General features: G+C 71.2%; 29 protein-coding genes and 1 pseudogene. 13 read left to right on the top strand and 17 right to left on the bottom strand.

The annotated features are described in order from the left end of the window. Positions 1 to 132 (top strand): annotated as a pseudogene (locus G5C65_RS01525) (IS481 family transposase); the annotation flags it as partial. 104 nt (positions 133 to 236) lie between these two features. On the opposite strand, the gene hemE reads toward G5C65_RS01525, so the two are convergent. After that, the gene (hemE, locus tag G5C65_RS01520) at positions 237 to 1,334 is read right to left on the bottom strand and encodes a uroporphyrinogen decarboxylase (RefSeq protein ID WP_165296722.1); all 1,098 of its coding nucleotides are present in this window, start codon (positions 1,332 to 1,334) and stop codon (positions 237 to 239) included. A 73-nt stretch (positions 1,335 to 1,407) separates the two neighbouring features. Between hemE and G5C65_RS01515 the strand changes: the two genes are divergently transcribed. The 3 genes from G5C65_RS01515 to G5C65_RS01505 all read left to right on the top strand — a co-directional run bounded on the left by G5C65_RS01515 (position 1,408) and on the right by G5C65_RS01505 (position 4,265). Next, positions 1,408 to 2,049, top strand: a complete 642-nt coding sequence (locus tag G5C65_RS01515) for a DUF3000 domain-containing protein (RefSeq protein ID WP_165296721.1) — start codon at positions 1,408 to 1,410, stop codon at positions 2,047 to 2,049. A gap of 185 nt (positions 2,050 to 2,234) precedes the next feature. Further along, positions 2,235 to 2,912, top strand: coding sequence for a LuxR C-terminal-related transcriptional regulator (locus G5C65_RS01510; RefSeq protein ID WP_165296720.1), 678 nt, complete (start codon positions 2,235 to 2,237; stop codon positions 2,910 to 2,912). Between the two features lie 90 nt (positions 2,913 to 3,002). Next, entirely contained in the window at positions 3,003 to 4,265 is a 1,263-nt protein-coding gene (locus tag G5C65_RS01505) for an HRDC domain-containing protein (RefSeq protein ID WP_165296719.1), read from the top strand. A 192-nt stretch (positions 4,266 to 4,457) separates the two neighbouring features. Here the strand turns inward: G5C65_RS01505 and G5C65_RS01500 are convergent, their stop codons facing one another. From G5C65_RS01500 to G5C65_RS01465, 8 genes are all read right to left on the bottom strand, one after another. Continuing rightward, the gene (locus G5C65_RS01500) at positions 4,458 to 6,599 is read right to left on the bottom strand and encodes a 3-hydroxyacyl-CoA dehydrogenase NAD-binding domain-containing protein (RefSeq protein ID WP_165296718.1); all 2,142 of its coding nucleotides are present in this window, start codon (positions 6,597 to 6,599) and stop codon (positions 4,458 to 4,460) included. 2 nt (positions 6,600 to 6,601) lie between these two features. After that, positions 6,602 to 7,819 carry an acetyl-CoA C-acyltransferase gene (locus tag G5C65_RS01495; protein WP_165296717.1) on the bottom strand — a complete coding sequence of 406 codons (1,218 nt, stop codon included), beginning with the start codon at positions 7,817 to 7,819 and terminating at the stop codon, positions 6,602 to 6,604. Between the two features lie 133 nt (positions 7,820 to 7,952). Beyond that, the gene (locus G5C65_RS01490; RefSeq protein WP_165296716.1) at positions 7,953 to 9,485 is read right to left on the bottom strand and encodes a glycosyltransferase family 39 protein; all 1,533 of its coding nucleotides are present in this window, start codon (positions 9,483 to 9,485) and stop codon (positions 7,953 to 7,955) included. A gap of 121 nt (positions 9,486 to 9,606) precedes the next feature. Further along, on the bottom strand, positions 9,607 to 11,535 hold the full coding sequence (gene dxs, locus G5C65_RS01485) for a 1-deoxy-D-xylulose-5-phosphate synthase (protein WP_165296715.1): 1,929 nt from the start codon (positions 11,533 to 11,535) through the stop codon (positions 9,607 to 9,609). 202 nt (positions 11,536 to 11,737) lie between these two features. Continuing rightward, positions 11,738 to 13,027 (bottom strand): sugar ABC transporter permease, encoded by a 1,290-nt coding sequence (locus tag G5C65_RS01480; RefSeq protein ID WP_338146192.1) that lies wholly within the window; start codon positions 13,025 to 13,027, stop codon positions 11,738 to 11,740. Beyond that, positions 13,024 to 13,812 (bottom strand): ATP-binding cassette domain-containing protein, encoded by a 789-nt coding sequence (locus G5C65_RS01475; RefSeq protein WP_206441109.1) that lies wholly within the window; start codon positions 13,810 to 13,812, stop codon positions 13,024 to 13,026. The genes G5C65_RS01480 and G5C65_RS01475 overlap by 4 nt, the downstream gene beginning before the upstream one ends. An 81-nt stretch (positions 13,813 to 13,893) precedes the next feature. Next, on the bottom strand, positions 13,894 to 15,012 hold the full coding sequence (locus G5C65_RS01470; RefSeq protein WP_165296714.1) for a substrate-binding domain-containing protein: 1,119 nt from the start codon (positions 15,010 to 15,012) through the stop codon (positions 13,894 to 13,896). A 167-nt stretch (positions 15,013 to 15,179) separates the two neighbouring features. After that, positions 15,180 to 16,361 (bottom strand): ROK family protein, encoded by a 1,182-nt coding sequence (locus G5C65_RS01465; RefSeq protein WP_165296729.1) that lies wholly within the window; start codon positions 16,359 to 16,361, stop codon positions 15,180 to 15,182. Positions 16,362 to 16,695: 334 nt separating this feature from the next. On the opposite strand from G5C65_RS01465, the gene G5C65_RS01460 reads away from it, so the two are divergent. From G5C65_RS01460 to G5C65_RS01440, 5 genes are all read left to right on the top strand, one after another. Then, a complete protein-coding gene (locus tag G5C65_RS01460; RefSeq protein ID WP_165296713.1) occupies positions 16,696 to 18,294 on the top strand; it encodes an NAD(P)-binding domain-containing protein in 1,599 nt (532 codons plus the stop codon). A gap of 106 nt (positions 18,295 to 18,400) precedes the next feature. Next, the gene (locus tag G5C65_RS01455) at positions 18,401 to 19,513 is read left to right on the top strand and encodes an alpha-hydroxy-acid oxidizing protein (RefSeq protein WP_165296728.1); all 1,113 of its coding nucleotides are present in this window, start codon (positions 18,401 to 18,403) and stop codon (positions 19,511 to 19,513) included. Then, entirely contained in the window at positions 19,510 to 20,901 is a 1,392-nt protein-coding gene (locus G5C65_RS01450; protein ID WP_165296712.1) for a cytochrome P450, read from the top strand. The genes G5C65_RS01455 and G5C65_RS01450 overlap by 4 nt, the downstream gene beginning before the upstream one ends. After that, positions 20,898 to 22,247 carry a cation:proton antiporter domain-containing protein gene (locus tag G5C65_RS01445; RefSeq protein ID WP_165296711.1) on the top strand — a complete coding sequence of 450 codons (1,350 nt, stop codon included), beginning with the start codon at positions 20,898 to 20,900 and terminating at the stop codon, positions 22,245 to 22,247. Before G5C65_RS01450 ends, G5C65_RS01445 begins: the two co-directional genes overlap by 4 nt. Then, positions 22,244 to 23,947, top strand: a complete 1,704-nt coding sequence (locus G5C65_RS01440; protein WP_165296710.1) for a thiamine pyrophosphate-dependent enzyme — start codon at positions 22,244 to 22,246, stop codon at positions 23,945 to 23,947. The genes G5C65_RS01445 and G5C65_RS01440 overlap by 4 nt, the downstream gene beginning before the upstream one ends. Before the next feature lie 28 nt (positions 23,948 to 23,975). On the opposite strand, the gene G5C65_RS01435 is transcribed toward G5C65_RS01440, so the two are convergent. The 6 genes from G5C65_RS01435 to ngcE all read right to left on the bottom strand — a co-directional run bounded on the left by G5C65_RS01435 (position 23,976) and on the right by ngcE (position 30,747). After that, the gene (locus G5C65_RS01435; RefSeq protein WP_165296709.1) at positions 23,976 to 24,824 is read right to left on the bottom strand and encodes a carbohydrate ABC transporter permease; all 849 of its coding nucleotides are present in this window, start codon (positions 24,822 to 24,824) and stop codon (positions 23,976 to 23,978) included. Next, entirely contained in the window at positions 24,821 to 25,774 is a 954-nt protein-coding gene (locus tag G5C65_RS01430; RefSeq protein ID WP_338146191.1) for a carbohydrate ABC transporter permease, read from the bottom strand. Before G5C65_RS01430 ends, G5C65_RS01435 begins: the two co-directional genes overlap by 4 nt. Positions 25,775 to 25,810: 36 nt before the next feature. Beyond that, positions 25,811 to 27,082 carry an extracellular solute-binding protein gene (locus tag G5C65_RS01425; protein WP_206441108.1) on the bottom strand — a complete coding sequence of 424 codons (1,272 nt, stop codon included), beginning with the start codon at positions 27,080 to 27,082 and terminating at the stop codon, positions 25,811 to 25,813. A 160-nt stretch (positions 27,083 to 27,242) separates the two neighbouring features. Then, positions 27,243 to 28,142 (bottom strand): carbohydrate ABC transporter permease, encoded by a 900-nt coding sequence (locus G5C65_RS01420; RefSeq protein WP_165296708.1) that lies wholly within the window; start codon positions 28,140 to 28,142, stop codon positions 27,243 to 27,245. Between the two features lie 20 nt (positions 28,143 to 28,162). Continuing rightward, positions 28,163 to 29,110: a carbohydrate ABC transporter permease gene (locus tag G5C65_RS01415; RefSeq protein ID WP_241265474.1), complete on the bottom strand. Its 948-nt coding sequence runs from the start codon at positions 29,108 to 29,110 to the stop codon at positions 28,163 to 28,165. Between the two features lie 206 nt (positions 29,111 to 29,316). Continuing rightward, positions 29,317 to 30,747 (bottom strand): N-acetylglucosamine/diacetylchitobiose ABC transporter substrate-binding protein, encoded by a 1,431-nt coding sequence (gene ngcE, locus G5C65_RS01410; RefSeq protein ID WP_165296707.1) that lies wholly within the window; start codon positions 30,745 to 30,747, stop codon positions 29,317 to 29,319. A gap of 380 nt (positions 30,748 to 31,127) precedes the next feature. Here ngcE and G5C65_RS01405 point away from each other — a divergent pair, with 380 nt between their 5' ends. After that, the gene (locus G5C65_RS01405; RefSeq protein WP_420903261.1) at positions 31,128 to 34,574 is read left to right on the top strand and encodes a GH92 family glycosyl hydrolase; all 3,447 of its coding nucleotides are present in this window, start codon (positions 31,128 to 31,130) and stop codon (positions 34,572 to 34,574) included. An 89-nt stretch (positions 34,575 to 34,663) separates the two neighbouring features. On the opposite strand, the gene acnA is transcribed toward G5C65_RS01405, so the two are convergent. Beyond that, complete coding sequence (gene acnA / locus G5C65_RS01400) at positions 34,664 to 37,402, bottom strand: aconitate hydratase AcnA (RefSeq protein WP_165296706.1); 2,739 nt, start codon at positions 37,400 to 37,402, stop codon at positions 34,664 to 34,666. Between the two features lie 439 nt (positions 37,403 to 37,841). On the opposite strand from acnA, the gene G5C65_RS01395 reads away from it, so the two are divergent. From G5C65_RS01395 to G5C65_RS01385, 3 genes are all read left to right on the top strand, one after another. Further along, positions 37,842 to 38,744 (top strand): helix-turn-helix transcriptional regulator, encoded by a 903-nt coding sequence (locus tag G5C65_RS01395; RefSeq protein WP_165296705.1) that lies wholly within the window; start codon positions 37,842 to 37,844, stop codon positions 38,742 to 38,744. Between the two features lie 105 nt (positions 38,745 to 38,849). Continuing rightward, on the top strand, positions 38,850 to 39,920 hold the full coding sequence (locus G5C65_RS01390; RefSeq protein WP_165296704.1) for a hypothetical protein: 1,071 nt from the start codon (positions 38,850 to 38,852) through the stop codon (positions 39,918 to 39,920). A 73-nt stretch (positions 39,921 to 39,993) separates the two neighbouring features. Further along, entirely contained in the window at positions 39,994 to 42,366 is a 2,373-nt protein-coding gene (locus G5C65_RS01385) for an ATP-binding cassette domain-containing protein (RefSeq protein ID WP_165296703.1), read from the top strand. Between the two features lie 3 nt (positions 42,367 to 42,369). Here the strand turns inward: G5C65_RS01385 and G5C65_RS01380 are convergent, their stop codons facing one another. Beyond that, entirely contained in the window at positions 42,370 to 43,416 is a 1,047-nt protein-coding gene (locus G5C65_RS01380; RefSeq protein ID WP_165296702.1) for a glycoside hydrolase family 6 protein, read from the bottom strand. Positions 43,417 to 43,465 lie beyond the last annotated feature (49 nt).

The raw sequence follows: 43,465 nt of genomic DNA, 5'->3' as shown, positions 1-43,465 counted from the left end.
CGCTCAGAGCAGGAACGACGCGACGCGTTCCCCCGCTGGCTGCACTCCTACAATCACCACCGCGGACACACCGCGCTCGCAGGCAAACCACCCGCCAGCCGCGTCCCCAACCTCACAGGGCAATACAGCTAGCCCTCCCCCGGGGCGCCCCGAAGGGGCGCGGGGAACTGCGCGACCAGCCGCAGCCCGCGACGAAACCGCACGGGGCAGACCCGACCCAGCGCGGCTGGGCCGGTTCAGGGCCGGGCGGAGGAGCGTTCGTGGACGTGGGCGACGAGATCCGTCAGCGCCTCCGGCTCCGTCTGCGGCAGCACCCCGTGGCCCAGGTTGAAGACGTGCCCCTCCAGCCCGCGGGCCGACTCCAGCACCTCGTCGGCCTTCGCCCGCACCGCCGCGCGCGGCGCGAACAGCACGGCCGGGTCCAGATTGCCCTGGAGCGCCCTGCCGGGGCCGACGCGGCGGGCCGCCTCGTCCAGCGGGACGCGCCAGTCGGCGCCGACCACATCGGCGCCGGCCTCGCCGAGCAGGCCCAGCAGTTCTCCGGTGCCGACACCGAAGTGGATGCGCGGCACGCCGTAGGGGGCGATCTCGGCGAACACCTTGGCGGAGGCGGGCAGCACGGAGCGGCGGTAGTCAGCGGGGGACAGCGCGCCGACCCACGAGTCGAAGAGCTGCACGGCGGCGGCGCCCGCCTCGATCTGCACCCGGAGGAACATCGCGGTGATGTCCGCGAGCCTGTCGAGCAGTTCGGCCCACAGCTCCGGGTCGCCGTACATCAGCGCCTTGGTGTGCTCGTGGTTCTTGGAGGGGCCGCCCTCGACGAGATAGCTGGCGAGGGTGAACGGCGCCCCGGCGAACCCGATCAGCGGGGTGCCGCTGCCGCTCAGCTCGCGGGTGAGGATGCGGACGGCCTCGGTGATGTACGGGACGTCCTCCGGGTCCAGCTTGCGCAGCCGCGCCAGGTCGGCACGGGAGCGGATGGGCCGCTCGACGACGGGCCCCACGCCGGGCTTGATGTCGAGGTCGACCCCGATGGCCTTGAGCGGCACGACGATGTCGCTGAAGTAGATCGCGGCGTCAACTCCGTGGCGGCGCACGGGCTGCAGCGTGATCTCGGCGACCAGGTCGGGCCGCATGCAGGAGTCCAGCATGGCGATGCCCTCGCGCACCTTGCGGTACTCCGGCAGCGAGCGCCCGGCCTGGCGCATGAACCAGACCGGCGTGTGCGGGACGGGCTCACGGCGGCACGCGCGCAGGAACGCCGAGTCCCGCACGGCGTCCGGGAGGGCTTCCTGGTCGTTCTGCTGGCCCGTGGGGCGGTCGTTTCCACTCACAGGGGAAGTCTCCCACGGCCGTCCGGGGTGTCCTTACCGCCCTCGGACGCACGGTCCGCCTAATCTTCCGCCCATGACAGCGGCGAGAGCATCCAGGGCGGGCAACTCCGGTGGCGACGACGGGGACTCGTTCCCCCTTCCGTTCCGGCAAGCCGTCACGGCGCTCAGCGCGGCCCGGCCCCGGCCGCAGGTGAGGATCTCGCCGCTGCCCGCGCCCCGGCGGCTGGCGCCGTACGCGTTCGCGCTGGAGGCGGCGGTCAGCGACCCGGACGGCGCGGGCGAGGAACTGGCCGACGGCCGTTTCGTACTGCTGCACGACCCCGAGGGGCAGGAGTCCTGGCAGGGCATGTTCCGCGTGGTCACGCTGGGGCGGGCGGAGCTGGAGCCGGAGATGGCGCAGGATCCGCTGCTGCCGGAGGTGACGTGGTCCTGGCTGACCGGCGCGCTGGAGGCGCGGGAGGCGGAGTACGGCGCGCCGAGCGGCACGGTGACGCGGTCCGGCTCCACGTTCTTCGGCGGGCTGGCGGAGCGGGCCCCGCAGGAGGTGCTGGAGATCCGGGCGAGCTGGACCCCGGCGGGGGGCGAGGGGGCGCCCGAGGTGGCCGCTCATCTGTCCGCGTGGTGCGAGATGCTGTGCCAGTGCGCCGGGCTGCCCCCGGAGACGGGTGACAGCGGCTCGGTGGTCCAGCTCCCCCAGCGCCGCGGCCCGCAGTAGCGCTCGCCGTCCCGGGGCATACCCGCCCCCGTCCGGGGGACTCGGGGCAGGGGGTCACCCCTTCGTGATCATTCTCTAAAGGCTCGGGGGAGAGCTGCCGAAGAGGTCTGTGACCCTTCCATACGGAATACCCGACTCGTCCGCGTCGGGCCCGTCCCCAGCCACTCCACTCCTCAGGAGGCCCGGTGTCTGTTCTCCTTGAGCACCCCACAAGCCTGGTCGCCTACCGCCCGAACAAGCCGACGGCCATGGTGGTCGTGGCCGACCCCCGCGTCCGTTCGACCGTGACCCGCCATCTGTGGGCGCTCGGTGTACGGGACGTGATCGAGGCGTCGTCGATCGCGGAGGCACGTCCCCGAATCGGCAATCCGCGCGACATCTGCGTCGCCGATGTCCATCTCCCCGACGGTTCCGGGCTCAGCCTGCTGTCCGAGACCCGGGCAGCGGGCTGGCCGAACGGACTGGCGCTGTCGGCGGCCGATGACATCGGCGCGGTGCGCAACGCCCTCGCGGGCGGCGTCAAGGGCTATGTCGTCACCGGCACCCGGACCAACCTCGGCGGGGCGCTCCCGACGCGGCACGGCGCCGCGCAGATCGGCGCGGCGGCGGCCCGGATGCACCGCAGGCCGGGCGGCGGCCCCGGCGGTCCCGGGCACCCCGGCGGCTACCGCGAGCTGTCCGGCCGCGAGGTCGAGGTGCTGCGCCTGGTGGCCGAGGGCCAGTCGAACAAGGCCATCGGCGTGTCCATGGGCCTGTCCGCGCTGACGGTGAAGAGCCACCTGGCCCGGATCGCCCGCAAGCTGGGCACCGGCGACCGCGCGGGGATGGTCGCCGTGGCCCTGCGCACCGGCATCATCCACTGAGTACGCGGCCCGCGGGCCGCACAGCGCCCGTCGCGGTAACGTTCCGTCGGCGGGCGCTGCGCACTCCGTGCACGCGGATACCCTTGACGGGTGACCGACGCCCAAGAGACCGCATCAGCAACCGCAGCTCAGGCCCCTGCCCCGGAATCCGGTCCGGCGCCGGTCCCACTCCTGGCTCCGCGTGAGGGCATTCCCCCGGTGACCGTGACGTCCCACGAGCTGGGCCGGGTCACAGCCTCGTTCGCTCAGGCCACGGGACCGGTCGCCGTCGACGCCGAGCGCGCCTCGGGGTACCGCTACGGGCAGCGGGCCTATCTGATCCAGCTGCGCCGCGAGGGCGCGGGCACGGCGCTGGTCGACCCGGTCGCCTGCCCGGACCTCTCCGGGCTGGACGCGGCGCTGTCCGGCACGGAGTGGGTGCTGCACGCGGCGACGCAGGACCTGCCGTGCCTCCGCGAGATAGGTATGCAGCCCACCAGCCTGTTCGACACCGAACTGGCGGGCCGGCTGGCGGGCTTCGCCCGGGTCGGCCTGGGCGCGATGGTCGAGAACGTGCTCGGCTACGCGCTGGAGAAGGGCCACTCCGCGGTGGACTGGTCCACCCGCCCGCTCCCCGAGCCCTGGCTGCGGTACGCGGCGCTCGATGTCGAGCTGCTCGTCGACCTGCGCAACGCGCTGGAGGAGGAGCTGAGCCGGCAGGGGAAGCTGGAGTGGGCCCGGGAGGAGTTCGCGGCCATCGTGGCGGCGCCCGCGCCGCCGCCGCGCAAGGACCCCTGGCGGCGCACCTCCGGTATGCACAAGGTCCGCCGCCGCAGACAGATGGCGGCCGTGCGCGAGCTGTGGACGGCGCGGGACGCGGTGGCCCAGCGGCGCGACGTCTCCCCCGGCAAGGTGCTGACGGACGCTGCGATCGTCGAGGCGGCGCTGGCGATGCCGGCGAGCACCCGCGCGCTCGCGGCGCTCCCCGGGTACGGCCAGCGGATGAGCCGCAAGCAGCTGGAGCAGTGGCAGGCCGCGGTGGACCGGGCGAGGACGCTGCCGGAGTCGGAGCTGCCGCAGCAGAGCCAGGCGCCGGGCGGGCCGCCCCCGCCCAGGTCCTGGGCCGACAAGGACCCGGCGGCGGCCGCGCGGCTCACCGCCGCGCGCTCCGGGGTGACCGCGCGGGCCGAGGAGCTGAACCTTCCGCAGGAGAACCTGCTGACGCCGGACACGGTCCGACGGCTGTGCTGGGAGCCGCCGGACCCGCTCACCCGGGACGCCGTCACCGGCGCGCTCCGGGCGCTCGGCGCGCGGGAGTGGCAGATCGGGCAGACGGCCGCCCTGCTGACGGCCGCGCTGGCAGTGTCCGGGTAGCCCTCTGTCCTTCCGGCGCCCTATGGGGGTGCCCCGCCTGTACTCTCGCGGCTGCGAGTCCTCCCCCAAGCTCTCGGCTTCGCTCGAGCAGGGAGGTACCCCCATGGCTGGTCGCGCAGTTCCCCGCGCCCCTGCGGGGCGCCCCGCAGGGGCGCCCCGCCGACGGGGCGCCCCTCCTTCCGGCGTACCGGGCTAGGCGGGCACGCTGGCCACGCCCGGCTCCAGGAAGCGGCGGCCCGTGACGCGCTCGCTGACGCCCTCGCGGTCCAGGTAGGGGGTCACGCCGCCCAGGTGGAAGGGCCAGCCCGCGCCGGTGATCAGGCACAGGTCGATGTCCTGCGCCTCGGCCACCACGCCCTCGTCCAGCATCAGCCGGACCTCCTCGGCGATGGCGTCCAGCGCGCGGTCGCGGACCTGCTCCTCGGTCAGCACCGTGTCCCCGACCTCGAAGAGCTCGGCGACCTCCGGGTCCAGCTGCTCGGTGCCGGGGGTCAGCAGGTTGCGCTTGCCCGCCTCGACGACCCGGCCCAGGTTCCCGGAGACCGCGAAGCGGTCCGGGAACGCGGTGTGCAGGGTGCCGGCGACATGGTGGGCCACGGCCGGGCCGACCAGCTCCAGCAGCACGATCGGCGACATCGGCAGCCCGAGCGGGGCCAGCGCGCGGTCCGCGACCTCGGCCGGGGTGCCCTCGTCGATGGCGCGCAGCACCTCGCCGAGGAAGCGGGTCAGGACGCGGTTGACGACGAACGCCGGGGCGTCCTTCACCAGCACCGCCGTCTTCTTCAGCTGCTTGGCGACGCCGAACGCGGTGGCCAGCGCGGCGTCGTCGGTGCGCTCGCCGCGCACGATCTCCAGCAGCGGCAGCACGGCCACCGGGTTGAAGAAGTGGAAGCCGACGACCCGCTCGGGGTGCTGGAGCTGGGAGGCCATCTCGCTGACCGACAGCGAGGAGGTGTTGGTGGCGAGGATGGCATGCTCCGGCACCACCGCCTCGACCTCCGCGAACACCTTCTGCTTGACGCTCATCTCCTCGAACACGGCCTCGATGACGAAGTCCGCGTCCGCGAACGCCGCCGCCTTGTCCAGCGAGCCGGTGACCAGGCCCTTGAGGCGGTTCGCCCCGTCCTGGTTGACGCGGCCCTTCAGCAGCAGCTTGTCGATCTCCTCGTGGCAGTAGGCCACGCCCTTGTCGACCCGCTCCTGGTCGATGTCGGTCAGGACGACCGGCACCTCCAGGCGGCGCGCGAACAGCAGCCCGAGCTGCGAGGCCATCAGCCCGGCGCCGACCACGCCCACCTTGGTGACCGGGCGGGCGAGGGACTTGTCCGGGGCGCCCGCCGGGCGCTTGGCCCGCTTCTGGACCAGGTTGAAGGCGTAGATGCCGCTGCGCAGCTCACCGCTCATGATCAGGTCGGCCAGCGCCACATCTTCTAGATCAAATCCAGCTTCCGCGTCGAAGCCCTCCTCGGCGGAGCCGAGGCTCTTCGCGTTCGCGATGATGTCGAGGGCGCGGTACGCGGCGGGCGCCGCGCCGTGCACCTTGCTGTCGGCGATCTCCCTGCCGCGCGCGACGGCCGCGTCCCAGCCCTCGCCCCGGTCCACCTCGCCGCGTACGACCTCGGTCTCGCCGCTGAGCACCGAGGCGGTCCAGCGCAGCGAGTCCTCCAGGAAGTCGGCGCCGTCGAAGAGCGCGTCCGCGATGCCCAGCTCGTACACCTGCGCGCCCTTGAGCTGGCGGTTCTGGTTGAGCGAGTTCTCGATGATCACGCTCACCGCGCGGTCGGCGCCGATCAGGTTGGGCAGCAGCGTACAGCCGCCCCAGCCGGGCACCAGCCCGAGGAAGACCTCGGGGAGGGCGAAGGCGGGCAGCGCCCTGGAGACGGTGCGGTAGGTGCAGTGCAGGCCGATCTCGACGCCGCCGCCCAGCGCCGCGCCGTTGTAGTACGCGAAGGTGGGAACGGCCAGCTGGGACAGCCGTTTGAAGACCTCGTGGCCGCCGTGCGCGATGGCCAGCGCGTCCTCGTGGCGCTTCACCAGCTCCACGCCCTTCAGATCCGCGCCGACGGCGAAGATGAACGGCTTGCCGGTGATGCCGACGCCCTTGATCTTCCCCTCCGCGGCCTCCTGCTCGACCTGGTCGAGGGCCGCGTCCAGGTTCGCCAGCGACTGCGGGCCGCAGGTGGTGGGCTTGGTGTGGTCCAGGCCGTTGTCGAGGGTGATGAGGGCGAAGGCGCCGGCCCCGCCGGGGAGGTCGAGGTGGCGGACGTACGCCTGGGTGACGACCTCGTCGGGGAAGAGCTCGGCGGCGCCCTTCAGCAGCTCAGCGGTGCTCATTCTTACTTGCCCTCCCAGTGGGGGTTCTCCCAGATGACGGTCCCGCCCATGCCGAAGCCGACGCACATGGTGGTGATGCCGTAGCGGACGTGCGGCTGCTCCTCGAACTGCCGGGCCAGCTGGGTCATCAGCCGCACCCCGGAGGAGGCCAGCGGGTGGCCGAACGCGATGGCCCCGCCGTACTGGTTGACGCGGGGGTCGTCGTCGGCGATTCCGTAGTGGTCCAGCAGCGCCAGGACCTGGACGGCGAACGCCTCGTTGATCTCGAACAGGCCGATGTCGCCGATCGACAGCCCCGCCTTGGCGAGCGCCTTCTCGGTGGCCGGGATCGGGCCGTAGCCCATCACCTCGGGCTCCACGCCCGCGAAGGCGAAGGAGACCAGGCGCATCTTGACCGGCAGCCCCAGCTCCTCCGCCACGTCCTCGGCGGCGACGAGCGAGGCGGTGGCGCCGTCGTTCAGCCCCGCGGAGTTGCCCGCCGTGACCCGGCCGTGCGCCCGGAACGGGGTCTTCAGGCCCGCCAGGCCCTCCAGCGTGGTGCCCGGCCGCATCGGCTCGTCGGCGGTGGCCAGGCCCCAGCCCTGCTCGCCGCCCGACTCCTCGGACGTACGGCGCAGCGCGACCGGGACGAGGTCGGCCTGGATCCGGCCGTTGGCGTACGCCTTGGCGGCCTTCTCCTGGCTGGCCACGGCGAAGGCGTCGGCGCGCTCCTTGGACAGGTGCGGGAAGCGGTCGTGCAGGTTCTCCGCCGTCATGCCCATGAACAGCGCGGACTGGTCGACCAGCTTCTCCGAGACGAAGCGCGGGTTGGGGTCGACGGCCTCGCCCATCGGGTGGCGGCCCATGTGCTCGACGCCGCCCGCGACCACCAGGTCGTACGCGCCGAAGGCGATCGAGCCGGCGGTCGTCGTCACGGCCGTCATGGCGCCCGCGCACATCCGGTCGATGGAGTAGCCGGGCACGGACTGCGGCAGGCCCGCGAGGATCCCCGCGGTGCGGCCGAGGGTCAGCCCCTGGTCGCCGATCTGCGTCGTCGCCGCGAGCGCCACCTCGTCGACGCGCTCCGGGGGCAGCCCGGGGTTGCGGCGCAGCAGCTCCCGGATGCACTTGACGACCATGTCGTCGGCGCGGGTCTCGTGATAAATGCCCTTCGGGCCCGCCTTGCCGAACGGGGTGCGGACGCCGTCGACGAAGACGACGTCCCTAGCGGTACGAGGCACGTTGGCTCTCCTCCAGGTGCGGGATGGCACTGCTGCGCGGCGCGCGCACGCGGCGGCGCGCCCTCCCCTCATGCTACTTACGGGTAACCATCGTGCCCAGCCCCTCCGGACGACGCGTCGTAGGTCACACGGACTACGGCGTGTTCCGGACGTAGAAGACCGCCCCGCCGACCGTGACCGTCCTCTCGTAGTGGCGGTCCACATAGGCCCGCAGGGTGGGCATGCGCGGAATCCGGTACGGCGCCCCCCGCGAGTCGTCCACGATCAGCGTCGGCGGATCCTCGCGCAGCTCCCGCATGAAGTGCGGCCAGGAGCCGTCCATGGCGTACCGCTCGCCGGTGCGGATCCCGCCGCGCCCGCCGCTGAAGTTGCTCAGGAAGCCGGCCGTCAGATAGCGGGACGCGGGCGGGCGCGCCGCGAACCAGTAGCCCTCCGGGTGCATGCCCCACAGCAGGATCCGCTCGTCGGGCGCGGTGCGCTCCCGTACGGCCGCCACCAGCTTCTGCGCGTGGTCCAGCTCGCCCCGCTTGTACGCGTACCCCCAGCCGACGAAGGCGCAGGCGAAGACCGAGGTGACGGCGAGCGACACCGTCGCCTGCCGGGCGGTCAGCTCGCGCAGCGCCGCGGCGGCGAGCAGCGCCAGCGGCGGGGTGAGCTGGAGGAAGTAGTGGCCGTAGAACTGGAAGCCGACCGCGACGGCCACCGCGGAGGCGGCCAGCCACACCCACAGATCGCTGACGCCGGTGAGGCGCTCGCGCAGCCGCCGTACGCGCAGCACCTGGCCGAGGGCGACGAGCAGCGGCGCGCTGGCGGCGACGAGGATGCTGAGGCTGCCCAGCGCCCGGCCCGCCGCGTGCATCCCGGCGCCGTCGGCGGAGACGTACGCGCCGGAGCCGGTGGCGATCCAGTACAGGAACCGGCCGGGCCCGAAGGCGAGCGCCGCGGCCGCCAGCGGCAGCGCCGTCCCGGCCACCAGCCGCAGCGCCGGGAGCAGGCCCGCGCGGGTCCGCCACAGCAGGAAGAGCGCGGGCAGCAGCACGGCGCCGCCGGTCTGCTTGGTGAGCGCGGCGCCCGCGATGGCGATCCCCGCCCACCACCAGCGGCGGCGGTCGGCGAGCCACATCGCCGCCATCGTCCAGGGCAGCATGAAGACCTCGAAGGTCGCCGCCTGGGTGTCCTCCGGGTTGAGCCCGATCGTCAGCAGCACATAGACGACCCCCGCCGTCCAGCCCGCGCGGTCCCCCCAGCGGCGGCGGGCCAGCGAGGCGGCGAACACCCCGCCCACCAGCACCGCGCCGATCGCCGCCACCCGCGCCGGCCACAGCGAGCCGTCCCCGAACAGCGCGAACAGCCCCTGGTAGAGCCACGGCATCAGCGGCGGCTTGCGGTCGACGACGTCGTGGTAGAGCGTGCCGCCGTCGGCGAGCTGGCGGGCCTGGGTCGCCAGGAAGCCCTCGTCCGGGTTCCACAGCGGCCGCGCGAACGACGGGAGGCGGGTGCACACGGTGACCGCGAGCAGCACCGGGACCAGCAGCAGCCAGTAGGAGCGGCGGTCGGCCGCCGGCTCGGGCCGCGCTCCCGCGCTCCGGATTCCGGACAGGGTCAGTCGTGGAACCCGGGCGGCGGGCGGAGCGCTCGCGGGCGGCTCGGCGGAGGGCGGCGGCATGGCCCCAACTTAACGGTGTGTCCCTCGCACTTCCGCACAACCCCACCTTTTTCCGCCGCCCCCGCGCTCCCCGCACCAGGGCGCCCCGCAGGGGCGCGGCCCGCGATCGCGGAGTGCCGAGCTAATCCCGGGCGGGCTCTCTCGCGGAGTCCGCATCGTAGCCGTCACGCCCGTCGAGCTTGGCGACGAGCCCCGTCACCTGGCGGGCGACATCCGGCGCGGTCAGCCCGATCTCGGCCATGACCTCCTTGCGGGACCCGTGGTCCAGGAAGCGCTCGGGGATGCCGAAGTCCCGCAGCGGCACATCCACCCCCGCGTCCCGGAGCGCCTGGGCGACCGCCGAACCGACGCCGCCCGCGCGGCTGTTGTCCTCGACGGTGACGACGACCCGGTGCTGCTCGGCCAGCGGCGGCAGCGCCTCGTCGACCGGCTTGACCCACCGGGGGTCGACGACCGTGGCCGAGATGCCCTGCTTGTCCAGCAGGCCGGCGATCTCCAGGCACATCGGGGCCAGCGCGCCGACGGAGACCAGCAGGACGTCGGGGTGGGGCACCGCCTCGCCGGGCGTGTGCAGCACGTCCATGCCGCCGATCCGGCCGACGGCCGGCACCGGCGGGCCGACGGCGCCCTTGGAGTAGCGCACCACGGTCGGCGCGTCGTCCACCTCGACGGCCTCCCTCAGCTGCGCCCGCACCTGGTCGGCGTCGCGCGGGGCGGCGAGCCGCAGGCCGGGCACGCACTGCAGGATCGACATGTCCCACATGCCGTTGTGCGAGGGCCCGTCGCTGCCGGTGACCCCGGCCCGGTCCAGCACGAAGGTGACCCCGCACCGGTGCAGGGCCACATCCAGCAGCAACTGGTCGAACGCGCGGTTGAGGAAGGTCGCGTAGACGGCGAAGACGGGGTGCACCCCGCCCGTGGCCAGCCCCGCCGCCGACACGGCGCCGTGCTGCTCGGCGATCCCGACGTCGTACACCCGGTCAGGGAACTCCTGTGCGAACGCATGCAGTCCCACCGGGCGCATCATCGCGGCGGTGATGGCCACGATGTCCGGGCGCTCCCGCCCGAGCTTGACCATCTCCTCGCCGAAGACCGACGTCCAGTCGGCCCCGGACGACTTGACCGGCAGCCCGGTGTCCGGGTGGATGACGGGGACCGCGTGGAACTGGTCCGCCTCGTCCTGCCGCGCGGGCTGGTAGCCCCGGCCCTTCTCCGTCAGACAGTGCACCAGTACGGGGCCGCCGAAGCGCTTGGCGCGCTGCAGCGCCGACTCGACGGCGCCGATGTCGTGCCCGTCGATGGGCCCGACGTACTTCAGGCCGAGGTCCTCGAACATGCCCTGCGGCGCGATGAAGTCCTTCAGCCCCTTCTTCGCGCCGTGCAGCGTGTCGTACAGCGGCCGGCCGACGACGGGGGTGCGGTTGAGCACTTCCTTGCCCCGGGCGAGGAAGCGCTCGTAGCCGTCGGTGGTGCGGAGGGTGGCGAGATGGTTGGCGAGGCCGCCGATGGTGGGCTCGTACGAGCGCTCGTTGTCGTTGACGACGATGACGAGGGGGCGGTCCTTGGCGGCGGCGATGTTGTTCAGCGCCTCCCAGGCCATGCCGCCGGTGAGGGCGCCGTCGCCGATGACCGCGACGACGTGGTCCTCGCGTCCCCGTACCTCGTTGGCCTTGGCCAGGCCGTCGGCCCAGCCGAGGACGGTGGAGGCGTGCGAGTTCTCGATGATGTCGTGCTCCGACTCCGCGCGCGAGGGGTAGCCGGACAGGCCGCCCTTGGCGCGGAGCTTGGAGAAGTCACGGCGGCCGGTGAGCAGCTTGTGGACATATGCCTGGTGACCGGTGTCGAAGAGCACCTTGTCCTTCGGGGAGTCGAAGGCCCGGTGCAGGGCGATGGTCAGCTCGACCACGCCCAGGTTCGGCCCCAGGTGGCCGCCGGTCTTCGCGACGGCGTCGACGAGGAAACCGCGGATCTCCTCGGCGAGCGTCTCCAGCTGCTCCGGGCTGAGCCGGTCCAGATCGCGCGGTCCCCTGATGCGGGTCAGCAACGCCACCCGTACCTCCTTGCTTCGAGCGTGATCGAGCAGTGCCGATTCCGTCGAGTCTAATGTTCCGTCCGCGATCTGATTCACCTGCTGGTGCTATCTCAGTCACACGGATGGAGGAGGAATAGCCGCCCGGTACCGCCCGACCTGGCCTGCATCCGGCGGATCCCTGCCGGGCAGGGGCCGCCGGCAGGGATCCGCAGGACGCCCCTTATGCGCGGCCCGCCGTCTTCTGGGTGCGGCGGGACACCGAGTCGATGACCACCGCTGCCAGCAGCACCGCGCCCGTGATCATGTCCCGGACCGCGGAGCCGGTGCCCAGCAGGGCCATGCCGGAGTTGATCGACTGGATGACCAGCGCACCCAGCAGCGCGGACCAGGTCTTCCCGCGCCCCCCGAAGAGGCTCGTACCGCCGATGACGGCCGCCGCGATGCAGTTCATCAGCAGGCTGCCGGCGCCGGAGGACTGGTTGGCCGCGTTGATCTGGGAGGCGTAGAACATGCCGCCCACCGCCGCCATGGTCCCGGCGATGGAGAAGACGCTGATCCGGATGAGCGGCACATTGATACCGGCGCGCGCCGCCGCCTCGCTGCTGCCGCCGACCGCGTACACCTTCCGGCCGTACGAGGTGCGCCGCAGCACGAAGTCCGACAGCACCACCACGGCCAGGAAGATCACGACGCCCAGCGGCAGGCCCTTGTAGGAGTTGAAGACCATCGCCGCCGCGTACACGGGCACCGCGAGCACCACGGTCCGCAGGATGATCTCGGTCAGCGGGCGGCTGGGCACCCCGGCCGCCTGTCGGCGGCGCGCGTCGAGCAGCGAGAGGCCGAGGAAGGCCAGCACGGCGACGGTGGCCAGGCCCATGGCCGCGGCCTTGTCCGTGAAGTAGTAGTTGGTCAGCTTGGCCACGATGCCGTCGTCGTCCAGGTTGATGGTGCCGCTGGATCCCAGGATCTGCAGCATCAGCCCGTTCCAGCCGAGCAGCCCGGCCAGGGTGACGACGAAGGCGGGTACGCCGATCTTGGCGAAGAAGAAGCCGTGCAGGGCGCCCGCCGCCATGCCGGTGAGGATGGCCAGCAGCAGCGCCAGCCACTCGGTCATCCCCTGGTTGATATTGAGTACCGCCAGCACGGCCGCCGACATCCCGCTGACGGATCCGACCGACAGGTCGATCTCGCCGAGGATCAGGATGAAGACGATGCCGACCGCGATCAGCCCCGTACCGGTGCTGAGGATGAACAGGTCGCTGAGGTTGTTCGCGCTGAGGAAGGCCGAGTCCTGAACCTGGAAGACGATCGCGATGACGATCAGGCCGACGACGACCGGGATCGAGCCCAGCTCGCCGGTGCGGACCCGGCGGACCAGCTCGTCCACATAGCCCTTGAACCCCTGCTGCCGCACCAGCAGCCGGGGGTCGACCATGTCGACGGCGCCCTCGGCCTTCCCGGCGCCGTTTCCGGCCGTCTCCTCGCTGGATGTGGGGGTGTCGGTGGTCACTTCGCCACCTCCGTGGTGCGGGTCGTACGGCGGGTGACAGCGTTGTCGGTCGCTCCGGTGATCGCGGAGATGATCTCTTCCTGACTGGTGTCGGCGACGGTGAAGACCCCGTTGTTGCGGCCCAGGCGCAGCACGGCCACCCGGTCGCTGACGGCCTTGACCTCGGCCATGTTGTGGCTGATGAGGATGACCCCGAGGCCCCGCTCGCGGAGCCGCTCCACCAGGTCGAGCACCTGCGCCGTCTGCTCCACGCCGAGCGCGGCGGTGGGCTCGTCCAGGATGACGACCTTGGGCTCGCCCAGCAGCGAGCGCGCGATGGCCACGGTCTGGCGCTGTCCGCCGGAGAGCGAGGCGACCGGGATACGGACGCTGGGGATCCGGATGGACAGGGTGGAGAGCAGCTCCAGCGCGCGCCGCTCCATCTCCACCTCGTCGAGCAGCGGGCCGCGCAGCAGCTCGCTGCCGAGGAAGAGGTTCCCGACGACGTCCAGGTTGTCGCAGAGCGCGAGGTCCTGGTAGACGGTCGCGATGCCCAACTGCTGGGCATCGTGCGGCCGGTTGATCTGGACGGCCCTGCCGTCCCACTCGATGGTGCCCTCGTCGGCCGGGGAGACCCCGGCGATGCTCTTGACGAGGGTGGACTTCCCGGCGCCGTTGTCGCCGACCAGGGCGACGACCTCACCAGGGTGGATCTCCAGTTCGACGTCCGTGAGTGCCTGCACGGCGCCGAACCGCTTGGAGACTCCGCGCAACGCCAGCACGGGCGCGGTGGACACGTGAATCATCTCCTTCGCAGGGGCAGGGCCCCGGGGGAGGCGGCCCTGTGGGCTGAACGGCCTGCTGCTTCAACGCAGCCGCGCGCGGCGCTACTTGATGCCCGCCTTGTCGCACGCGTCCTGGAACTTGGCCGTGCAGATCTCCTTCTGCGAGAAGAAGCCCGCCTTGCCGACGTACTTCTTGACGTCGTCCTGGGTCAGCGGCAGCGGCGTGACGATCTTGGAGGGTACGCCCTTCTCGGACTCGCTGTCGGTCTTCGACGTCGCGATCTTGTCCAGCTTCTCGCCGCGGGCGAGGGCCACGGCGAACTCGGCCGCCGCGCTGGTCTCCGGGACGTACGGCTTGTAGACGCTCATGTACTGCTCGCCGGCCAGCACCCGCTGCACGGCGTTGAGCTCGGCGTCCTGGCCGGTGACGGGCGGGATGTCGGATCCGCTGAAGCCGGCGCCCTTGAGCGCGGTGATGATGCCGCCCGCCATGCCGTCGTTGGCGGAGTACACCCCGTCGACGTTGTTCTTGCCGAGCGCGGAGAGAGCGCCTTTCATATTGGCGTTGGCGTTCTCCGGCTTCCACTCCTTGGTGTCGTACTCCTTGCCGACCTTGACCTTGCCGTCCAGGACGGAGTGGGCGCCGTCCTTGTACATCTTGGCGTTGGGGTCGGTGACGGAGCCGTTCATCATCACGACCTGCGGCTTGCCCTTGACGCCCTTCTCATCCAGGGCCTTGAGCAGCGAGGTGGCCTGGATCTTGCCGACCCGGGGGTTGTCGACCGAGGTGTACGCCTTGATGGGGCCCTCGGCGAGGCGGTCGTAGGCGACGACGGGGATGCCGCGGTCGTCGGCCTTCTTCACCGAGCTGGAGATCGACTTGGCGTCCACGGCGTCCACGATCAGCGCGTCGACCTTCTTGGTGATCATGGTGTCGGCCTGCTGCTGCTGGAGGCTGGCCTCCTGCTTGGCGTTGGAGTAGAGGATCTTGGTGTCGTCGCCCGCCAGCTCCTTGATCTTCTTCTCCATCAGCGGCTTGTCGAAGCGCTCGTAGCGCGCCGTCTGGTTCTCCGGGAGCAGCAGGCCGATGGTGAGGCTGCCGTCCTTCTTGCCCTTGCTGTCCTTGTCGTCGGCCTCATCGGCACTGCCGCAGGCGGCCGACACGGCCACGAGGGACAGAGCTGCGGTACCGAGGGCGACGCGGCGCAGCGATGCGTGCATGAGCTACCTCCCTGACGGGGCCGCGTCGTTGCGGCCGAGGTAGCCGGAAGTCAACTCGTCGCCAGGTGGGCGGTCAATAAGTAAACCCTTAACGAGATGGCAACGATGCCATTCGTTACGACCGTGAAGCCGTGAACCCGCCCCTCCCCGCCCCTGCGGGGCGCGCCTCAGGTGGGGCCGGCGGCGTCCAGGAGCATGGCGTCGCCCATCTCGTTCAGCACCAGCGCCAGCGCCCCCAGCACCTCGGCGCGGCTCCCCAGCTCCCCCGGCTCCACCCGCAGCTGCCGCGCCGCGCTCGGGATCGCATACCGGGTGACGGAGTCCCGCACCGGGTCCAGCGCCAGGTCGCCCGCCTCGGCCAGCGGGCCGCCCAGCACCACCCGGGAGGGGTTGAGCAGGTTGCACAGGCTGGCGACGCCGCTGCCGATGTGCCGGCCGATGTCGGCGATCACCCGGCGGCAGCCCGGGTCGCCCTCCTCCGCCAGCTCGACCATCCGCGCCATGGTCAGGCCGGGGCCGTGGCTGGAGTGCAGCAGCGGAAGGACGTACCGCGCGGCGGTGAAGGTCTCCAGGCAGCCCCGGTTGCCGCAGCGGCAGACCGGGCCCGACTCGTCCAGCGTGATGTGGCCGATCTCTCCGGCCGTGCCGCCGGGGCCGCGGTAGATCCGGCCGTTGATCACCAGCCCGGCGCCGACTCCGCTGGCGACCTTGATGTAGGCCAGGTCGGCCGCGCCCTGCCCGGCGCCCCAGACCTGCTCGCCGAGCGCGCCGAGGTTGGCGTCGTTGTCCACGTGCACCGGGACGCCGAGCCGGCGCGCCATCTCGTCCCGCGGGTTGGTGCCCGCCCAGCCGGGGAGGATGGCGGTGGAGCCCAGTACCCCGGTGCCGATGTCGATGGGCCCGGGGACGCCGAGGCCGACGCCGATGACCTTGGAGGGGCTCACCGCGCTGCGCGCGATCAGCCGCTGGACCAGCTGCTCGGCCCGGTCGAAGCCCTGGGCCGAGGAGGCGTCCACGTCGATCGGCTCGGCGTCCTCGGTGAGCACCTTGTGCGCGAGGTTGCCGACGGCGACGCGCAGGTGGGAGTGGCCGAAGTCGATGCCCACGACGATCCCGGCGTCGGCGCTGAGCGAGACGGCGCGGGCCCGGCGCCCGCCGGACGAGGTGGGCGTCACCTCGACGGTTCCGCTCTCCTTCAGTTCCCGGACGATGTTGGAGACGGTGGCGGCCGACAGCCCGGTGGACCGGGCGATCTCCGCCTGGGTCAGCGAGCCGGCCATCCGTACGGCCCTGACGACCCGTTCGAGGTTGGCCCGGTGCAGCGAGGACTGCGACCCCGGAGTCTCCACCACTGTTCCACTCCAGCCCGTGCGGTCTTGCCTCCAACATGTGAACTCTAAGCAGATCCCCACTGGTTCTCCCCGTCAAGTCCTTGAGCACGAGTGGGCAGCCGGGGCGCTCAGATGTGTGCATTGTACGGAGCGTGAGCTCCTGGCGAGCCATGGGTTTCCCCTCCGTGAACCAGGGGCGCTCGGCGCTCCGCGTGATGGCGGGATATCGACGTTGTCGAACGAGGTTGCTGTTCCTACCGTGCTGATTCAGATTTCAAGCACTACCTCTTGAGCACGGTGCGGACCCGGTACGTACATGACATGTGTACGTCCCCTTCGGAAGGAGAGCACCATGCACGGCTCCCCCCACGCTCCCCTGGACTACCTGGTGATCGGCGGCGGTCCCGCGGGCCTCCAGACGGGACAGCTCCTGCAGGCGGCAGGGCACCGGTACCGGATCCTGGAGAGCGGCGACGCGCCCGGTACGTTCTTCCGTACCTTCCCCCGGCACCGCAAGCTGATCTCCATCAACAAGGTGCACAACGGCACCGACGATCCGGAGCTCAACCTCCGGATGGACTGGAACTCGCTGCTGTCCCCCGACCCCCGGCTGCTCTTCACCCGCTACAGCGCCCGCTACTTCCCGCACGCCGACGACCTCTTGCGCTATCTCGCCGACTTCGCCGAGCACCACGGCCTCGACATCGCCTACGGCACCCGCGCGGCCCGCATCGCCCGCGACACCGAGGGGGGCGGCTTCCGCGTCACCGACCAGCACGGCGCCGAACACCGCGCGGAGCGCCTGGTGATGGCCACCGGGCTGACCCTCCCGCACATCCCCGCCATCCCCGGCATCGAGCTGGCCGAGGACTACGCGGAGACCTCCGTGGCGCCCGAGGACTTCACCGACCAGCGCGTGCTGATCCTCGGCAAGGGCAACTCCGGGCTGGAGACCGCCGACAACCTCGTCGAGACCGCCGCCGTCATCCACGTGGCCGGCCCCGGGTCGGTGCGGCTGGCCTGGAACTCCCACTACGTGGGCCATCTGCGCGCCGTGAACAACAACTTCCTGGACACCTACCAGCTCAAGTCGCAGAACGCGCTGCTGGACGGCCAGGTGCTGGGCGTCGAGAAGGACGGCGACGGCCGCTACCGGGTCCGCTTCAGCTTCTCCCGGGCCGACGAGACCGTGAAGGAGCTGCGCTACGACCGCGTCATCACCTGCACCGGATTCCGCTTCGACCCCTCGCCGTTCGCCCCGGAGTGCCGCCCCGAGCTGGTGATCAACGACCGGTTCGCCGCGCTCACCTCCGCCTACGAGTCGGTGAACGTGCCGGGGCTGTACTTCGCCGGAACGCTGATGCAGCAGCGCGACTTCAAGAAGTCCACCGGCGGCTTCATCCACGGCTTCCGGTACGCCGTCCGCGCGCTGAGCCGCATCCTCGGCGAGCGCCACCACGGCGAACCGTGGCCGCACCGCACCCTGGAGCCGGAGCCGGAGGCGCTCGCGGACGCCGTGGTGGCGCGGGTCAACCGCACCTCGGCGCTGTGGCAGCAGTTCGGCGTGCTCGGCGATGTGCTGACCGTGCCGGAGTCCGGGGAGCCGTGCCGCTATCTGGAGGAGATGCCCGTCGACTACGCGCACGAGAGCCCGGTCGCGGAGCGGGGCGGCTACTTCACCGTCACCCTGGAGTACGGGCCGGACCACGACAAGGTCGACCCGTTCGACATCACGGTGCGGCGCACCGCGCAGAACGCGGCCGACGAGGCCGTCGACGCCGCCTACCTCCACCCGGTCATCCGCCACCACCGCGCGGGCCGGCTGCTCGGCACCCACCATATGGCGGAGAACCTGGAGAACGAGTGGGACCACCCCGAGGCGCACCGGGCGCCGCTGGTGCGGTTCTTCGCCGGGCAGCTCGGCCGCCGGACCGCCGACGCCGGACGGTGACGCCGTGCACGACGACACCGCGAGCGACATAGCGGGCGATACCTCGGGCGACACGGCGGGCGACACCGCGGACCGTTCCGCGAGCGGCGTTCCGGGCGCGCGGCGGGTGGCCGTCCGGGACTTCGAGGCCGCGGCCCGCGCCACCCTCGACCCGGTGCACGCCGACTTCATCGCGGGCGGGGCGCACGACGAGATCACCGTACGGGCCAACGAGGCGGCGTTCCGGCGGCTGCGGCTGCTGCCCCGGGTGCTGCGCGGCAGCGCCGAGCGGGAGCTCGGCGTCGAACTGCCCGGCGCCAGGGCCCGGATGCCGGTGCTGCTCTCGCCCACCGCGTTCCACCGGCTTCTCGTCCCGGAGGGCGAGGTGGCCGCCGCGCGGGCCGCCGCGTCCGCCGGAGCCCTCATGATCGCGAGCATGGCCTCCACGGTCGCCATCGGCGAGGTCGCCGAGGCGGCCCGCAAGGCGGCGCCGGACGGCGAGCAGCCGGCGCTGTGGTTCCAGCTCTACATCCAGCCCGATCTGGAGATCACCGAGGCCCTGGTGCGGCGGGCCGCCGACGCCGGGTGCCAGGCGCTCGTGGTCACCGTGGACTCGCCGGTGCACGGCACCCACGAGCGGAACCGGCGCAACGGCTTCCACGACCTGCCGCCCGGACTGCGCTGCGAGAACCTGGTGGATCTGCGGGACGGCGAGAGCGGGCACGTGCGGCAGATCGTGATGTCCCCGGAGATCTCCTGGACGCAGGTGGACTGGCTGCGCCGGATCACCGACCTGCCGGTCCTGCTGAAGGGCGTGCTGCACCCCGAGGACGCCCGGCTGGCGGTACGGCACGGCGTGGACGGGCTGCTGCTGTCCAACCACGGCGGCCGGCAACTGGACACGGTCCCGGCGACCCTGGAGCTGCTGCCGGAGATCGCAGCCGCCGTCGGGGGCCGGATCCCGGTGATCCTGGACGGCGGGGTGCGGCGGGGCACCGATGTCGTCAAGGCGCTGGCGCTCGGCGCCTCCGCCGTGGGCATCGGCCGCCCGGTCATGTGGGCGCTGGCCGACGGCGGCGAGGCGGGCGTAGGCCGGCTGCTGGAGCTGCTGCGCGACGAGGTGGACGACGCGCTCGCGCTGTGCGGCGCCACCGGGGTGCGGGACGTGGGCCCCGAGCTGGTCCGCCCTCCGGCACCGCCGGGCCGGGTCCCCGGGAGCTGGGACGGGGGCCCGGTATGAGGGGCGCCCGGTGGATGGCCGCCGCCGGGGCCGCGGCGGGGGTGGCCAGCCTGCCGCGCTGGCTGCCGCGCGGGGTGATCGCGCTGCGCGAGGGCATCTTCGAGCGGGTCAACGGCGAGGAAGCGCTCTCCGCGCCAGGACCCGAGGTGCCCCCGGCTCAGTTCCGGGAGGTCTACGGACACCCGGCGGCGAACGGCCGCAGCCGGGGCGCCGCGCTGTCCGACCTGTTCTGGTACTGGCTCTCGCCCGGCCCCGAGGTGCACCAGGAGCACCTGGAGCCGGGGCCCCGCTACGACGACGTGGCCCGCGCCACCCGGCGGATCCTGGCCGGGCCTTCCCGCGCCGAGTGGGCGGAGCTGGTGGGCCGCGCCACCCGCAACGTGCTGGACGAGCTGGAAGCGGGCAGCGCCGGGCGCACCCACCGGGTGCGGCTGCGCGACCTGATGATGCCGGTGTGGGCGGAGGCGTACTACGAGGTCGTCTTCCGCGAGCCGTGCCCCCGGCCGGTGCGGGACCTGATCGTCGGCAACGCGGACGACGTGGTCAGCGCTCTGAAGTGCACCAGTCTGCGGCATATGGACCGGCGCCACCGGCTCACCCGGTATCTGCGCGAGCGGCTCGCCGCAGCGCCGCCGCCCGTCCCGCTGCCCGCCGCGCTCACCCCCCACGAGCAGGCGTACTACCTCCAGGGCACGTTCTTCAACACCGCCGTGGTCCAGATGTCCGAGGCGATGGCCCATCTGCTGCTCGCTCTCGCCACCCACCAGCCCGTACAGCGGCGGCTGCGCGCCGGCCGGCAGCCCGCCGACTACCTGGACCGGGTGATCGACGAAACCCTCCAGCACTTCCCGCTGTTCGGGGTGGCCCACCGGATCACCACCGGCGCGGTGCCGCGCAGGGGCGGGCCGCCCATCCCGGCCGGCTCGGTCCTCCTGTTCCACTACCCCGAGTACCAGCGCTCGGGGACGGTCGCGCCCGAGCGGTTCGACCCGGACCGCTGGCTGCGCCCCGACACCCGGCCCGGCACCGCCATTCCGTTCGGGGTCCCCGCCAACCGCCCCTGCCCGGCCCGGGGGTTCGCGGTGCTCACCATGCGGGTCGCCGCCGAGGAGGTGCTGCGGCGCTACCGGCTGGACTCCACCGTCGACCACACCCGTTCCCTGCCCAGCAGGGGCCCCTGCCTCCTCACCCCGCACGGCAGTCCGGCGCCCCGCCCCCGCGTCCGGCTCGCCGCCATGCGCACCCGCGACCGCTGGGCCGCCATCCCGCGCAGCCTCACCCAGCTGGTGCTCGGCAGCTATATGGTCTGGGACGCCAAGCGGCAGGGCCTGTGCCGCAACCACTTCGCCGGTGAGGGGACGTGCGCCGGTGAGGGGAAGGGGGAGTGACCCCGGCCGAGCTCGCGCCCGTCTTCTTCGCCGCGGCCGCCGTGATCCTGCTGACGTGCCGCCTGGTCTCCCTGGCCGCGGCCCGGATCGGCCAGCCCGCCGTCGTCGGGGAGATGCTGGCCGGAGTGCTGCTCGGGCCCTCGCTGTTCGGACTGCTCGCGCCCGGACTCTCCGACGCCCTCTTCCCGTCCGAGCTGCGGCCCGTGCTGTACGTCGTCGGCCAGATCGGCCTGGTGGCGCTGATGTTCGCCGCGGGGTACGAGTTCCGGGCGCACGCCGGGCGCGGGCTCGCCGGTACCGCCGCGACGGTCTCCGCGGCCGGGATCGTGCTGCCGCTGCTGCTGGGCGCGGGGCTGACCCTCGCCGTCCACGGCCATGTCGGCGTCTTCGTCGACGGGGTCTCGCCCGGGGTGACGGCGGCCTTCGTCGGCGTCACCCTGACGGTCACGGCGTTCCCGATGCTCGCCCGGCTGATCACCGAACGGGGCCTGGCCGGCTCCCGGTTCGGCACGCTGGCGCTGGCCTCGGGAGCCGTCGACGACGTGACCGCCTGGCTGCTGCTGGCCGGGGTCCTCAGCGTGGCCGCGGGCGAGGCGGAGCTGATCGTGAAGGCGGCGGGCGGGCTGCTGCTGTTCACCGCCGTGATGCTGCTGCTGGGCCGGCGGCTGCTCGGCGCGCTGATGACCCGGCCGGGGCTGCGGGAGGACACCCGGCTGCTGGGCGCCTTCGTGGTGCTGCTGGGCGCCGCCTGGTTCACCGACGAGGTCGGGCTGTACGCGGTCTTCGGCGCGTTCGCCGTCGGGCTGGCCATGCCGGCGTGCGACGCGTCCGAGCGGGTGGTGCGCAGCACCGTGCCCGTCACCCAGGTGCTCCTCGTACCGATGTTCTTCACCTACTCCGGCCTCAACACCCGGTTCGGCGTCTTCGGCGACCCCGCCGTGCTCGCGTTCGGCGCGGGCGCCGTGGTGCTGGCCGTCGCGGGGAAGTTCGGCGGCTGCTGGCTGGCGGCGCGCTGGCGCGGCGAGCCCGGCGGCGTCGCGGCGCGGGTGGGCGCGCTGATGAACGCGCGCGGACTGATGCAGCTCATCGCGCTCAACGTCGGCCTGGAGGCCGGGATCGTCAGCGAGGCGCTGTTCACCGTGCTGGTCCTCGTCGCCCTGGTGACGACGGTCATGACCGTGCCGGTTCTGAGCTGGCTGGACCGCAGGGAGAGAGCGGCGGCCGGCGGGAGCGGGCCCCACCAGCACGCCCGCACCCGGCAGCGCACCCCCCGCCGCACGCCCAGGCGCACGCCCCCGGCGTCCGCAAGCGGCGCCGACGACACGACCGCGGAGGTCCCGCAATGACCCAGACCGGCGCGGAAGCCCTGGTCCAGCAGCTGGAACGGGAGGGCGTACGCCATGTCTTCGGCGTGCCGGGCGTCCAGCTCGACCACGTACTCGACGCGCTGGCCCGCTCCCGGGCCGCCGGGGGCCCGATCGAGTACATCGTGGCCCGCCACGAGCAGGGCGCCGCGCATATGGCGGAGGGCTACACCCGGACCACCGGGCGGCCCGGCGTCTGCCTGGTGGTCCCCGGGCCCGGCGTCCTCAACGCGCTGCCCGCGGTGGCCACCGGCTACGCCTGCTCGACGCCGATGCTGTGCGTCGCGGCCGACATCCCCGCACCGCTGTCCGGGCGCGGTCTGGGCATGCTGCACGAACTGCCGGACCAGGACGCGGCGCTCGGCTCGGTCACCGGCTGGTCGGCGCGGGCCGAGCGCCCGGAGCGGATCCCCGGGCTCGTACGGGAGGCGCTTACCCGCGCCCGCTCCGGGCGGCCGCGCCCGGCGGCCCTGACGATCCCGGCGGACGTGCTGACCGCGCGGCTGGAGGGCCCGCCTCCCGAGGCCGCGCCGGACCCGTGGACGGAAGCGGAGGCGGCGGACCCGGCGGATCCCCGCACCCTGGCGGAGATCGCCGAGGTGCTGCGTACGGCCCGCCGTCCGCTGCTGTACGCGGGAGGCGGCGTGCTGGCCGCGCGAGCCGCCGCCGAACTGACGGCCCTCGCCGAGGAGCTGTCCGCTCCGGTGGTGGTGAGCCGGAACGCGGGCGGCGCTGTCCCGGCCCGCCATCCGCTCGCCTTCACCACCCTGGCCGCGCCGCGGCTGCTGCCCGCGGCGGACGCGGTGCTGGCGGTGGGCAGCCGCTTCGTGTCGCCGCGCGGCACGGCCCTGCCCACCGCGCCGGGCGCGACCGTCGCGCTGGTCAACGCGGACCCCTCGGACCTGGGGCCGCCCCGCCGGGCCGACCTCGCGCTGTGCGCCGACGCGCGCACCGCGCTGGCGGGACTGCGCGGCGCGCTGTCCGGGGCGCCGCCGCCGCAGCGGGGGGACCCCCTGCTTGAGCGAAGCCGAGAGCTCGGGGGCTGGCCGCCCGGGGAGCTGTCCGAGGTGCGCGCGGAGTGCGCGGGGCTGCTGCGCGGCGTCGAGCCGCAGTGGTCGTACGTACAGGCGCTGCGCGCGGCGGTCCCCGACGACGGGTACCTGGTGAACGAGCTGACCCAGGTCGGCTACCTCGCGGGGGTCGGCTACCCCGTGCACACCCCCGGCACCTTCCTCACGCCCGGCTACCAGGGCACCCTCGGCTACGGCTATCCCACGGCGCTGGGCGTGAAGGCCGGCCACCCGGACCGCGCCGTCGTCTCCCTCAACGGGGACGGCGGCTTCTGCTGGAATCTGCAGGAGCTGGCCACCGCGCGCAAGTACGGGCTCGGGGTGGCCGCGGTCGTCTTCAACGACAGCGCCTACGGGAACGTGCGGCAGATCCAGGCCGACGAGTTCGGCGGGCGCTTCCTCGGCAGCGAGCTGGCCAGCCCGGACTTCGTCCGCCTCGCGGAGTCGTTCGGGGTGCCCGGGGTGCGCGCCCGGACGCCGGACGAGCTGACCGGCGCGCTCAAGGAGGCGCTCACGGAGCAGGGCCCTTCGCTGGTGGAGGTGCCGGTCGGGGAGATGCCGAGCGTATGGCCCCTGCTGCTGGGCGGCGCCCCCGGCTCGGTCCGCGACTGAGCCGGGGGTGCCCCGCAAGGGCCCCGGGCTACTTCACGGAGCCCGCGGTCAGCCCGGAGACCACATGCCGCTCGATGAACGCGAAGAGCACGATCACCGGCAGGATCGCGACCACCGAGGCCGCGAACAGGTAGTTCCACTGCACCGTGTAGTTGCCGATGAAGTTGTTGATCCCCACCGTCAGCGGCTGCTTGTCCGGCTCGGTGGACAGCGTCAGCCCCATGATGAACTCGTTCCAGGAGGTGATGAACGTGAAGATCACGGCCGTCACCACCCCCGGCAGCGCCAGCGGCAGCGTCACCCGGATCATCGCCCCGAACCGGCTGGTGCCGTCGACCATGGCGGCCTCCTCCAGCTCCACCGGGATCGAGCTGATGTAGGCCGAGAGGATCCACACCGCGAACGCGAGGTTGAACGCCGCGTTGCACAGGATCAGCGTCCACACCGAGTTCAACATGTCCAGCTGGTAGAACTGCCGGTAGAGGCCGACCACCAGGGCCGTCGGCTGGAACATCTGGGTGACCAGCACCAGCAGCAGGAACCACTTGCGTCCCCGGTAGCGCACCCGCGCCGTGTAGTACGCGGCGGGCAGCGAGACGAGCAGCACCAGCACCGTGGCGCCGCCCGCGACCAGCAGCGTCACCTGGAGGTTGTCCCCGAGCGAGGACTCCTTCCACACGTCGACGAGGTTGGACCACTCCAGCTTGTCCGGGAAGTAGGAGCGGTCGCGCAGCTCGTCGGCCGGGCGCAGCGCGGTGAGCACCATCTCCAGGTACGGCGCGAGGAAGAGCGCGGCCAGCAGCCAGGCGACCGCCGTGATCACGAGCGTCCGCGGGCGGAAGCTCCGCTTCCTGGCCGCGGGTGCGGTGGCCGTCATGCGTCCTCCTCGTTCCACCGGCTGACCTTGAGGAAGATCAGCACCAGCACCACGACCATCGCGAAGTTCACCACCGACATCGCCGCGGACTCGGCGATGTCCGTCTCCTTGAGCTTGTACATGAACACCGTGCTGGTGGCGGTGTCGCTGCCCGGTCCGCCCTGCGTCATCGCCCAGATGATCGGGAACGAGTTGAAGACGTTGATCAGGTTGATCACCACGCCGACGAGGAAGGCGGGGCGCAGCAGCGGCAGGGTGATGCCCCAGTACGTCTGCCAGGGGCCGGCGCCGTCGATCCGGGCGGCCTCGTACACGTCCTGCGAAATGGTCTGCAACCCGGCGAGCAGGGTGTACGTGGTGAACGGCAGCGAGACGAAGACCGCGACGAACATCATCCAGGGCCAGGCGGTGCCCGGCTCGCCCAGCCAGTCCTTGGACTTGTCGATGAGGCCGAGGTCGATCAGCAGGGTGTTGAGCACCCCGGCGGTCTGGTTGAGCATCCACTTGAAGCCGATGGCGGTCATCAGCACGGATGCCGCCCAGGGCGCGATCAGCGCCCAGCGGGCCACCCGGCGGCCGGGAAACCGCTGGTTGAACAGCTGGGCGAGGCCCAGCGAGAGCACCATGGTGACGCACACGACCACCACGGTCCACAGCACGGTCCACAGCAGGACGTGCCCGAAGTCGGTCTCCTCGAAGAGCTTCTTGAACTTGTCGGTGCCCGCCGAGCCGCGGACCTTGCCCGCGATGCTGATGTTCAGGAACGAGGTGCGGACCAGTTCGACGATCGGGTAGACGACGACGGCGAGGATCAGCAGGATCACCGGGGCGATCCAGGGAAGCGGGCCCAGCCGGGCGAGGCCGCCGCGCGGACGGTGCCGCACTCGCCTGCCGCCGGACCCACCCCGCCCCCGGCTCTCGGCCGGGGACGACGGGGCCTTTACGGACACGGGGTCTCCTTGCGGTTCAGCGGGAACGAACAGCGGTCACTTGTTCGCCACCGCGTCCTCCGCCTTCTTCTGCAGGTCGCCGAGCACCTTCTTCGGGTCCTCCTGCGCCGCCTTGCCGCCGGACTTCTTCATCTCGGCCGAGATCACGTCCCAGGCCGGGTCGCCCAGCGGGTAGAACTTCGCGTTGTCCAGCTCGGCGAAGAAGGGCTCCAGGTCCTTGTGCTCACCGCTGGACTCCATCTCCTTGCGGACGTCCTGGGTGACCGGCATGAAGTTGTACATCTCGTCGAACTTCAGCATCTTGTTGGCGTAGGTGAAGTCGAGGAACTTCTTCACCTCCGCCTGGTGGCCGGGGTCCTTGAAGGCCATCATCCAGTCGGCCACGCCCAGCGTGGACTTCAGCGGCCCGTCCTTGCCGGGGATGGTGGTGACGCCGTAGTCGACCTTGCCGCTCTTGGCCATCTGGATGAGGCTCGGATGGCCGTTGAGCATGCCGGCCTTGCCCGCGGCGAAGTCGGCGAACGCCGTCTTCCGGTCGGTGGTGGCCGGGTTGCTGTAGGTGAGGCCGGGCTTGACCAGGTTGTCCTGGAGCCACTTGAAGGTCTCGACGTTCTTGGCGCTGTCCAGCTGGTACGTACCGCCGCTGTCGGTGTAGCCGCCGCCGTTGCCCAGTTCCCAGATCATCGACTCGCCCTGGGTCTCCTCGGGGCCGAGGGGCAGCGCGTAGGGGGTGTCGGCGGCCTTCTTGTCCTTGATCTTCTTCGCCGCGGCGGCGAGTTCGTCCCAGGTCTTCGGGGGCGCCTTGACGCCCGCCTCCTTGAGGATCTTCTTGTTGTAGAAGAGCACGCGGGTGGAGGAGACCCAGGGGATGCCGTACTGCGTGCCGTCGACCTCGCCCGCCTTCGCGAAGGACGGGATGAGGTTGGCGCGGGTCTTGTCCGAGGTGACCTCGTCGGCCTTGTAGAGGAGGTCGTCGGCGACCTTGTCGGCGTAGCCCCCGGTCTGCAGCAGGTCCGGAACGTTGCCGCTCTGGATCATCGTCTTGACCTGCTTGTCGATCTCGTTCCAGTTGATGACCTGGACATCGACCTTGATGTCCGGGTTCTTCTTCTGGAAGTCCTTGACGACGTCCCGCCAGTAGATCTTGGAGGCGTTGGACGCCTTGTCCCCGTAGTCGGCGGCCACCAGCTTGAGGGTGGTCTTGCCGTCGGAGCCCTCGTCGTCACTGCTGCCGCACCCGGTGAGCCCGGTCAGCCCCAGGGCCATGGCGAGCGCGGCCGCACCGGTCACAACTGCTCTTCTGTTCATCTTGCTCAACCCTTCGACATCGGTGTCGACTTGCCCGCGGGGGGAAGATCTGTGAGTTGCGCTGTGGCGCCGACCCTACTCACAGCCGTTTCCGGCACAACAGGTCTAGTCCACGTTCGTGGCCAACCCGAAATCTTTACGAAGGAGCCCTGCGTAACCGCTACTTCAGGGCGCCCGCGGTCAGTCCGGCCTGCACCTGGCGCTGGAAGACGGCGTACACCACCAGCACCGGCAGCATGGCGATCGTCAGTCCCGCGAACAGCGCGCCCCAGTCGCCGCGGTAGCCCTGCGAGACGGCCAGCGAGGCGAGCCCCTGCGGGAGGACGTAGTTGTCCTCGCTCTCGTTGTTCAGCAGCAGCGGCAGCAGATACTGGTTCCACTGGCCCAGGAAGTTGAAGATCCCGATGCTCACCAGGCCGGGCTTGGCCATCGGCAGCATGATCTGGAAGAAGGTGCGGGTGTGCGAGGCCCCGTCGACCATGGCCGCCTCCTGCACCCCGGTGGGCAGCGTGCGGAAGAACGAGGTCAGGAAGAACGTGGTGAAGGGCAGCGAGTACGCGATATACGCGATCATCAGCCCGTGCCGGGTGTCCAGCAGGCTGAGGTTGTCCATGATGGTGAACAGCGGCACCAGCGCCAGGATCACCGGGAACATCATCCCCCCGGCGAACAGCAGGAAGATGAAGCGGTTGCCGGGGAAGGTGAAGCGGGCGATCACATACGCGGCCATGGAGCCCAGCAGCATGGTGCCGGTGAGCGAACCCGCGAGGATGACCAGCGAGTTGAGTGCGTAGCGGCCGATCTTCGCCTCGGTCCAGGCGTTGCTGAAGTTCTCCCAGTGCAGGGTGGAGGGCAGGCCCAGCGGGTCGCTGAGAATGTCCCCCGAGGACCGGAACGCGGTGACGGCCACCCACACCAGCGGCCCGGCCGCCAGCACCACCCACACCACGAGGAAGGCGTGGGAGAAGACGTTGAGGGCGGCCCCCTCCGTCTCCCGGGCCCGCCGGCCCCGCCCGGTCCGCTCGCTCCGCTCGGTCCGCTCAGTCGGCGCTGTCGTCATGAAGCTGTGCTCCCCCGTCGTCAGTATTCGATCCGGTCGCGGTTCCCGACCCGCATGATGATCAGGGAGAACACCACGCTGAAGACGAGGAGGACGACGCCGATGGCGGTGGCGTAGCCGAACTGCCCCTCGCGGAACCGCTGGTAGAGGAAGACCGGGGTGACCTTCAGGGCGTGGTCCGGCACCATCACCAGGACGATGGCGAAGGCGTCCAGCGCCTGGATGCCCATATAGATCCAGCCGGTGCGGACGGTGTCCCAGATCAGCGGCAGGGTGACCTTGAAGAAGGTCGTGGCCCGCCCGGCGCCGTCCAGCAGCGCCGCCTCGTACAGGTCCCGGGGGATGGCCCCCATCGCCGCCGAGAACAGCACCACGTAGAAGCCGACGAACGACCAGCACAGCACGGTCAGCGTGGCGAACAGCGCGAGGTTGTAGTCCCCGCCCAGCCACGGCTTCTCCAGGCCGTCGAGCCCCACGGCGCCGAGTGACCCGTTCAGCAGTCCGCTGCGGGTGGAGAACACCCGCATCCAGACCACCGCGACGATCGCGATGGAGAGCACCTGCGGGAAGAAGTAGACGACCTTGTAGAAGGAGGAGCCGACGACGCCCGCGACGGCCTGCCCCCTGCGGTGCCGCCCGCCCGCGGTGATCATGTAGGCGAAGAAGATGCCCAGCGACAGGGTGATCACCGGTGCGGCGACCAGCAGGGACACGCTGGTCTTGGCGGAGTCCCAGAACCGGTCGTCGTTCCACAGCTTCCGGTAGTTGTCGAGGCCGACGAAATCGGCGGTGGCGCCGCCGTCCCAGTCGGTGAACGAGTAGTAGATCGCCTGGAGGAACGGGGAGATGACGAACACCGCGTAGAACGCGAGCGGCAGCGCCAGAAAGCCGGCGATGAAGCGGTACTTGTCGAGCGTGCGGTAGCGGCGGTCCCGCTTGACCCGCTCCGGAGTGAACCGGGGCGGCAGCAGTACGGAAAGGAGGAGCAGACCGCTGGGTGCCCGCGTGCCCCCCGCTGCCGCCCGCGCTGTCGTCGACGGCGGTGACTCCGCCGGTTTCGCTGTCTTCACACTGCTCCGATTCCCTGGTCGACCCACCCGACTTGTCCACCCCGCTCCGCGCCCCGGAGGGGCACGGGCACTCCGCGACGCGGGGCGCCCTCACTCGGCGGAGGCTAAGACCGCTTCACCTTCTCCACGTCGGGGTCCTTCGCCACGCGCGCCGTGGCCTTCTCCATCGTGTCCATGGCCTCCTTGACGGACATGTCCCCGAGCATGAACTTGCCCATGACGTTGTTGAAGTCCTCGTCGAACATCTCCCGGTACCACTCCTTCCAGAAGGCGATGACGATGTTCTTGCCCGCCGCCTTGACCGCCTTCTGGGACGAGGCCACGCCCGGCGGAAGGCTCATACCGTCGATGGCGCCCTTGACCACGGGCATGACGGAGACCTGTTTGAAGAGGTTGCGGGCGGCCTTGCGGCTGTACATCATCCGCAGCCACTCCATGCCGCCGCGCACGTTGTCCGCCTTGGCCGGAACCAGGAAGGGCTCCCCGGGCGGGGAGTAGAGGGTGCCGAACGGCAGCTTGTCGCCCTTGTCGAGGGAGGGGGTGGCGCCCACCGCCATGCGGAAGTCCTTCGGGGTGGTGTCCTTCGCCTCGTTCTCCACCCAGGAGCCGTCCGGAACGAAGAGCGCCTTGCCCTTCGTCCACGCGGTCTGCATCTCGATATGGGCCTCTTTGCCGTCGAAGCCGGTGAGCACGTACTTCTTCGCGACGAGTTCCTCGAACGCCTCGAAGACGGACTTGACCGCGTCGTGCTTCCAGGCGCCCGGCTCCAGATAGTCCATGGCCTCGATGACCTCGCGCCCGCCCGCCTGCGCGAACATCGCGAACATGCTGAAGAGCATGTAGCGCGGATGGCCGCCGGGGTAGGTCCAGCCGTGAATGCCCTTCGCCTTCGCCTTCTTGCAGACGGCGAGCATCTCGTCCCAGGTCTTGGGATAGTCGGACTCCAGGGTCTCGGTGAGCATCTTGTCCGAGTACCAGTTGCCGTAGATGGTGGAGGCGATGTTGAGCTGGTAGCAGCCGTCGGCACCGAAGGCGCCCATTTCCTCCACGCCGGGGATCAGCGTGTCGCGCACCTTGACGTTCGGATCGTCCCAGGAGGGGGCGTCCAGCAGCTCGGTGAGGTCGGCCGCCTGCTTGTTCTTGATGACCTTTCCGGCGTTCATGTTGTCCGCGCCGGAATTGTTGACGACGTCCGGCGGATCGCCCTTGACGAGCCGCGGCTGCACCTGGGTGGCAATCTTCTCGGTCGCCTTCTGGTCCGTCGTGGCGTCGCCGAACCGGTCCCCGTACATGTCGGTGACGAACTGCGCGTACTTGTCGTCGTACCCGCCGTTGAAGATATAGACCTGCAGGTCGGCGTCCTCCTTGACGCCGAGCGGATTCTTCTTGGTCTTGTCGCCCTTTTCGGCCTTGTCCCCGTCGTCGTCTCCGCCCGTCGCGCAGGAGGAGAGCGCCGCGGCGCCGGGCACGGCGAGAAGTCCGACCGCCGCGGACCGCTTCATCACATCGCGACGGTTGACACTGGTGAATCCCATGCGGGGGTCCTCGCCTTCTCCAGGTACTCCAGGACTCAGGCGGTGTACCGGTCACCCGTTCAAACTCGCCACAGACGAAGGGCCGTTCACCGCGGTCATTGGCAATCTGAGGTCGTGCGGGCCGTGCAGAGGGTGCGGGTCGCGCGGGTCGCGCGGGGTGGGACAGGTATAGTCCACTCTTCGGCGGCGGTGCAAGATCGAGTACAATCCGCTTCCCCATCTTTCCCGAGTTGAGACCTCACGGCACGCGCCGGGAATACACTCCGGAGCGCCCCCCTCTGTCATCGCCTTCAACACCCTTGACACCAAAGGGCCCAGGTACGTTACTGGGCTCTGAAGTCGTGGATTGACAACGTTGTCGGTCATCGAGAGAGGTCCGCGTGCGACACCCACAGCGACGCCCACACCGGTCCAGCAACCGCCACAGACGACTCCCCCGGCTCGCCCGACTCCCCCGGCTCGCCGCGCTGTCCGGCGCCCCCGCGCTGCTCGCGGGGGCGCTGCTCGCCGGGGTGCTGCCCACCGCCGCCGTCGCGGCGCCCGACCCCGGCGCCGCGTCCCACAGCACCCGGTTCGCCACCTCCTTCGAGGACGACGACCCGCCGCCGGACTGGCGCGACACCGTCGAGACGGGCCCCGACGGCAGGCCCCGCGCCGGCGGGGTCTCCCCCGAGTCCGGGGACGGTCCGGGCATGACCACCCGCGTCGGCTCCGGCCCGGCCGACTCCCCCACCGCCAAGGAGGGCGCCGGATTCACCGGCACCCACGCGCTCCGCTACGCCGGCACCCACCGCGCCGCCGGGCGCGGCTACGCGTACAACAAGGTCTTCGACACCGATGTCACCGTCACCCGCGACACCGTGCTGTCCTACCGGCTGTTCCCCGAGATGCCGGACGGCGACCGCTCGTACCGCGCCACCGGCGCCGCCGTCGACCTCGCGTTCACCGACGGCACGTATCTGAGCGACCTGCGCGCGCAGGACCAGCACGGCGTGCGCCTCAGCCCGCGCGCCCAGTCGGCCTCCAAGACGCTGTCCGTCAATCAGTGGAACCACAAGGAGGCGCGGATCGGCGCGGTCGCGGCGGGCAAGACCGTCGACAGGGTGCTCGTCGCATACGACGCGGCGCGGGGCAGCGGACCGTTCCGCGGCTGGGTGGACGACATCGCGCTGCGCCCCGAGAAGCCCGCGAAGCCCAAGGCCCAGCTGTCCGACTATGTGAACACCACCCGCGGCACCCACTCCAGCGGCTCCTTCTCCCGGGGCAACAACTTCCCCGCCACCGCCGTGCCGAACGGCTTCAACTTCTGGACGCCCGTCACCAACGCGGGCTCCACCTCCTGGCTCTACGAGTACGCACGGCGGAACAACTCCGAGAACCTGCCCACCCTCCAGGCGTTCAGCGCCAGCCACGAGCCCAGCCCCTGGATGGGCGACCGGCAGACGTTCCAGGTGATGCCCTCCGCGGCGAAGGGCACCCCCGACGCGTCCCGTACGGCCCGCGCGCTGCCCTTCCGGCACGCGCGGGAGACGGCGAAGCCGCACTACTACGGGGTGACCTTCACCAACGGGCTGCGTACCGAGATCGCCCCGTCCGACCACGCGGCGATGATGCGCTTCACGTACCCGGACGACGACGCGAGCCTGATCTTCGACAACGTCGACAACCGGGGCGGTCTCACGCTGGACCGCGAACGCGGCGTCGTCAGCGGCTTCTCCGACGTCAAGTCCGGGCTGTCCACGGGCGCCACCCGGATGTTCGTCTACGCCGAGTTCGACGCGCCCGCGACAGCCGGCGGCCGGCTGAAGGGCGGCGGCGGGGACGACGTCACCGGCTATCTGCGGTTCCGGCCCGGCGAGGACCGCACGGTCACGATGCGCATCGCCACCTCGCTGATCAGCGTGGACCAGGCGAAGGCGAACCTGACCCGGGAGATCCCCGAGTCGGCCTCCTTCGGCGACATCCGGAAGAAGGCCCAGCGCCAGTGGGACGACATCCTCAAGGTGGTCGAGGTCGAGGGCGCGAGTGAGGACCAGCTCACCACCCTCTACTCCAACCTCTACCGGCTCTACCTCTACCCCAACTCCGGTTCCGAGAAGGTCGGTTCCCGCACCCGGTACGCCTCGCCCTTCTCACCCGCCGAGAAGCCGGACACCCCGACGGAGACCGGCTCGAAGATCGTGGACGGCGAGGTCTACGTCAACAACGGCTTCTGGGACACCTACCGCACCACCTGGCCCGCCTACTCCTTCCTCACCCCGAAGCGCGCCGCACGCATGGCGGACGGCTTCATCCAGCACTACAAGGACGGCGGCTGGACCTCCCGCTGGTCCTCGCCCGGCTACGCGGACCTGATGACCGGCACCTCCTCGGACGTGGCGTTCGCCGACGCGTACGCCAAGGGCGTCGGCCTCGACGCGAAGGCCGCGTACGAGGCGGCGCTGAAGAACGCCACCGTCGCGCCCCCGTCCTCGGGCGTCGGCCGCAAGGGGATGAACACCTCCCCCTTCCTCGGCTACACCAGCACGAAGACGGGCGAGGGCCTGTCCTGGGCGCTGGAGGGCTACATCAACGACTTCGGCATCGCGAACATGGGCAAGGCGCTCTACGAGAAAACGGGTGAACGCCGCTACAAAGAGGAGTCCGACTACTTCCGCAACCGCGCGCAGAATTACGTCCACCTCTTCGACGAGAAGGTCGGCTTCTTCCAGGGCCGCAACGAGAACGGCTCCTGGCGGCTGAGCCCCGGCGCGTACGACCCCCGGGTCTGGGGCCATGACTACACGGAGACAAACGGCTGGAACTTCGCCTTCACCGCGCCCCAGGACTCCCGGGGCCTGGCGAATCTCTACGGCGGCCGGAAGGGCCTGGCGAAGAAGCTGGACACATTCTTCTCCACCCCGGAGACGGCCGAGGAGAAGTACAAAGGCAGCTATTCCAGCGTCATCCACGAGATGCTCGAAGCACGCGACGTCCGCATGGGCATGTACGGACACAGCAATCAGCCCTCGCACCACATCGCGTATATGTACGACGCGGCGGGCCAGCCCTGGAAGACGCAGCAGAAGGTCCGCGAGGTGCTGTCCCGGCTCTATCTGGGCAGCGAGATCGGCCAGGGCTACCCGGGCGACGAGGACAACGGCGAGATGTCCGCCTGGTACGTCTTCAGCGCGCTGGGCTTCTACCCGCTGGTGATGGGCCAGCCGGAGTACGCGGTGGGCTCCCCGCTGTTCACCAAGGCCACGGTCCATCTGGAGAACGGCCGCGACCTGGTGGTCAAGGCCCCGAAGAACAGCGCGAAGAACGTCTACGTCCAGGGCCTGAAGCTGAACGGCAAGCGCTGGAAGTCCACCGCCCTCCCGCACAAGCTCCTCGCGAAGGGCGGCACCCTGGAGTTCGACATGGGCCCGCGCCCCTCGAAGTGGGGCACGGGGAAGAAGAGCGGTCCGACGTCGCTCACCCGGGGCAAGCGGGCCCCGTCCCCGGCGCGGGACGTCACAGAACCCGCCGGCTCCCCGCTGCTGGACAACACCTCCGACACCGCGGCGGAGGTCACGGGCACACCGCTGAAGGTGCAGAAGGGCGCGAAGGTCACCTCGTACACCCTCACGTCGTCGGACGGGAAGAAGGCCCCGAAGGGCTGGACCCTGGAGGGCTCACGGGATGGCAAACGGTGGCGCGAGGTCGACCACCGGGCGTCCGAGTCCTTCCGCTGGGACAAGCAGACCCGGGTCTTCGAGCTGCGGAAGGCGTCCCGCTACCGGCAGTACCGGCTGGTCCCCGACACGAAGGGGGCCCGGCTGTCCCAGGTGGAGCTCCTCGGCTAGACCGTGTCCGGCGGATCGTGCCGGGCCGGGCCGGGCCGCACCCTCGTGCGAGGGTGCGGCCCGTCGCCGTGTGCAGGCGCTGCCGGCCGTCAGTCGCGGATCAGGGACCGCAGCACGTACTGGAGGATGCCGCCGTTGCGGTAGTAGTCGGCCTCGCCGGGGGTGTCGATGCGGACGACCGCGTCGAACGCGACGCCCGTGTCCGTCGTGACCTTGACCGTCGAGGGCGTGGTGCCGTCGTTCAGCGCCGTGACGCCCGTGACGGAGAAGGTCTCCTCGCCGGTCAGGCCGAGGGACTGGGCGCTGGCCCCCTCCGGGAACTGGAGCGGGAGGACGCCCATGCCGATGAGGTTGGAGCGGTGGATGCGCTCGTAGGACTCCGCGATGACCGCGCGGACACCCAGCAGCCGGGTGCCCTTGGCGGCCCAGTCGCGGGACGAGCCGGAGCCGTACTCCTTGCCGGCCAGGATGACCAGCGGGATGCCCTGCGCCTGGTAGTTCTGCGCGGCGTCGTAGATGAAGGAGACGGGGGCCCCTCCCTCACCTTCGGCGGCCCGGGTGAAGTCCCGGGTGTAGCCGCCCTCCGTACCGGGCGCGATCTGGTTGCGCAGCCGGATGTTGGCGAAGGTGCCGCGGATCATGACCTCGTGGTTGCCGCGGCGGGAGCCGTAGGAGTTGAAGTCGCGGCGGGCGACCCCGTGGTCCGTCAGATACTTCCCGGCCGGGGTGTCGGCCTTGATCGCGCCGGCCGGGGAGATGTGGTCCGTGGTCACCGAGTCGCCCAGCTTGGCCAGGACGCGGGCGCCCGCGATGTCCGTCACCGGCGCGGGCTCCATGCCCATGCCCTCGAAGTACGGGGGCTTGCGGACGTAGGTGGACGCGCCGTCCCACTCGAAGGTGTTGCCGGTGGGGACCGGGAGGGCCTGCCACTGGGCGTCGCCGGCGAAGACGTCGGCGTAGTCCTTGGTGAACATCTCCTGGCTGATGGCGGAGGCGACGACCTCCTCGATCTCCTGCTCGCTCGGCCACAGGTCCTTCAGGTAGACCGGGTTGCCCTGCTGGTCGGTGCCCAGGGCCTCGCGGGTGATGTCGACCTTCATGGAGCCCGCGATGGCGTAGGCGACGACCAGCGGCGGGGACGCCAGGTAGTTCATCTTGACGTCGGGGTTGATCCGGCCCTCGAAGTTGCGGTTGCCGGAGAGGACCGCGGTGACGGCCAGGTCGTTCTCGTTGACCGCCTGGGAGACCTCCTCCGGCAGCGGGCCGGAGTTGCCGATGCAGGTGGTGCAGCCGTAGCCGACGAGGTTGAAGCCCAGCTTGTCGAGGTAGGGGGTCAGGCCCGCGCGGTCGTAGTAGTCCATGACGACCTGGGAGCCGGGGGCCAGGGTGGTCTTGACCCAGGGCTTGCGGGTGAGGCCCTTCTCCACCGCCTTCTTGGCGACGAGCGCGGCGCCGACCATGACGTACGGGTTGGAGGTGTTGGTGCAGGAGGTGATCGCGGCGACGGCGACGGCGCCGTGGTCGATCTCGTACGCGCTTCCTCCCCCGGGGGCGACGACCTGGGTCGGCTTGCTGGGCATGCCGTTGGAGGTGGCGGGCGCGTCGGAGGCGGGGAAGGACTCCTTGCCGGCCTCGTCCTGGTCGGCCTCGGTGACGTAGTTGCGCACGTCCTGCGCGAACTGCGACTTGGCGTCGGCCAGCGCGATGCGGTCCTGGGGGCGCTTGGGGCCCGCGAGCGACGGCACCACGGTGGCGAGGTCCAGCTCCAGGTACTCGCTGTACTCGGGCTCATGGGCCGCGTCGTGCCAGAGGCCCTGCTCCTTGGCGTACGCCTCGACGAGCGCGAGCTGCTCGGCGGGGCGGCCGGTGAGCCGCAGGTAGTTGATCGTTTCCTCATCGATCGGGAAGATCGCCGCGGTGGAGCCGAACTCCGGCGACATATTGCCGATCGTGGCGCGGTTGGCGAGCGGCACGGCGCCCACGCCCTCGCCGTAGAACTCCACGAACTTGCCGACCACGCCGTGCTTGCGCAGCATCTCGGTGATGGTCAGCACGAGGTCGGTGGCGGTGGTGCCGGTGGGCAGCTCGCCGGTGAGCTTGAAGCCGACCACGCGCGGGATCAGCATCGAGACCGGCTGGCCCAGCATCGCGGCCTCGGCCTCGATGCCGCCGACGCCCCAGCCGAGCACGCCCAGGCCGTTGACCATGGTGGTGTGCGAGTCGGTGCCGACCAGGGTGTCCGGGTACGCCTGCCCGTTCCGGACCATGACCGTACGGGCCAGGTGCTCGATGTTGACCTGGTGCACGATGCCGGTGCCGGGCGGGACGACCTTGAACTCGTCGAACGCGGTCTGGCCCCAGCGCAGGAACTGGTACCGCTCGCGGTTGCGGCCGTACTCCAGCTCGACGTTCCTCTTGAACGCGTCCGGCATCCCGAAGACGTCCGCGATGACGGAGTGGTCGATGACCAGCTCGGCGGGGGCCAGCGGGTTGATCTTCGCCGGGTCGCCGCCCAGCTCGGCCACGGCCTCGCGCATCGTGGCGAGGTCCACCACGCAGGGCACACCCGTGAAGTCCTGCATGATCACGCGGGCGGGCGTGAACTGGATCTCCTGGCTGGGCTGCGCGTTCGGGTCCCAGGCGCCCACGGCCCGGATGTGGTCGGCGGTGATATTGGCACCGTCCTCGGTGCGCAGCAGGTTCTCCAGCAGGATCTTCAGGCTGTAGGGGAGGCGCGCGGAGCCCTCGACCCGGTCCAGCTTGAAGATCTCGTACGACTCGTCACCCACGCGCAGCGCGCTGCGGGCGTCGAAGCTGTTCGCCGACACGACAGTCTCCTTCAGTGCCTTGTGTGCATCGGCCGCTGATCCGCTATGGTGAGCGCGGGCAGATTAGGTAAGCCTTACTTACCCCGGGGCTGCCCGGCGGAGAGCGGTCGCGGCGCATGTCGTCGCCAGTTATCTCGATGTCGAGATAATTCTAGTACACGACCGCCGAAGGGTCATGCCCTGACCCCCGCGATCTGCCTCAGCGAAGGCTGAGCGCCTTCGACCTGGACTTCTCTGAGGGCGGGTACCACCGTCGCGCCGCGTTAGGCACCGCGTGGAACGTGCGGTCCGCGGACGTACCGCCGGTACGCGGGTGACGTCCGGCCGGTCCCGCCCCAGCCACGACTCGTACCCCACACGGCCGCGCTGAGACAGATCACCCGAGGCTGCTACTCGCAGGGGCAGGCTGGCCGGGGAGGGCCCGACCATACTGAGTCGCATGAAGCACACAGCGCACGGCCGGTCCCTCCTCGGTGACTTCCTGTCCACGCGCCGGGCGCAGTTGAAGCCGGCGGACGTGGGGCTGCCGGACTACGGCGACCGGCGGCGGGTGCCGGGGCTGCGGCGCGAGGAGCTGGCCCAGCTGGCCGGGGTCAGCGTGGCCTACTACATCCGGCTGGAGCAGGGGCTGTCGCTCAACGCCTCGCCGCAGGTGCTCGACGCGCTGGCCACGGCGCTGCAGCTGGACGACGCCGAGCGGCGCCATCTGCACGAGCTGTCCGGTGACGCGCGGCAGCGCCGCCGCAGGCTCCCCGCCGAGCGGGTCACCGCGGCGGTGCGCCAGCTGATGGACTCCTTCGGGGACGCGCCCGTGGTCGTCGCCGGCCGCCGCTCGGACGTACTGGCGTGGAACCGCACCGGGCATGCGCTGTTCGCCGGGCACCTGGCCCCGGACAGCCCGGACCGGGCGGCCACCCGTCCCAACACCGCCCGGCTGGTGTTCCTGGACGCCCACACGCGGGACCTGTATGTGGACTGGCCCAGGAAGGCGCGGGATGTGGTGGGCAAGCTGCGCAAGACCGTCGGCGAGTATCCGGACGACCCGCAGCTGGCGTCCCTCATCGGCGAGCTCACCATGGGCAGCCCGCAGTTCGCTGCGCTGTGGTCCGAGCACCGGGTGCGCACCTGGGACATGGCCGAGTACCGGATGCGCCATCCGGTGGTCGGGGAGCTGGACGTCCTGCAGCACTCCCTCCCGGTGCCCCGAGCGCAGGGGATCCGGCTGGTGGTGACGACGACGGCGCCCGGCTCCGCCTCGCAGTCGGCACTGCAGCTGCTCGCCCAGTCCCTGCAGCCCGCCACCGACGCCCCCGCGCCGCTGTCCCCTCACCCGCACGTCTGATCCGCCCGGCCGCCCGGCCGCTCGGCCGCCGCAGTACCGCACACCCCGAGACATGACGTGTGCATGACCATATTTCTCTTTCACGCCACTAACCGGAGACCACCCATGCAGAAGAAGCTGAAGCTCACCATCGCGGGCGCGACGCTCGTCGCCGCCGTAGCCACCGGGACGGCGTTCGCCGCGAACGGCTCCGGTTCCGACTCCGGTTCCGGCTCTGTGCGGCCCCAGGCCGCGCAGAGCAAGCAGGAGACGCCCAGCGCCATCGACGTCAAGGGCCCGAACGTCTTCCCGCACTCCCTGGACTACGACCCGCGGTCGAAGACGTTCATCACCGGCTCACTGAAGCACGGCACGATCTCCGCCGTCGGCCTGGACGGAAAGGTACGCACCCATATCGACGACCCGCAGCTGGTGTCGGCGCAGGCCGTCCAGGTCGACCGCAAGCGCGACCGCATCCTGGCCAGCAATGTGGACTACGGCACGGCCGACCGTTCCGACAAGGAGAACCCCTTCAAGGTCGCCGGTGTGGGCAGCTACGACCTGAAGACCGGGAAGCAGGACTGGTGCGTCGATCTGACCGCGGTCGCAGGCGACGGCGAGAAGCACCTGATCTCCGACGTGGCGGTGGGGCCCGACGGCACCGCGTACGCCGTGGACGAGCTGACCCCGACGGTGTTCCGCATCGACACCGAGGGGCGCGCCTCGGTCCTGCTGAAGAGCGATCTGCTCCAGGGCGAGCTCGACATTCCCGACTTCCTGGATGACGTGGGCATGGCCGCGGTGGAGTGGGTGTCGGGGAACCAGCTGATCATCGCCATGGCCGACGGCTCCCTGGTACGGGTGCCCGTCGACCACCCCGAGCAGGCGGAGCCGGTGAAGCTCGACAAGAAGCTGGCCTCCCCCACCGCCGGGATGCGGCTCCTGAAGGACGGCTCGATCGCGGCGGTCAGCAGCGGCCTGCTGTCCGGCAAGCCCGCCCGGATCCAGCGGGTGCAGCCCGGCGACGGCTGGAAGACGGCCACGGTGAACGTCACCGACAAGGTCGAGGACCCCGTCACCAGCGACGTCACCGGAGGCCCCGGCGGGACGACGTACGCGCTCAGCGGCGGGCTGGCCGACCTCCTCGCGGGCAAGCCGAACAAGGGCTTCACGCTGAGCCCCGTCAAGACCGGCTGAACACCGCGCGGCAGCCCTCCCCGGCGGGCGGGCTGCCGCGCCGCTGTCAGTGGTCGACCGTAGCGTGTACGCCATGGACATCACCGGTTCCCAGCGCGTCCTCGCCGACAGCCACGACCTGATCCGGGTGCACGGTGCGCGGGAGAACAACCTCAAGGACGTCAGTGTCGAGATCCCGAAGCGCCGGCTGACGGTGTTCACCGGCGTCTCCGGGTCCGGCAAGAGCTCGCTGGTGTTCGACACGATCGCCGCGGAGTCCCAGCGGATGGTCAACGAGACCTACAGCGCCTTCGTGCAGGGCTTCATGCCGACGCAGGCGCGGCCCGAGGTCGATGTGCTCGACGGGCTGACCACCGCGATCATCGTCGACCAGGAGCGGATGGGCTCCGACCCCCGCTCCACGGTCGGCACCGCGACCGACGCCAACGCCATGCTGCGGATCCTCTTCAGCCGGCTCGGGCAGCCGCACATCGGCTCGCCCAACGCGTTCTCCTTCAACGTCCCCTCGGTCCGCGCCGCCGGCGCGATCACCGTCGAGCGCGGCAGCCAGAAGACCGAGCGGGTGACCTTCACCCGCACCGGCGGCATGTGCACACACTGCGAGGGCCGGGGCAAGGTCTCCGACATCGACCTCACCCAGCTCTACGACGACTCCAAGTCGCTCGCCGAGGGCGCGTTCACCATCCCCGGCTGGAAGTCGGACAACTTCTGGACCGTGCGGGTCTACGCCGAGTCGGGCCTGCTCGACCCGCACAAGCCGATCCGCGAGTTCACCGAGCAGGAGCGGCACGACTTCCTGCACCGGGAGCCGACCAAGGTGAAGGTCGAGGGCGTGAACCTCACCTTCGAGGGGCTGCTCCCGAAGATCCAGAAGTCGTTCCTGTCCAAGGACCGGGAGGCGATGCAGCCGCACATCCGGGAGTTCGTCGACCGCGCGGTCGCCTTCGCCGACTGCCCCGAGTGCGAGGGCACCCGGCTGAGCGCCGAGGCCCGGTCCTCCCGGATCGCCGGGATCAGCATCGCGGACGCCTGCGCGATGCAGCTCAGCGATCTGGCCGGGTGGATCCGCGGTCTCGACGAGCCGACCGTGGCGCCGCTGCTCGGCGCGCTGCGGCACACCCTCGACTCGTTCGTGGAGATCGGGCTCGGCTATCTCTCGCTCGACCGGCCGTCCGGCACGCTGTCCGGCGGCGAGGCGCAGCGGGTCAAGATGATCCGCCACCTCGGCTCCTCGCTCACCGACGTCACCTACGTCTTCGACGAGCCCACAGCCGGCCTGCACCCGCACGACATCCAGCGGATGAACAACCTGCTGCTGCGGCTGCGGGACAAGGGCAACACGGTGCTGGTCGTGGAGCACGAGCCGGAGACGATCGCGATGGCCGACCACGTCATCGACCTCGGCCCCGGCGCGGGCACGGGCGGCGGCACCGTCTGCTTCGAGGGCACCGTCGGGGGGCTGCGGGCCGCCGGCACCCTCACCGGGCGCCACCTGGACGACCGGGCGGCGCTCAAGGACAGGCTGCGCGAGCCCACCGGGCGGCTGGAGATCCGCGGCGCGTCGGCGCACAACCTGCGCGACGTCGACGTCGACATTCCGCTGGGGGTGCTGGTCGCCGTCACCGGCGTCGCGGGCTCCGGCAAGAGCTCGCTGCTGCACGGCTCGCTCCCGGACGGGTACGGCGTGGTCGCGGTCGACCAGACCGCGATCCGCGGCTCGCGGCGGAGCAACCCGGCGACGTACACCGGGCTGCTCGACCCGGTCCGTAAGGCGTTCGCGAAGGCCAACGGCGTCAAGCCGGGGCTGTTCAGCGCCAACTCCGAGGGCGCCTGCCCGGCCTGCAAGGGCGCCGGGGTCGTCTATACCGACCTGGCGATGATGGCCGGCGTCTCGACCCCCTGCGAGGAGTGCGAGGGGAAGCGGTTCGAGGCGTCGGTGCTGGACCACCGCCTCGGCGGCCGGGACATCAGCGAGGTGCTCGCGATGCCGGTGGCTCAGGCCGAGGAGTTCTTCGGCTCCGGCGAGGCGAGAACCCCGGCCGCCCACCGGGTGCTGCGGCGGCTGGCCGACGTCGGCCTCGGCTATCTCACCCTGGGCCAGCCGCTGACCACGCTCTCCGGCGGCGAGCGGCAGCGGCTGAAGCTGGCCACCCATATGGCGGACAAGGGCGGTGTCTACGTGCTCGACGAGCCGACCACCGGACTCCACCTCGCCGATGTCGAACAGCTCCTCGGGCTGCTCGACCGGCTCGTGGACTCCGGCAAGTCGGTCGTCGTCATCGAGCACCACCAGGCGGTCATGGCGCACGCCGACTGGATCATCGATCTCGGGCCCGGCGCGGGCCACGACGGCGGACGGGTCGTCTTCGAGGGGACACCGGCGAAGCTGGTCGCCGAGCGCTCGACGGTGACCGGCGAGCATCTCGCCGACTACGTCGGCGGCTGAGGGTCAGTTGCGCGCCGCGTTGCGGGCGAGCTCCAGGGCGTAGGCCGTCCACCACACGCCCGCCCTGGGGCCGCCCCGGCACTCGCCGTCCGAGTCGCCGGGCTGCTTGACCCACAGGTAGGCGGCCACCTGCCGGTCCCCGGTGCGCACGGTCGGCGCCTCGCCGAGCGCCCGGCCCGCCGGGTTGCACCAGGTCTTGTCGACCTTCTTCGGGCCCTCCTTCACGGGCCCGTTGCCGTTTCTGCTGGTGTCGATGACGAACGGCTTGCCGCCGACCATGCCGGAGACCCGCTTGCCGTACGCCTCGTTGGACTCGGTGGTCTGGTAGTTGGAGACGTTCAGCGCGAAGCCGTCCGCCTCGGCGATCCCCGCCCGCCGCAGCGGCTCGACGAGCCCGCCCGGGTCGCGGACCCAGTCCGGGTTGCCCGCGTCCAGATAGACGTCGGTGTCCGGCAGCTTCTTCAGCTCCTTGACGGCGTGTGCGAGCAGTTCGTAGCGCTCGCCGTGGAACTCGCGCGGCGTACAGCCCGGCACCAGCAGGTGCGGGATGGCGTCCGGCTCGACGACGACGGTGGCCGGGCGGTCGCCGATGCCCGCCGCGACCTCCGCGATCCAGTCCCGGTACGCCTGGGCGCTCTGCGCGCCGCCCCGGGAGTACTGCCCGCAGTCGCGGTGCGGCAGGTTGTAGACGACCAGCAGCGCCCGGCGGTCCGCGTCCGCCGCGGCGCGGGTGACGCGCTCCACCTCGCTCCGCGGCTCCTTGTCCGGGACCCAGCGGGCCACGGGCTGCTCGGCGATGCGGCGCAGCAGCGCCGCCTTGCCGCGCTCGCCCTTCTCGTGCAGCTTGTCCACCTGGCGGGCCGCGACGCTGTCGGGGTCGACCCAGTGCGGGGCGAGGCGCTCGGGCCGCTGCCCGATGTCCCCGGCGCCGGAGCCGTCGTCCGCCATCGCGGAGCAGCCGGTGACGAGCAGCGCGGCGGCCGCCGCTGGAGCACAGCACACGCGCAGCAGGCGGCGCCGGATCCGGTGGGTGCGGTGGGAGTGGGACATCCGTTTCCTTTCGCCGTTCGGTTGTCGGTCGGTATCGGGGGGCGGGGGG

The organism is Streptomyces boncukensis (assembly GCF_011045075.1).
In the GTDB taxonomy this organism is placed as follows: Bacteria; Actinomycetota; Actinomycetes; order Streptomycetales; family Streptomycetaceae; genus Streptomyces; species Streptomyces boncukensis.
The sequence above is the reverse complement of the archived record's forward strand: the minus strand, read 5'-3'. Positions and strand labels throughout refer to the sequence as shown.

What these genes read in the sequence shown, in the direction of transcription:
- G5C65_RS01460 (WP_165296713.1), top strand. Translation starts at nt 16,696, where the DNA reads ATGCACGGCTCCCCCCACGCTCCCCTGGACTACCTGGTGATCGGCGGC.
- G5C65_RS01470 (WP_165296714.1), bottom strand. Translation starts at nt 15,012, where the DNA reads ATGCACGCATCGCTGCGCCGCGTCGCCCTCGGTACCGCAGCTCTGTCC.
- G5C65_RS01490 (WP_165296716.1), bottom strand. Translation starts at nt 9,485, where the DNA reads ATGCCGCCGCCCTCCGCCGAGCCGCCCGCGAGCGCTCCGCCCGCCGCC.
- G5C65_RS01475 (WP_206441109.1), bottom strand. Translation starts at nt 13,812, where the DNA reads ATGATTCACGTGTCCACCGCGCCCGTGCTGGCGTTGCGCGGAGTCTCC.
- G5C65_RS01385 (WP_165296703.1), top strand. Translation starts at nt 39,994, where the DNA reads ATGGACATCACCGGTTCCCAGCGCGTCCTCGCCGACAGCCACGACCTG.
- G5C65_RS01380 (WP_165296702.1), bottom strand. Translation starts at nt 43,416, where the DNA reads ATGTCCCACTCCCACCGCACCCACCGGATCCGGCGCCGCCTGCTGCGC.
- G5C65_RS01450 (WP_165296712.1), top strand. Translation starts at nt 19,510, where the DNA reads ATGAGGGGCGCCCGGTGGATGGCCGCCGCCGGGGCCGCGGCGGGGGTG.
- G5C65_RS01515 (WP_165296721.1), top strand. Translation starts at nt 1,408, where the DNA reads ATGACAGCGGCGAGAGCATCCAGGGCGGGCAACTCCGGTGGCGACGAC.
- G5C65_RS01500 (WP_165296718.1), bottom strand. Translation starts at nt 6,599, where the DNA reads ATGAGCACCGCTGAGCTGCTGAAGGGCGCCGCCGAGCTCTTCCCCGAC.
- G5C65_RS01435 (WP_165296709.1), bottom strand. Translation starts at nt 24,824, where the DNA reads ATGACGGCCACCGCACCCGCGGCCAGGAAGCGGAGCTTCCGCCCGCGG.
- G5C65_RS01425 (WP_206441108.1), bottom strand. Translation starts at nt 27,082, where the DNA reads ATGAACAGAAGAGCAGTTGTGACCGGTGCGGCCGCGCTCGCCATGGCC.
- G5C65_RS01420 (WP_165296708.1), bottom strand. Translation starts at nt 28,142, where the DNA reads ATGACGACAGCGCCGACTGAGCGGACCGAGCGGAGCGAGCGGACCGGG.
- ngcE (WP_165296707.1), bottom strand. Translation starts at nt 30,747, where the DNA reads ATGGGATTCACCAGTGTCAACCGTCGCGATGTGATGAAGCGGTCCGCG.
- G5C65_RS01395 (WP_165296705.1), top strand. Translation starts at nt 37,842, where the DNA reads ATGAAGCACACAGCGCACGGCCGGTCCCTCCTCGGTGACTTCCTGTCC.
- G5C65_RS01440 (WP_165296710.1), top strand. Translation starts at nt 22,244, where the DNA reads ATGACCCAGACCGGCGCGGAAGCCCTGGTCCAGCAGCTGGAACGGGAG.
- G5C65_RS01390 (WP_165296704.1), top strand. Translation starts at nt 38,850, where the DNA reads ATGCAGAAGAAGCTGAAGCTCACCATCGCGGGCGCGACGCTCGTCGCC.